The organism is Arthrobacter sp. A2-55 (genome assembly GCF_025548615.1).
Classification (GTDB): domain Bacteria; phylum Actinomycetota; class Actinomycetes; order Actinomycetales; family Micrococcaceae; genus Specibacter; species Specibacter silviterrae.
On the sequence record NZ_JAJLOZ010000036.1, the window covers coordinates 1 to 43575 of the forward strand.

At 67.2% G+C, this 43575-nt stretch carries 39 protein-coding genes; 11 read left to right on the forward strand and 28 right to left on the reverse strand.

The annotated features are described in order from the left end of the window. Positions 1-146: 146 nt before the first annotated feature. Positions 147-1646, reverse strand: coding sequence for a M20/M25/M40 family metallo-hydrolase (locus LPN03_RS11345; protein WP_262454306.1), 1500 nt, complete (start codon positions 1644-1646; stop codon positions 147-149). Between the two features lie 129 nt (positions 1647-1775). Between LPN03_RS11345 and LPN03_RS11350 the strand changes: the two genes are divergently transcribed. Together LPN03_RS11350 and LPN03_RS11355 are read left to right on the forward strand one after the other, a co-directional pair. Then, positions 1776-2609 (forward strand): fumarylacetoacetate hydrolase family protein, encoded by an 834-nt coding sequence (locus LPN03_RS11350; protein ID WP_262454307.1) that lies wholly within the window; start codon positions 1776-1778, stop codon positions 2607-2609. A gap of 95 nt (positions 2610-2704) precedes the next feature. Then, complete coding sequence (locus tag LPN03_RS11355) at positions 2705-3217, forward strand: GtrA family protein (RefSeq protein WP_262454308.1); 513 nt, start codon at positions 2705-2707, stop codon at positions 3215-3217. On the opposite strand, the gene LPN03_RS11360 is transcribed toward LPN03_RS11355, so the two are convergent. The 5 genes from LPN03_RS11360 to LPN03_RS11380 all read right to left on the reverse strand — a co-directional run bounded on the left by LPN03_RS11360 (position 3214) and on the right by LPN03_RS11380 (position 9379). After that, positions 3214-4497, reverse strand: coding sequence for a cysteine desulfurase family protein (locus tag LPN03_RS11360; RefSeq protein WP_262454309.1), 1284 nt, complete (start codon positions 4495-4497; stop codon positions 3214-3216). The genes LPN03_RS11355 and LPN03_RS11360 overlap by 4 nt on opposite strands. A gap of 2 nt (positions 4498-4499) precedes the next feature. Beyond that, positions 4500-5426, reverse strand: a complete 927-nt coding sequence (gene nadC / locus LPN03_RS11365) for a carboxylating nicotinate-nucleotide diphosphorylase (protein ID WP_165180798.1) — start codon at positions 5424-5426, stop codon at positions 4500-4502. Beyond that, on the reverse strand, positions 5423-7174 hold the full coding sequence (nadB, locus tag LPN03_RS11370) for an L-aspartate oxidase (RefSeq protein WP_262454310.1): 1752 nt from the start codon (positions 7172-7174) through the stop codon (positions 5423-5425). The genes nadC and nadB overlap by 4 nt, the downstream gene beginning before the upstream one ends. Next, a complete protein-coding gene (gene nadA / locus LPN03_RS11375) occupies positions 7171-8550 on the reverse strand; it encodes a quinolinate synthase NadA (protein WP_262454311.1) in 1380 nt (459 codons plus the stop codon). The genes nadB and nadA overlap by 4 nt, the downstream gene beginning before the upstream one ends. A 115-nt stretch (positions 8551-8665) precedes the next feature. Further along, complete coding sequence (locus tag LPN03_RS11380; RefSeq protein ID WP_165180801.1) at positions 8666-9379, reverse strand: NUDIX hydrolase; 714 nt, start codon at positions 9377-9379, stop codon at positions 8666-8668. A gap of 276 nt (positions 9380-9655) precedes the next feature. Here LPN03_RS11380 and LPN03_RS11385 point away from each other — a divergent pair, with 276 nt between their 5' ends. The 4 genes from LPN03_RS11385 (at position 9656) to LPN03_RS11400 (ending at position 13496) form a co-directional block, all read left to right on the forward strand. After that, complete coding sequence (locus LPN03_RS11385) at positions 9656-11047, forward strand: amino acid permease (RefSeq protein ID WP_165180802.1); 1392 nt, start codon at positions 9656-9658, stop codon at positions 11045-11047. A 150-nt stretch (positions 11048-11197) separates the two neighbouring features. Next, entirely contained in the window at positions 11198-12016 is an 819-nt protein-coding gene (locus LPN03_RS11390) for an alpha/beta fold hydrolase (RefSeq protein WP_262454312.1), read from the forward strand. 9 nt (positions 12017-12025) lie between these two features. Further along, positions 12026-12823: a phosphoribosyltransferase gene (locus tag LPN03_RS11395; protein WP_262454313.1), complete on the forward strand. Its 798-nt coding sequence runs from the start codon at positions 12026-12028 to the stop codon at positions 12821-12823. Between the two features lie 58 nt (positions 12824-12881). Beyond that, positions 12882-13496: a phosphoribosylanthranilate isomerase gene (locus tag LPN03_RS11400; RefSeq protein ID WP_262454314.1), complete on the forward strand. Its 615-nt coding sequence runs from the start codon at positions 12882-12884 to the stop codon at positions 13494-13496. Here LPN03_RS11400 and LPN03_RS11405 read toward each other — a convergent pair. The 5 genes from LPN03_RS11405 to LPN03_RS11425 form a co-directional block, all read right to left on the reverse strand. After that, positions 13493-14797, reverse strand: coding sequence for an MFS transporter (locus LPN03_RS11405; protein ID WP_262454315.1), 1305 nt, complete (start codon positions 14795-14797; stop codon positions 13493-13495). The genes LPN03_RS11400 and LPN03_RS11405 overlap by 4 nt on opposite strands. Positions 14798-14909: 112 nt before the next feature. Beyond that, positions 14910-18014, reverse strand: coding sequence for an AAA family ATPase (locus LPN03_RS11410; RefSeq protein WP_262454316.1), 3105 nt, complete (start codon positions 18012-18014; stop codon positions 14910-14912). Continuing rightward, positions 18011-19180 carry an exonuclease SbcCD subunit D gene (locus tag LPN03_RS11415; protein ID WP_262454317.1) on the reverse strand — a complete coding sequence of 390 codons (1170 nt, stop codon included), beginning with the start codon at positions 19178-19180 and terminating at the stop codon, positions 18011-18013. Before LPN03_RS11415 ends, LPN03_RS11410 begins: the two co-directional genes overlap by 4 nt. A 57-nt stretch (positions 19181-19237) precedes the next feature. Then, positions 19238-20050, reverse strand: coding sequence for a hypothetical protein (locus LPN03_RS11420; protein ID WP_262454318.1), 813 nt, complete (start codon positions 20048-20050; stop codon positions 19238-19240). Positions 20051-20167: 117 nt separating this feature from the next. Beyond that, positions 20168-21112, reverse strand: coding sequence for an aquaporin (locus tag LPN03_RS11425; protein WP_262454319.1), 945 nt, complete (start codon positions 21110-21112; stop codon positions 20168-20170). A gap of 200 nt (positions 21113-21312) precedes the next feature. Here LPN03_RS11425 and LPN03_RS11430 point away from each other — a divergent pair, with 200 nt between their 5' ends. Then, positions 21313-22410 carry an ADP-ribosylglycohydrolase family protein gene (locus tag LPN03_RS11430; RefSeq protein WP_410468584.1) on the forward strand — a complete coding sequence of 366 codons (1098 nt, stop codon included), beginning with the start codon at positions 21313-21315 and terminating at the stop codon, positions 22408-22410. A gap of 24 nt (positions 22411-22434) precedes the next feature. On the opposite strand, the gene LPN03_RS11435 is transcribed toward LPN03_RS11430, so the two are convergent. Together LPN03_RS11435 and LPN03_RS11440 are read right to left on the reverse strand one after the other, a co-directional pair. Next, positions 22435-22980 carry a DUF4395 domain-containing protein gene (locus LPN03_RS11435; protein WP_165180812.1) on the reverse strand — a complete coding sequence of 182 codons (546 nt, stop codon included), beginning with the start codon at positions 22978-22980 and terminating at the stop codon, positions 22435-22437. 127 nt (positions 22981-23107) lie between these two features. Further along, complete coding sequence (locus LPN03_RS11440) at positions 23108-24103, reverse strand: exonuclease domain-containing protein (RefSeq protein ID WP_262454321.1); 996 nt, start codon at positions 24101-24103, stop codon at positions 23108-23110. Between the two features lie 88 nt (positions 24104-24191). On the opposite strand from LPN03_RS11440, the gene LPN03_RS11445 reads away from it, so the two are divergent. Then, positions 24192-24887, forward strand: coding sequence for a VTT domain-containing protein (locus tag LPN03_RS11445; protein WP_410468585.1), 696 nt, complete (start codon positions 24192-24194; stop codon positions 24885-24887). Positions 24888-24956: 69 nt separating this feature from the next. On the opposite strand, the gene LPN03_RS11450 is transcribed toward LPN03_RS11445, so the two are convergent. The 8 genes from LPN03_RS11450 to clpS all read right to left on the reverse strand — a co-directional run bounded on the left by LPN03_RS11450 (position 24957) and on the right by clpS (position 31539). After that, positions 24957-26510, reverse strand: coding sequence for an NCS1 family nucleobase:cation symporter-1 (locus LPN03_RS11450; RefSeq protein ID WP_262454322.1), 1554 nt, complete (start codon positions 26508-26510; stop codon positions 24957-24959). Between the two features lie 140 nt (positions 26511-26650). After that, positions 26651-27274 carry an RdgB/HAM1 family non-canonical purine NTP pyrophosphatase gene (gene rdgB / locus LPN03_RS11455; protein WP_165180815.1) on the reverse strand — a complete coding sequence of 208 codons (624 nt, stop codon included), beginning with the start codon at positions 27272-27274 and terminating at the stop codon, positions 26651-26653. Further along, the gene (gene rph, locus LPN03_RS11460; RefSeq protein WP_165180816.1) at positions 27274-28020 is read right to left on the reverse strand and encodes a ribonuclease PH; all 747 of its coding nucleotides are present in this window, start codon (positions 28018-28020) and stop codon (positions 27274-27276) included. Before rph ends, rdgB begins: the two co-directional genes overlap by 1 nt. A 63-nt stretch (positions 28021-28083) precedes the next feature. Further along, on the reverse strand, positions 28084-28623 hold the full coding sequence (locus LPN03_RS11465; protein ID WP_165180817.1) for a hypothetical protein: 540 nt from the start codon (positions 28621-28623) through the stop codon (positions 28084-28086). A 152-nt stretch (positions 28624-28775) separates the two neighbouring features. Further along, positions 28776-29573, reverse strand: a complete 798-nt coding sequence (locus LPN03_RS11470) for an MBL fold metallo-hydrolase (protein ID WP_165180818.1) — start codon at positions 29571-29573, stop codon at positions 28776-28778. Beyond that, positions 29570-30580: a glutamate racemase gene (gene murI, locus LPN03_RS11475; protein WP_262454323.1), complete on the reverse strand. Its 1011-nt coding sequence runs from the start codon at positions 30578-30580 to the stop codon at positions 29570-29572. Before murI ends, LPN03_RS11470 begins: the two co-directional genes overlap by 4 nt. 94 nt (positions 30581-30674) lie before the next feature. Next, positions 30675-31241: a DUF2017 domain-containing protein gene (locus LPN03_RS11480; RefSeq protein WP_262454324.1), complete on the reverse strand. Its 567-nt coding sequence runs from the start codon at positions 31239-31241 to the stop codon at positions 30675-30677. Then, positions 31234-31539, reverse strand: coding sequence for an ATP-dependent Clp protease adapter ClpS (gene clpS / locus LPN03_RS11485; protein ID WP_262454325.1), 306 nt, complete (start codon positions 31537-31539; stop codon positions 31234-31236). The genes LPN03_RS11480 and clpS overlap by 8 nt, the downstream gene beginning before the upstream one ends. 37 nt (positions 31540-31576) lie before the next feature. Between clpS and LPN03_RS11490 the strand changes: the two genes are divergently transcribed. The 3 genes from LPN03_RS11490 (at position 31577) to LPN03_RS11500 (ending at position 34226) form a co-directional block, all read left to right on the forward strand. Next, on the forward strand, positions 31577-32920 hold the full coding sequence (locus LPN03_RS11490; RefSeq protein WP_262454326.1) for a nicotinate phosphoribosyltransferase: 1344 nt from the start codon (positions 31577-31579) through the stop codon (positions 32918-32920). Between the two features lie 42 nt (positions 32921-32962). Continuing rightward, entirely contained in the window at positions 32963-33583 is a 621-nt protein-coding gene (locus LPN03_RS11495; RefSeq protein ID WP_262454327.1) for an isochorismatase family protein, read from the forward strand. 349 nt (positions 33584-33932) lie between these two features. Beyond that, a complete protein-coding gene (locus LPN03_RS11500; RefSeq protein WP_262454328.1) occupies positions 33933-34226 on the forward strand; it encodes a GIY-YIG nuclease family protein in 294 nt (97 codons plus the stop codon). Between the two features lie 248 nt (positions 34227-34474). Here LPN03_RS11500 and LPN03_RS11505 read toward each other — a convergent pair whose 3' ends face one another. The 7 genes from LPN03_RS11505 to LPN03_RS11535 all read right to left on the reverse strand — a co-directional run bounded on the left by LPN03_RS11505 (position 34475) and on the right by LPN03_RS11535 (position 43368). Continuing rightward, positions 34475-36250: a DEAD/DEAH box helicase gene (locus LPN03_RS11505; RefSeq protein WP_262454329.1), complete on the reverse strand. Its 1776-nt coding sequence runs from the start codon at positions 36248-36250 to the stop codon at positions 34475-34477. A 95-nt stretch (positions 36251-36345) separates the two neighbouring features. After that, positions 36346-36678 (reverse strand): DUF3039 domain-containing protein, encoded by a 333-nt coding sequence (locus tag LPN03_RS11510; RefSeq protein WP_165180826.1) that lies wholly within the window; start codon positions 36676-36678, stop codon positions 36346-36348. An 88-nt stretch (positions 36679-36766) separates the two neighbouring features. After that, a complete protein-coding gene (gene nagB, locus LPN03_RS11515; protein ID WP_165180827.1) occupies positions 36767-37549 on the reverse strand; it encodes a glucosamine-6-phosphate deaminase in 783 nt (260 codons plus the stop codon). A 92-nt stretch (positions 37550-37641) separates the two neighbouring features. Further along, positions 37642-39225, reverse strand: a complete 1584-nt coding sequence (locus tag LPN03_RS11520) for a transporter (protein ID WP_262454330.1) — start codon at positions 39223-39225, stop codon at positions 37642-37644. Next, the gene (locus tag LPN03_RS11525) at positions 39207-40010 is read right to left on the reverse strand and encodes an ABC transporter ATP-binding protein (protein WP_262454331.1); all 804 of its coding nucleotides are present in this window, start codon (positions 40008-40010) and stop codon (positions 39207-39209) included. The genes LPN03_RS11520 and LPN03_RS11525 overlap by 19 nt, the downstream gene beginning before the upstream one ends. Positions 40011-40105: 95 nt before the next feature. Then, positions 40106-41041: a tetratricopeptide repeat protein gene (locus tag LPN03_RS11530; RefSeq protein ID WP_262454332.1), complete on the reverse strand. Its 936-nt coding sequence runs from the start codon at positions 41039-41041 to the stop codon at positions 40106-40108. 80 nt (positions 41042-41121) lie between these two features. Further along, positions 41122-43368, reverse strand: coding sequence for a hypothetical protein (locus LPN03_RS11535; protein WP_262454333.1), 2247 nt, complete (start codon positions 43366-43368; stop codon positions 41122-41124). Between the last annotated feature and the right edge of the window lie 207 nt (positions 43369-43575).

Sequence of the window (43575 nt, forward strand, 5' to 3'; positions counted from 1 at the left end):
CCACCGGCACCGGCTGCTAAACCACGCACGCACCAACAACCGGGACAACCACGTCGTGATCTCCAACCTCAACGACCCGGGACGTGGATATCTCCAACCTCAACAATGTGGGACGTGGTGATCTCCAACCTCGACCGGGGCGGTGTTTAGCCCAGGCTCTTGACCAGCTCGCGGTAAAAGACCACGCCGGCTCCCAGCGAGGAGATCCGCACCTTCTCATTCACGGCGTGGAGGCTGGCGCGGTCGTCCACGTCCATCCAGAGCGGGGAAAAGCGGTAGACGGCCGGGCAGATGGCTGTGAAATTGCGCGAGTCCGTAGCGCCGGTCTGCACATACGGGGTGACCACCGCCTGCGGGTAGGCGGCGGCGACGCTGCGGGTGATGAGGGAAAACTGTTCATTATCCGAAGCCGACACGGGCGACGGTTCATGGCCGCCGCGCACCCGCAGTTCAACGGAAGGGTCGTTGATGATCCGCCCAAGCCGTTCCAAGGTCCCCTGCACGTTCTCCCCCACTGCGATGCGGATGTTGGCATTGGCCCGGGCCGTTGAGGCCAATACATTGGCCCCGCGGCTGCCTTCCAGCTCTGTGATGGTTACGGTGGTCCGAGTCATGGCGCGTGTCTCGTCGCCCAACTTGTCAAAAAGTTTGGTCATCGGGGCCTTGAATGCCCACATGTTGGAGGTGACAAGGCGCAGCCCCAGACCGCTGTGGGCGCCGATCCGCCGGAGCATTTCCACGATCGGTTCCGGCATGGCCTGCGGGAACGGCTTTGATTCCAGCGCCACGATGGCCCTGGCCAGACGCGCGGTGGCCCCCATTTTCGGCGGCGTGGACGCGTGCCCTCCGGCGCTGCGCGTCACCAGTTCCACGTCCAGGATGCCCTTTTCCGCAACCCCGACGACGGCGGCCGGCGGCTTCAGGCCCGGAAACGCGTCCTGGGCAACGGCGCCGCCCTCATCGAGGACCATCCACGGCGCCACCCCGCGGTCGTAGAGCAGTGCGGCAGCCGCAACGGCGCTGTCACCGGCCGTTTCTTCGTTGTTGCCGAACGACAGGTAAATGTCGTGTGACGGCGTGAAATCATCCTGCAGCAGGGACTCGACAGCTCCGAGAATGGCCACCAGGGCCCCCTTGTCATCCAGCGCACCGCGCCCCCACACATAGCCGCCATCCTGAACACCGGAAAATCCCGGATGAGTCCAGTTGTCGCGCTCGTCCACGGAAACCACGTCATAGTGGGCCATGAGCACCACCGGCCCGGCACCAGTTCCAGCATTGTTTCCCGTCCCCGGCCACGTGAAAAGCAGCGCGTGGCCGTTTACCAGTTCCCTTTCCAGGTGGGCATGGACCTGCGGATACAGGCGTTCCAGGGCATTGATGAGCCCGGTGAATTCATCCAGGTCAATTTCATCGCGGCTGCGCGAAAAGACAGTGCGGAAGCGGATCAATTCGCTCAACCGGTCCGCCGCCGGCTGGGCAAATTCGGCACCGATGGCCTCTTGTGACGGCCTTGGGCCCTCGGGTACCGCAGAGCTTCCCGCGCGGTGGGCACGAACGCCCATGACCGCAGCGGTTCCGGCAGCCCCGACTGCGAGCGCTGCAGCGACTGCACGGTTGAGGGTTCTTGAGCTTCCTGCTTCCATGCCCAAAGTCTAGGACACGGTTATGGGGGCGGGCCCGGCGGCTGGAGCCGGAAGACGGCGTGCTGGTCATCAGCACCAATCCGGGTGAGAAGCGACACAGCAAGCCGCCGCAGGAGGTAGGATGTCCTCATGACAGCAGCCCCGTACCGCCTTGCCCGTGTCCGCCCCAATGACGCCGTCCAGGGGCCGTTGCCCGAACAATTCTTTGTCCGCAACGACGCCCTGGACTTCGACAGTGCACAGGGCCGGCATTGGGTGCTCGTCAAAACACCCTTCCCGGCGTCTCCAGCCAACCAAAACAGTCCGGAGCGCGCAGGCTGGACCCTGGGCGGGGCTGTCTCGGAGGAACAGTTCACTTTCCTGGCCCCGTGCGCCCCGGCCAATGTCTTTGGCATGGCACACAACACCGGAGCCCCGGGCCGCGCCCTGCCGCCGCAGGCATTCCACAAGGCCGCCAGCTCGGTGGTGGGGCCCGGCGATGACATCGTGCTCAGCCCCGGCGTGGGGTACGTGGACCCGGAAGCCGAGTTGACCGTCGTCGTCGGCCGGGCGGCACGGAACCTGACGGTTGGCAATGCCCGCGAGGCCATACTGGGTTTTACCATCGGCAACGACGTGTCGGCCCGAGACGCCCAAAAGAGCGACGAACTGTGGATCAGCGCCAAGAGCCCCGACACCTTCACCCCGCTCGGTCCATGGATTGTGGTGGGCATGGAGGACCGTGGCGCGCCCATCAGCATTGCGCACAACGGCACCGAGCTGCAGGGGGGCTCCACGGACGACCTCGGGTGGGGCGTGGAGGAGATCATGGTCTACCTGAGCGGATTCATGACTCTTCAGCCCGGTGACGTGATTCTTACCGGGTTCCCGGCCGAATGCCGCCGGATCAGGCCCGGTGATGAGGTGGCGTGCCGCATTGGCGGGATCGGCGAATTGCGCAACCCGGTCCGGGCCGGGCAGTAGCGGCCGGCCGGGCAGTAAAGCCCCAGCAAATTCACAGCCTGCCCCCACCCTTTGTTTTGGGTTGTCCCACCATCGGGTGGCAGTATTGGTTACCTATGGCAACAGCGACTCCGGCCGAACCCGCGTCCCCGGTTCCCGACCCCGGCACAGACGGACTGGCACTGGCGGTCAAGCCGCCCGCGCTGCAGCGCCATGCAGTTTTGCTGAAGCAGCTGCGCGGATTTTGCGTGGTCGCCGTGATTTGCACCGCCACGTCCATGCTGATGTACGCGGGCCTGCGCCCCCTTGCCGGCACCCAGTGGGCCAACGCCATTTCGCTGATCCTGTGTTCCGTCCTGAACACCGACCTCAACCGCAGGATCAGCTTCGGCGTCCATGAACGCCGCCTGTGGCTGGTGGACCAGCGCCGCGGACTGTGGATCATGCTGCTGGCGCTGGCCATGACCAGCGGAAGCCTGTGGGTGCTGGGGCTGGTGAACCCGCATGCGTCCATCAAACTGGAACTGGCGGTCATCGTGCTCGGCAATGTCGCCTCCGCGGTGGCCCGCTTCCTGCTGCTGCGGTATTGGATCTTCCGCCGCCTGCGCGCCGGCCACGCCAAGTATTAGCCCGGCAGCTGTTCCTGCGCAGCTCGCGGCTGCTGGGTGCCAAGGCGCTGGACACCCTCGACGGCGGCCGCCAGCTGGCCCGCCGCCGTCGCCAGATCTGCGGCCGAGACGTCCTGGCCAAAGCTGAACCGGAGCGCTGTTTGGGCCACCGTGCGTTCCACCCCCATGGCGGTCAGCACCTCCGAGGGCTCGTCTGAGCCCGCCGCGCAGGCCGAGCCGGAGGAACAGAGAATGTTGCGGCGCTCCAGATCGAGCAGCACTGACTCGCCGCTGGTCCCCGGCAGGCAGAACGAGGCCACTGACGGCAGCCGGCGGGTCCGGTGGCCCGTCAGGACGGCACCGGGCACCAGCTGGAGAACCTTGTCAATGAAGCCGTCGCGCACCGCGATAACGCGGTCCGCGGTTGCCCCACGGGAGGATTCAGAGAGCCCGAGCGCCGTGGCCAGGGCCACGGCGAAGGCCACGTTTTCCGTCCCGGACCGGAGGCCGCGTTCCTGGCCGCCGCCGTGCACCAGCGGCTCGCACGGCACTCCACCCCGCAGGTACAGCAGGCCAACACCCTTGGGCGCCCCCACTTTGTGCCCGGAAATGCTCAGGGCGTCCACACCCAGCTCTTCCACGTTGAGCCGCAGCCAGCCGGCCGCCTGGACAGCGTCCGTGTGGAATGGGACGCCCATGCCGCGCGCTGCGGTGGCCAGGACCGGGATGTCCTGGACCGTCCCGACCTCGTTGTTGGCGTACATGACGGAGGCCACTGCCACGTCGGACCCCGGCACCCAAGCGGCGGCCGGAAGGCCATGGTGGGGGCCGCCGTCGTCCTTGTCCTCCGGGGCCGCCGGCAGGGGCGCGTCAGCACCGCCGGCCAGTGTCCTGGCAAACACTGACGGGTCCACCAGGGCGTCGGGACCCACCGGCACCACGTCCACCGTGAAGCCGTGGACGCGGCGGAGATAGTCGGCTGACTCGGCGATGGCGGGATGTTCGATGGCACTGATGACCACGCGGTTGCGGCGGGGATCCTCGGCGCGGCGGGCCAGGGCGATGCCCTTCAGGGCCAGGTTGTCCGCCTCCGTGCCGCCGGAGGTGAAGGTGAGCTCCGCGGCATGGCAGCCCAACACGGTCGCAGCATCTTCGCGGGCGTTTTCGATGGCCAACGCCGCCCTTTCGCCCAGCTCGTGGTGGCTGGACGGGTTGCCAAACTGGTTGGTCAGGTAGGGGAACATGGCCTCGATCACCTCGCGGCGGACCGGGGTGGTGGCGGCGGCGTCGAGGAAAATCACGGTCAGGCTTCGATGGCGATGTCCAGGCCCAGGTCCAGGGCGCGCACACTGTGGGTCAGGGCTCCCACGGAAATGATGTCCACGCCTGTGCGGGCAATGCCGGCAATAGTGGACAGGCTGACGTTGCCGCTGGCCTCCACCAACGCCCGTCCGTTGACCAGTGCCACACCTTCTACGAGCTGGTCGTTGCTGAAATTGTCCAGCATGATGGTGTCCACCCCGGCTGCGAGAACCGGCTCGATCTGCTCGATGCTGTCCACTTCCACTTCAAAGTGGACGGTGTGCGGCAGCTGGGCCCTGACGCCGGCGAGCGCCTGGGTCAGCCTGGCCGGGTCGCCGCCGGTGAGCACGGCGAGGTGGTTGTCCTTGGCCAGCACGGCGTCTGAAAGGGAGAATCGGTGGTTGTGCCCGCCGCCACAGCGCACTGCGTAGCGTTCCAGGGCGCGCAGTCCGGGGGTGGTCTTGCGGGTGTCCGTGACGCGCGCGTTGGTGCCCTCGATCAGCCTCGCATATTCGGCGGTCTGGGTGGCAATGGCGCTCATCCGCTGCGTGAGGTTCAGCGCAATCCTTTCAGCCGTCAGCACGCCGCGGGCCAGACCGCTGACCCGCATGATCCGCTCCCCCGCGGTGAAGGGCCGGCCGTCCGCGACCAGCTGTTCCACCTCGGCCGCCGGGTCCTGCATTTTCATGGCCGCGGTGAACACGTCGCCGCCGGAAAAGATGCCCGGTTCCCGCGCCACGAGCCACGCGGTGGCGTGCGCACCCGCAGGCAGGAGCGTGGCGGAGGTGATGTCGCCGTACGGTGCGTCCTCCACAAAGGCCGCCCGCAGGATGTTCTCCACAATTGCGCCCGGGAGGGTTGGCAGCGGGGCCTGCGCAGGGTGGACTGGATGGAGCGGGACGGGGCGGACATGGCCGACGGCGTTCATACTGTTTCGCTTTCAAGGACGGGAAGGCTGGTGGGCAAGTGGGCGGACCCTGCACTGGTGTCACGCACCCAGAGGTGCGGGCTCCGCCCGGTCCCCGGCGGTTCGGGGAAGTCACTGCGGAAGTGGCCGCCCACCGAGTTTTCGCGGGTCAGGGCCGCGTGCACCAAGAGCTCAGCCACTAATAGTAGGTTGTCCAGCTCAGCTTCAGCCTGTGTCGCGGGACGTGGGCCGCCGGCCTCCGCAAATTCTTTGGAGGCCGCCTCCGCCTGTCGACGCCATGAGGCCAACTGGGCTGCTGCCTCGCCTAGTCCGGCGGCGTTGCGAACCACTCCGGCCCGGGCCCCCATGAGGCGGCGCAGTGATTCGCGGTCGAACCCAAGCAGGGAATCGCCGGGCGCTGCGCTTGGCACCTCGGGCACGGCGGGCACGGCGGGAACGGCGGCTCCATCATCCAGGGTGGCCGCTTCCGGCCACGGGGTGCGGGTTTTCGCCCCGGTCCCGGGCCACAATCCGAAGCTGCCCGCGGTGAATGACTCCACGGCGCGGCGGCCAAAGACAAGGCCTTCCAGCAGCGAGTTGGAGGCCAGCCGGTTGGCACCGTGGACGCCCGTGCAGGCCGCCTCACCTGCGGCATAGAGGCCCGGAAGCGAGGTTTGGCCGTGGAGGTTGCTCGCGATGCCGCCCATCCAGTAGTGCGCGGCCGGGGTGACGGGCAGATATTCGCGGGTCCAGTCGAAGCCCAGTTCACGGGTTCGGGCATCAATGGTGGGGAATCTCCGGGCCAGGTAGCCGGCGCCGTGTGACGCCTCCACGCCGGTGGCGTCCAGGAACACGGTGGCCCCGGGTTCGGCGTGGAGGCTGCGAAGGTGGGCGGCGATGCTGCGGGAGACCACGTCCCGTGGCGCGAGGTCGCCTTCCGGGTGATAGCGCGCCATGAACGCCGTGCCGTGGCTGTCGCGCAGCGCGGCGCCGGCTCCCCGCACGGCCTCGGATATCAGGAAGTTGCCGCCCACGGCCAGGGCGGTGGGATGGAACTGGAAGTATTCCAGATCTGCCACTGCGGCGCCGGCCCGCCAGGCGGCAGCCAGGCCGTCGGCGGTTGCCACGGAAGGGTTGGTGGTGAAGTCAAACAGCTGCCCGGCTCCCCCGCTGGCCAGCAGCACGGCGCCGGCTTCCAGTGTCCAGGGCCGGCCATCGGGGGCGAGCAGGGCCACCCCCGTGACCTGGCCGGCGTCGAGCACCAGGTCCCGGACGAAAGTATTCTCCAGGATCGTCACCGTCCCGAGGGCGGCGGCATCGCGGACGGCCCGGATCAGCCCGTCGGCAATTGCTGCGCCTGTCGCATCCCCTCCGGCGTGCAGGATCCGCGCCGCCGAATGGGCGCCCTCCAGGCCAAGGGCGCGCCGGCCGGTGTCGGCGTCGCGGTCGAAGACGACGCCGAAGCGTTCCAGGGCGCCGATGTCAGCGCAGGCCTCCTCGCACAGGATGCGCACGGCGTCGGGGTTGCACTGGCCGGCGCCGGCCTTGAGGGTGTCGGCGATGTGGGCCTCGACGGTGTCCCCGGGGGCGGCGTCTTCCGGGCCCAGCACTGCACAAATGCCGCCCTGGGCGAAATGGGTGTTGCTCTCCGCCAGGGCTCCCTTGGTCACCAGGGTGACCCGCAGGCCTGCCTCTGCCGCCAGCAGGGTGCTGAACAGCCCGGCGATGCCGCTGCCCACCACCGCCAGGTGCGAGTTGCGCGTGCTCATGCGCCCGGGGCCCCTGCGGCCGCCTGCCGCTCCGGGCGCTCCTTCGCTGACCGCGGCTTGGCTGCAAGCATCCGCTCGAGCGCCACGCGGGCGTGGACGGCGGTGGCCTCGGGGACCGTAATCTGGTTGAGCACCTCGCCGCGGACCAGTCCTTCCAGCACCCAGGCCAGGTAGCCGGGGTGAATCCGGTACATGGTTGAGCAGGGGCAAATCACCGGGTCCAAACAGAAGATGGTGTGCTGGGGGTACTGCGCGGCCAGCCGGTTGACCATGTTGATCTCGGTGCCGATGGCAAAGGTGGTGCCATCGGGGGCGGCCGCGACGGCCTTGAGGATGTAGTCGGTGGACCCTGACTCGTCCGCGGCGTCCACCACTTCCATGGGGCATTCCGGGTGGACGATGACGCGCACGCCCGGGAAGTCGGCGCGGGCCTGGTCGATCTGGGCCGTGGTGAACCGCTTGTGCACGGAACAGAAGCCCTGCCACAGGACCACCTTGGCGTTCCGCATGACGTCCTCGCTGTTGCCGCCCAGAGGCTGGCGCGGATTCCACAGCGGCATTTCCTCCAGGGGGATGCCCATGGCCTTGGCGGTGTTGCGGCCCAGGTGCTGGTCGGGAAAGAACAGTACCCGCTGGCCACGCTCATAGGCCCATTCCAGCACCGTGGCCGCGTTGGAGGAGGTGCAGACAATGCCACCGCGTTCCCCACAGAAGGCCTTAAGCGCGGCCGAGGAGTTCATGTAGGTGACGGGGATGACGGGGACACGGCCGTCGGCGTCGGGCTCCGTTCCGTAAAAGGCCTCGAGCTCGGCCCAGCACGCCTCCACGGAGGGCACGTCGGCCATGTCGGCCATGGAGCAGCCGGCAGCCAGGTTGGGCAGGATCACGGACTGGTGGGCTCCGGAGAGCATGTCTGCCGTTTCAGCCATGAAGTGGACACCGCAAAACACAATGGCCTCCGCCTCGCTGCGGGCCTTGGCGGCGTTGGCCAGTTGGAAGGAGTCACCCAGGAAATCGGCAAACCGCACCACCTCATCCCGCTGGTAAAAGTGGCCCATGACCACCACGCGATCGCCAAGTTCCGCCTTGGCGGCGAGGATGCGGGACGTGAGTTCGTCGTCGGACGCGTCCTTGTACTCCTGCGGCAGCTGGCCCTGCCGGGGGGTGGCGGCAGGGGCCGCGTCCTCGTTGGAGGCGCCGGGGCCGTAGCCGGGCGTGCCGGCAAGGGCCTCGGCCAGGTCAAATTCCCACGGTCCCTTGGCCAGGTCGTCGTCGCAGCTTTCCTGGGCGCGGCCGGGCTTGCCGATGAGGTGCGTGCCCTGTTGTTCGGCCTGTTCCCGGGTAATGAGCTGGATGGTGTTGTTCACGGAAGGCATGGTGTGCTCCAAGGGGTGGGACTGAAAAGTTGAAGAAAAGTGAGGGAGGGTTTGAGCTAATCGCCCATAATCTGAGGGAGGGTCAGCAAGGATGGCCCATAAGCTGAGGGAGGGTCTATGGCACGGGGGAATCCTCTGCCATGGTCCCGGTGTAGCGGTAAAGGCGGGGCGGGCGGTGCTTGCCGCCCTGCAGGTATTCCTCGGTCGCCTCGATGTGGGGAGTCTGCTTGAGCTGGCGCCGGAAGTTGGCAGGATCCACCGTGCGGTCCAGCACTGCCTCATAAACCTCCCGAACCTGGGCCAGCGTGAATTTCTCGCCCAGCAGGTGGTACGCAATGGAACCGTAGGCCATCTTGTTCCGCAGCCTCCACAATGCGTAGTCAACGATGTGGTTGTGGTCGAAGGCGAGCGTTTCCAGGCCGTCCGCCCGGAACCACTTCACGTTTTCCGACTCCTGCGCCATCTCCGCCTCCGTGGGCTGGACCATGGCCCAATACACAATTGAGACCACCCGCTGGCTCGGCGAGCGGTGCAGGCCGCCAAAGGCGTATAGCTGTTCCAGGTAGCTGGGAGCCAGCCCCGTGGTGTCGCGCAGGTTGCGCGCCGCCGCATCCAGGAGCGAATCCGCCTGGGTCAGCGGCCCTCCCGGCAGCGCCCACATGCCCCTGAACGGCTCACGGATGCGGCGCACCAGTGGCAGCCAGAGGGTGGGCCGGCCGCTGGCTGCGCTGGGACGCAGGGCGAAAATGACGGTGGAGATGGCGAGTGCAGGGGGCTGCGCCAGGCGTTCGCTGACATTGGCCGCACTGGCAAATGGCTGCCGTTCCATGCACTTTCACCCCGCTTCCCGAGTTAAAGTCAATTTGACTACAACTAATTCTACGACTCCCCGTCCCCCGTTACAAATCTTTTACGCGAAAATCCCCCGGAAGCCGTCCCGCCGCCGTGTCACACATTCCAGCCCACGCACCAAGAGCCCCCAACCCCGGAGCCCGCCTACTTCTGGGTATGGATCGCCATGGGGGATAATTTGGCGGGGGAACTCACGCTTTGTCCCTGCCAACATGTCCACCAAAGCCCGCACCCCCAGAAGGCCACCTCCTCCATGAGCACCCAGCAGTCCGCTGCCACCACCACGCCCGACGCAGCCGGGCTGGGCCATTCCCTCAAGCAGCGCCAGCTGACCATGATGGGGCTCGGCAGCGCCATCGGAGCCGGACTGTTCCTCGGCTCAGGCAAGGGCATCGAGGCTGCCGGACCGGCCGTCCTCATCTCCTACCTGGCTGCCGGCACGCTGATCATCCTCGTCATGTGGGCCCTCGGCGAGATGGCCGCCGCCAACCCCAATTCCGGGGCCTTTTCCGTGTATGCGCAAAAGGCGCTTGGCCCCGTGGCCGGGTCCACTGTCGGCTGGCTGTGGTGGCTGCAGCTGGTGGTGGTCATCGCGGCGGAGGCACTGGGTGCCGCCGGGCTGCTGGTCACCATTTGGCCCGTGCTGCCGGTGTGGGCACTGACGTTGATCTTCATGGTCGCGTTCACAGCCGTCAACCTGACCACCGTCAAGAACTACGGCGAATTTGAGTTTTGGTTCGCCCTGCTGAAGGTGGCAGCGATCGTGCTGTTCCTGGCCTTCGGTGCCGCCCTCCTGCTGGGCTGGATACCGGGCGCCGCATCCCCCGGGTTGGCCAACTTCACCGGCAACGGCGGCTTTGCCCCGAACGGCATGGGCGGCATTGCCACGGCACTCTTCGTGGTGGTCTTTGCCTTTGGCGGAACGGAAATTGTGGCCGTGGCCGCCGCCGAGACTGACAACCCCGAACGGAGCGTGGCCATCGCCATCCGCACAGTGGTGTGGCGAATCCTGGTGTTTTACATTGGCTCCATCTTCGTCATTGCCGCCGTGCTTCCGTGGAATTCCCCCGCCCTCGACTCCCCGTTCGCCGGCGTGCTCAATTCCGCCGGCATCAGCTGGGCCGGGACCGCCATCACCCTCGTCGCAGTGGCCGCCCTTCTCTCTGCACTCAATGCAAACCTGTACGGCGCCTCCCGCATGATCTACTCGCTGGCCGGCCGGGGCGAGGCACCACGGATCTTTTCCCGAACCAGCGGCTCCCGCGTGCCGGTTGCCGCCGTCGGCGTTTCCGTCCTTTTTGGCTTTGCCACAGTGGTCCTTGAGGTCCTCTTTCCCGGCCGGATCCTGGACATGCTGTTGAACCTGGTGGGCTCCACCTGCCTCGTGGTGTGGGGCACCACCCTCGTTTCACAGCTGGTCCTGCGCCGGCGGGCGGACCGGGAGGGAACTCCCCTGCCCCTGCGCATGAAGGGCTTCCCCGTGCTGAGCTGCGTGGGCCTGGTGCTGCTTGCCGCCATTTTCGCGGTGGGCTTCACAGGTGCGCAAAGCCGGGACCAGCTGTTCGGGACGTTCGCGCTGGTGGCGGGCATCGCGGCAGTTTGCGCCCTGTCCCGGCGGCGCCAGCGCAGCCCCGCCCGGGACTGACTTCCCGGAATTGCTTCTTCCGCAAAAGGTGACTAGCGTCTCATGCGGACGGTGTGCCCAACGACGCGCATGCCGTTCCCCATTGGGGCCCGGCTTTCGCTAGTGTTGACGTACGACGGCGGCACGCGCCACCGCGGGAAAGGTCCGGTTATGACTCCGCTTGGCAGGCACAGCGCGCCCCAGCCCACGCACTCGATTGAGGGCGAAACGCCCGGACTCAATGTAGCCGTGTTCGACCCCGATTCCCCGGCAGCCCTGCCTCCCGTCTTCCTCATCCACGGCTTTGGCTCCTCCGTGGAACTCAACTGGGTCAAGACAGGCTGGGTCGCGGCGTTGACCCGGGCCGGCCGGCGCGTGCTCTCTGTCGACCTGCCCGGCCATGGCAGGAGCTCCTCCCCCTACGACCTGGATTCGTATACGCCGGGCAAAATCCGCGCAGACCTGCTGCAGATCCTCATCGATCAGGGCGTGCGGCCGCTGGCCGCCGGCGATCCCACCTCCGGCGTGGACCTGATCGGCTACTCGCTGGGGTCGCGCCTGGCCTGGGAGTTTGGCGCCACGCAGCCGGAGCTGGTCCGGCGGATGGTGCTGGGCGGGCCCAATCCCCGCGACCCGCTGGCGGACTTTGACCTGGCCGCCGCGCAGGACTTCCTCAATGACGGCACGCCCATCGCCGACGCGTCCACGGCCTGGCTCCTAAACATGGCGCAGGTGGTCCCCTCCAATGACATATTTGCGTTGCTGGCCCTGATCCAGGCCGTCAAGCTGGAACCGTTCGACCCCACCGACGCCGTGCCCAAGATGCCCATTCTGCTGGTGGCCGGCGACCAGGACGAGCGCGCCAAGTCCATGACGCTGCTGGCGGAGCTCAGCGGCCGCGCACAAAGCCATGTGCTCCCCGGCCGAACGCATGAAAGCGCCGTGACCAGCCGTGAGTTCAAGGAAGCGGCCATCGCCTTCCTGGCGTAGGGGCAAGGCATGGTCCGCTCCAGCGAATTCAGCGCCGAACCACTCCCATGGCTGCCGTTTCTGGACAGGCACGACGCCGGCACCCGGCTCGGGTGGGCCCTTTCAGCCCCAGCCCGGCCGGGACAAGACGCGCCGGGCGCTGCCGCGCCTGGCGGCGGCGGGCGGCTCAGCGCCGGCCGTGGGGATGCCGTGGTGCTGGGGCTGGCCAGGGGCGGCGTGCCCGTTGCCGCCGCGGTGGCACGGGAATTGGGACTTCCCCTGGGCCTGCTGGTGGTGCGGAAGCTGGGCGTGCCCGGTTCGCCCGAAGTGGCCTTTGGGGCCCTGGCCACGTACGCAGGGTCCACGGCCGCCGTCCATCTTGAACGCACGGTGCGCGCACTCCGGCGCCACGGTTACGACAGTGGCGCCCTGGAGCAGGTGGAGCGCGATGAGCGCGCCGAACTGGCGCGGCGCCAGGGGCTGTATGCCGGCGGAGCCCAGCCGCCCGTGGCCGGCAGCACGGTGCTGTTGTGCGACGACGGCCTGGCCACGGGGGCCACCCTGCGCGCCGCCGTCGCCGCCATGCGGGGCGCGGGGGCTGCCACCGTGGTGGCATGCGTGCCGGCCGGTCCGGCACATGCGTGCCTCGAGCTGGCAGCCGTTGCCGACCGCGTGGTGTGCCTGCAGCCGTGGACAACTTTCCACGCCGTCAGCGAGGCCTACCTGAATTTTCACCAGGTCGGTGACGGGGAAGTCCTGGCCCTGCTCGGCGGCGCAGGGCCACCCGACTCAGCAGCCGGAGGGCCCGGGCCGCTACCATGGCAGTAAACCAACGGGCGGCCTGAAGCGGGCCGGCGCCACGATCGAGTTGGGAACGATGCCAGAAATGTACGTCAAGATTTGCGGCCTGCGGACGGCGGAAACCGTTGCGGCAGCCGTGGCCGCCGGGGCCAGTGCCGTGGGTTTTGTCTTCGCCCCGGGCAGCCCGCGGACAGTGGACGTGGAGCTCGCGGCCACGCTGGTGGCCGGAGTTCCGGACGGCGTGGAGACCGTGGGCGTATTCCGGAACCAGCCCCTCGACGAGGTCCTGGGCACCGCCCGGCGGGCAGGCCTGACCACGGTCCAGCTGCACGGCAGAGAGCCCCTGTCGGACATGGTGCGCCTTCGCGGGGAAGGCTTCCATGCCCTGCGGGCCTTTTCAGCCGCGGACTATGCCGCCCTGGACGCTGGCGAGAAACGTGCCTGGGAGCCGGAACGGATCCTGCTCGACGCCGTCGAACCAGGCGCGGGCGTGGCCTTCGACGCCGCAACCCTCCAAGGCGGGACACCGCCGGGCTTCTGGCTCCTGGCCGGCGGCCTCAATCCGGGCAACGTGGCCAGGCTGGCCGCCGCCCTGCACCCAAGCGGAGTGGACGTTTCCAGCGGCGTGGAATCCAGCCGCGGCGTCAAGGATGCCGGGCTCATCCGCGACTTCATCGCGGCAGCCCGGCTGGCGGCCTAGGCCCGGGCCCGCCGCAGCACCACGGCGGTCACGATGCCCAGGAGCAGGAGGGCCCCGGCGGAGGCCGCGGGGACTATGAACGCCACCTGGTAGCCGGCGGACTGGGCAAGGGAGCCGGCAATCGAGGAACCCAACGCCGTTCCGGCGACGATGCCGCTGGCCAGCGCCGTCATGACCGTGCCCATCCATTGCGGCGGGGCAATGACGCTGCCCACGCTGAAAATCGTGACCATGGTGGGACCCACAGGCACGCCGACCACCAGCAGCACCACGATCATGGCACCCAGGTTCCCGGGGAGGAAGAACGCGGCCGAGGCTGCCGCCATGAGAGCCGCTGTCAGCACCCAGCGCCAGGCGTGGGTGAAAGATGCCGGCCAGTAGGCCACGGAGAGTGCGGCGATTGCGGAACTGGCACCCATGGCGGCGTACATGAGGCCCGCCTGGTCCACCGAGCCATGGACACCCGTGAACGCCGTCAGCGCCGTCTGGGATGACCCAAAGAACGTTCCCATGCACAGCATGCCCGCGACGGGGACGGCCACCTTGAACCAGTTGACCGACTCCTGCGGGACATAGCCGGCATTGCCGGAGGAGGCCGCCCTGCGGGTTCCCACAGCGGCCTGCGTGGGGTGGATGGCAAACAGCGTAACCAGCACCAGCGTCATTCCGGCCGCAAGCACCAGGGGAAGCCACGGCGCCACCAGCGATGCCAGCAACCCAACCAGCGCCGGCCCCAGGACGAAGGTGACCTCGTCTGCCGTGCCTTCCAGGGACAGGGCCGTGTCGACCACGGCGCCGCGCTGTTCCCTGGGCAGCTTCCGGCTCAGGGCCATCCAGCGCACGCGTGACAGCGGGCCCACCTGCGGCGACGTGAGACCTGCCAGGAAGGTGGTGCCGAGGACGGCCCAGGTGGCGGCGGGGGTGAACTGCTCCGTGGCGTACACCAGCACCACGGCAGCCCCCACGATCAGCGCATTGGCCACGGCTGCGACGATCAGCACCGGCTTTTGGCCCAGCCGGTCGGCCAGGTAGCCGAGCAGGGGGGAGCCTATCGCGGCCCCGACACCCACTGAACCGGCAGCAAAGCCGCCGATGGCGTACGAGGTGCTGACGGCTGTCACCAGGGTGAGGACCCCAATGGTCAGCATCGCGAGCGGGACGCGGGCGAAGAGCCCCAGGGGGATGTACGAATTGCCGGCCAGGCGGGGCAGCATGCCGTAGCGGCCCACTTGTTTGGCGGGTGCGGCGCCGGCCCCGGGCGCGTTCGCGGTGTCCGTCGAGGTGGAATTGCGGGTGGTCATTATTTATCCGGTCAACAAAGTGGTGTGCACCGTCCCTGCCACCCGGTGCACCCAACCCAAATACGACTCCCAGTCTACCGGGAAGGCCAACGTTGCGCCTGCCGGAAGCCCCTCACCGCTCCCCCAGGGCCAGCGTTGAGCCGTTGCGGCCCTTGGTGACCTGCAGGTGGACGGGAATGCGCGTCTTCATCTCCGCGACATGGCTGACCAGCCCCACCACCCGGCCGCCGTCGCGCAATCCCTCGAGCGCATCCATGACCTGGTCCAGGGACTCTTCATCAAGGCTGCCGAAGCCCTCGTCCACGAACAGCGTTTCGATGTCCAGGCCGCCTGATTCCTGCTGCACCACGTCCGCCAGCCCCAAGGCCAGCGACAATGAGGCCATGAAGGATTCCCCGCCGGACAGTGTGGAGGTGTCCCGGCTCTGCTGGGTCCATTCATCCACCACTTCAAGCCCAAGGCCCGATTTCCGGTTTCCGCCGGCCTTGGCGTCCGTGTGGCTGAGCGTATACCGCCCACCGCTCATGGTGGCCAGGCGCAGCGATGCAGCGGCAGCCACCTGCTCCAGGCGCGCCGCGAGAACGTAGCTGGTGAGGGTCATTTTCAGCCGGTTGTCCCCTCCGCCCCGGACAGCCTCGGCCAGGCCCGCCACCAGCGCCGCCCTGTCCCGCAGCGGTGTCACGAGTTCCTCGCGGGCCTCGAATTCAAGCGCGGCTCCGGCCACCTTCTCCGCCGCCTGCCGTGCCAGGCCCAGCCGCAGGGCAGCGTCACGGGCGGCAGTGCCCCGGCTCTGGGCCTCCTGCCGGAGGCCTTCCAGGTCCCCTGCCGAGGGGGCGGCGAAACCCTGGGATGCCTCCAACCCTGCCAGCGCCACCTCCTCGCGTTCCAGCTGGGCGCCGTTCAGCGTGCAGTCGCGGTCAAAGGCGGCCAGCCGCTCCCGCCGCACCGTCACCTCCGAGTCTTCCAGCAGCGCCTCGCGTACCTCCTTGGCATCGGCAAAAGTGCTTTCCGAAATTGCCCCTGCCAGGGCGGAGGCTGCCTCCGCGGCAGCCCCGGCCGCCGATTCCTCGCGGCGCAGCGCCTCCAACAGGCCCGTCGTGGCCTGCTGGGCGGCCTCGATGGCCTGTCGCCGCTCCTCCAGTGATCTGTGACCCGCCCGGGCCTCGGCCAAGCCGTCCTCGAGCCGCGCGGCTTCGTGGGCCAGCGCAGCATTCCCCGCCGCCAGCGAGGCAAGCTGCTGTGTGCCTTCCAGCAACGCCGCCTGCGCCCGGGCCACGGCAGCCTCCAGTGAGTCTGTCTCCGCCGAGAGTGCAGCCAGCCGTGCCGCTGCCGCGATAGCGGCTTCCAGCGACTCCCCTGCCTGCACGACGGCGGCTGCCGCCTGCCCTGCCTCGCCGTCGCCACCGCGCCCGGCCAGGACGGCCAGTGCCTGCCGGCCAAGGGACAGCTCAGAATGCGACTGGGCCGCAAGCTTGTCCGCCGTGTCGCTGGCAGCCTTGGCAGCCTTCTCCACCCGGGCGGCGTCGGTGCCGGAGCCGGCCAGTTCCGACGGGGCCGGGTGGACCGTGCTGCCGCACACTTGGCACGGTTCCCCGTCCACCAAAAGGGCGGCGAGCTCGCCCGCTGCCAGGGAGTGGCGGCGTTCCACTGCGTCCAGCCACGCCTGCTTCGCGGCGACGGCAGCCTCGCGCCGCTCGAGGTCGGTGGCGGCGAGCAGTTCCACCCCGGCTGACTGTTCGGCATGCCGGGCAATGCCGGCCACCAGCTGTTCGGCGGCCCGGTGGCGTTCCGCGGCCTGTTCCACGGGCACGGCAGTTCCGCGAAGTTCGGAAAACTCGGCCTTGAGCTCCACCAGCCTGGCCTTGCCAACGGATTCGGCGCGGCCGCGCTCCGCAAGCTGCGCCGTCACGGCCTCCAGGGCTTTTTCACCAGTGGCAAGTTCAGCCGCGGCATGGGCCAGCCGCTGTTCCCCAGGCATGGCGGCCGTGACCGCGGCCAGTTGCCCGGCCAGGGTTTTTTCCACGCTTGCCAGCTGCGGCAAGCCCGGGCTTGTGCCGCCGCCGTCCACGGCCGGGGCGGCCGGCGCCAAACCGGACGCCAGGGTGTTGGACGCAAAAGTGGTGCGGGCCAGCCCGGTTGCTGCCTGTGCTGCCTTGAGGGTTCGTGCAGTGCCTGCCCCGGCAGCCACCACCGCTGCAAGCACCTGCGCCTCTTGGTGGCGCTGCAGCGAGCGGCGCCACCAGCCGGCGTCGCCCGTGAGCTCAGCCAGGCGCTGCTGTTCGGCCAGCGCCGCGTCCCGCAGCACGTGCCGGTCCCGGCGTCGCTGGGCCTCGGCGAGAACGTCGACTGCCTCGCGGGCTGCCTGGTCGGCAGCGGCGTCAGCGGCGGAGGCGTCCACGACGGCCTGGCCCAACGCCGCTGCCAGCCAGGCAAAAAGCTCCGCGCCTGAAGATTCGGCTCCGACTGCCCCGGCTTCCGCCCCGTTTGGCGGAGCCGAATCTTCGAGCGGAGTCGTATTCTCAATCGCAGCCGAATCCTCGAGCACGGCCGACGCCTGGCTGCGGGCCAGCCGTTCCAGCCCGGCCAGCTCCGCCACGCCTGCGGCCACCTGGTTGGCGGCCTCCTTGGCATCAGCGTTGAGGCGTGATTCCAGGTCTTGGTAAATTGCGGTGCCAAACAGCTTCTCCAGCAGTTCCTCCCGGTCCTTGGCGCTGGCGCGCAGGAACGCGGCAAATTCGCCCTGGGCAAGGAGGATGACCTTGGTGAACTGGTCCATGTTCATGCCCAGCAGCCGCTGGATCTCGCTGGCGGCCTCGTCGTTGCGCTGGGACAGCGGCACCCAGCCGCCGTCAATCCTTTCCCGCAACTGGGTGCTGGCCTGCTCCCGGGTGGTTCCCCCGCCGCGTTTGGCCGGCCGCATCCATTCCGGGCTGCGGCGCACCTCCAGCCGGCGGCCCCCGGCGCTGAATTCACACACCACTTCCGGACCCACCCCGTCGGCGGCGTGGTGGCTGCGCAGGCTCTTGATGGAGTCGTTGCGCGCCCCCGGGATCCTGCCGTACAGGGCGTACGCCACGGCGTCCAGCACGCTGGTCTTGCCCGCCCCCGTGGGCCCGTTGAGCAGAAAGAGGCCCTGCGCCCCCAAGGTGTCGAAGTCGACGATTTCATGCCCGGCGAAGGGGCCGAACGCCTGCATTTCCAAACGGTGGATCCTCACAGGGCCGCCTCCTGCGCATGGACGGCGGCCAGCGCCTGGCGCAGCACGTCCTGTTCGCCACGGTCCGCCGGCCGGTGCCGCACGTGGTCCAGGAAGCCGCAGCACAGGTCAAGTTCGTCCACGGCGGCGGAGACCCTCTGGCTATACGAACGTGACGCTGCGTCACGGGCATTTTCCGGCTCAAACAGGAGCACCAGCGTGTTGGGGAAACGCGTGCGCAGCCGCTCCATGGCGTTCGCCGGGCGGTCGTCGTCCGTCAGGGTCACCTGGCAGTAGTGCGACTCCGCCTGCTGCCATTGCGGGTCCTCCAGCAGCTGCGCCAGCTTGCCGCGCAGCACCGACAGGGGGCGCTCCACCGGCCAGTCGATGCGGCTGGCTTCCTTGAGGCCGTCCTGCGTGATTTCCACCAGCCAGGCACCCTTGGTGTGGGCGGCTTCGGAAAAGGAGTACGGCAGCGGCGAGCCGGAGTACCTGACGGATTCGCTGAGCATCTGCCGGCCGTGCAGGTGCCCCAATGCCGTGTACGCGAACCCGTCAAAGAGGTCCAGGGGCACCGCGCCCACCCCGCCAACGGCGAGATCGCGTTCACTGGCGGAGGTGACGCCCCCGCTGGCGAAGGTGTGCGCCAGCACGACGGCGGCCGTCCCGTCCGCGCGACCGGCCAGGTCCGCGCGGATCAGCTCCACGGCGGCCTCGGTGACGGCGAAATGGGAGGCGGGTTCGGCGGAGAGTTCCTCCGCGACAAGCCGCGGCTCCAGGTAGGGGATCCCGTAAACGGCCAGCTGGGCGCCCCCGGGCGCGGCCGGGTCAAGGGGAAACAGCACGGGGGTGGCGAGGTCCGCCACCCGGGTGCGCAGGTGCACGCCTGCCCGTTCCATGATGCGTCCGCCGAAGCCCAGCCTGGTGGCCGAATCGTGGTTGCCGCTGGTGATGACAATGGGCACCCCTGCGGCGTTGAGGCGGGCCAGGATGTCGTCAAAGAGGTTCACCACATCCACATTGGGCAGCGCACGGTCATAGACGTCCCCTGCCAGCAGCACCACGTCCACTCCCTCGGCCTCGACGGTGGCCAGCAGCTGGTCGGCAAAGCGCCGCTGGGCCGCCAGTGTCCCCACTCCGTGGAACGACCTGCCCAAATGCCAATCCGAGGTATGCAACAGCTTCATGGTTCAAAGCTATCGGACACGCCCGACATTTTTCGCCGCTGCCGCCCGGCCTGTGGATTACGGGGCGCAGGCAGGCAGCGATTCGGTGGGCGCAAGGAACTTGACGGAATTGATGAAGGCATCCCAGGCCGGCAGTTCGGGCTCCAACGCCACGATGGCCACGGCGTAGTAATGCGTTCCGGCCACGGCGGAGACATACCGGCCCTTCATGGTCCGTGACCCGACGGTCATGGTGAAGTCGGATTGGATGCCCGGGTGGCCGTCCACGTCGCGGCCCGTGGTCGAGAGCACCTTGGAGGTCCCGTTCAGGGACTTGGCTCCGGCGTCAATGCCCGTGCTGGTGGCTTCCTCCAGGGCGGATTGGACCTGGGCGTCGGCAAGCTGGCAGTTCAGCGGCACCGACGTGACTGTGTAATTTTGGATGCCGTCGCCACCGGCAAAGGCCTCCGTTCCCGGGACCAGCCCGGGCGAAGCAGCCACCGGCATCTTCTTTGCAGCGGTGGGGAACTGGGCGCTGAAGCCGGCCGAGGCCGAGCTGAAGCGCGGCACGCCGGCCGGGGGCGCTGCGGGCGTGGCGGACGGCTCCACTGCCCCTGCCGACGCCGGCGTCGCGCCGCCTGCCGACTCCGGGGCCGACGCCAGGGCCGACGGCGTTGGGCCGACGCCGGCCGCGACTGGGCGGGCTGCCGCGGGAAACAGGACCTTGTCCAACAGGGCCGGCAGCACCAGCAGGGAACCCGCCAGGGCCAGGCCCACCGCCACCGTCATGGCCAGGACGGGAATCAGCCAGCGCGGCCTTCCCCTGCGTGGCGGAGGCGGAACGGACGGCGGAAGATACGAAGGTGGTGCGGGCAGGCTTGGATCGCTCATGTGTCCCCCTCGGTCATTGACGCTCATTCGCCACCCGTCAGGTGGAGTGAGTTGACTCTAAACCCCGGGGACCAGGCAGGGGAAGACCGGCGCCCCGGTGGAGGCGCGGGCCGGGCGCTAGTTGTTGGGCGAGTCGAAGAAGTCCTGTGCGTCGCTCTTCCCCGACGACGTGGCAACCGCGGGTTCAGCCGCGGCCTGTGGCGCGTCATTGGCGGACGACGCAGGAACGGGAGCCGGAAGGGCTTCCCCGGCAGCCGCGCCCACCCCTTCGTCACCTTCCTCGGAAGAAGCATCGGCGCTGTCCCCTCCCAGGGAGGCGGCGGCGTCGTCCGCGGGAAGCGGTGCTACAGGCTGGAAGGTGCGGTAGATGGCGGCGGCCAGGGCGGCACCGAACAGCGGCGCCAGCCAGAACAGCCACAGCTGGCCGATGGCCCAGGAATCGGAGAGGAAGACCACGGAGGTGGCGCGGGCGGGGTTCAGCGAACCATTGGACATGGGAAGCATGATGGTCATGGCCACGCCAAAGGACAGGCCGATGGCCAGCGGCGCCATGGAGGTGTTGTTGCGCGCGGACGTGGCGCCAAGGACCACGGCGGCGAGGATGGCCATGGCCGCGATTTCCACAATCAGCACCCCGATCATGGGCACCTGGGACGGCGAATGCGAGTCGTAGCCATTGGCCAGCGTGGCGAAAATCTTGGAAACGCCGCTGGTGGCGCTGCTGGGCATCACCTTGACCAGGCCATAGAGCACCACGGCCGACAGCAGTGCGCCCACAGTCTGGGCCACAACGTAGAACAGGGCCGGCAACCACTTGATGCGCCCGGCCACTGCCAGGGCCACGGTGAACGCTGGGTTGAAGTAGCCGCGGGAGACATGGCCAAAGGCCGTAAGCGCGCCCACCATGGCCAGCCCGTAGGAAAACGCCACGGCCGAAGCGGAGGAGCTGAACAACGCCGTCGCCAGGCCTGCGAACACAATGAAGAAACTCCCCAGTGCCTCAATCGCGATGCGGGTGCTGAGAGGGTAGGGCTGTGTCGGAGCCGTGCCGGATGTCGTCATGGTGAAGAGAGTCCTTCGCTAGTTTGTTGGTGGCCACAAGGCTGGGCAAGGTGCCGCCGCCTGCCTGCCCAGGGAGGCGGCGCCAGCGGCTGCACCAGCCAGAGCCACTATAGCGGCCGATGCTGTACGAATTGTAAGTGCCGGGGATGCAGGGCCTGGCTCCCGACAGGGCGCCGGACCGGTAAATTGGTGCCATGACGATCCCTGCGGACACCACCAATGCTCCCCCCGCCGACTTTGCTTCCCGGGTCCAGGGAACGCTCATGGGCGGGGCGTTGGGGGATTCCCTCGGCTACCTCGTGGAATTCGACACCCTGGCGGCCATCCATGCCACTTACGGCCCCGCCGGGCTGCTGGACCTGTCACAGGCACGCGGGCCCGTCCACTTTTCCGATGACACCCAAATGAGCCTCTACACCCTGGACGGACTGCTCGAAGTCCTGGAGTGGGCCAATGACGGCGTGGGCGCCGACATCAACGCGTGCCAGTGGCTGGCCTACCTGCGCTGGCTCAAGACCCAGGGCATTGCCGCAGCCGGCGCACCCCAGCCGCCGCCGCGCTGGATTGATGCCCAAAGCGTCCTTCACCACCAGCGCCACCCGGGCAATGCGTGCGTCTCCGGGCTGGCGACCGGGGAAATGGGCACCATTTTCCGCCCCGTCAACCCCGATTCCAAGGGCTGCGGAACCGTGATGCGCTCAGCCCCGTACGGCCTGCTGCCCAACATTCCCGCCGAAACCGTCTACAAGATGAGTTCCGACGCGGCGTCGCTGACCCACGGCCACCCAGCCGCGCGGCAGTCCTCGGGCGCCTTCAGCTGGCTGATCCACTGCCTGGCCGTGCAGGGGCTGGACCTTTGGGCGGCCGCCGAATCCACCCGTGCACGGGCTGCCGCCGAACCTTCCGCCGACCCTGCTCTGCTGGCCCGCCTGGAGGCGGCCATGGAGCTTTCCACGCCAACCGCCCTGACCGGCGACGACGGCGTTCCCCTCCACGGCGCGTCCCTCACCGCCGCGCTGGGCCAGGGTTGGGTGGCCGAGGAGGCGCTCGCCGTCGCGCTGTATGCCGTGCTGGCCACTGCCGCCGCTGCGTCACCGGTGGAGCACTACCTGGCCGCCGTTCGCCTTGCCGTCAACCACGACGGCGACAGCGACTCCACGGGTGCCATCGCCGGCAACATCCTGGGTGCCCTGTACGGGGAAGCCGCGCTTCCCCCGGCCTGGTTGGCCCTGTGCGAGGCCCCGCAGCTGATCCGCCACCTGGGGGTGGAATTCGTCAAGCTGACCACAGGTGTTTGACCCCGCCGCCCGGCAGTTGGCGCGCTAGCCCTTTCGGGGCGAGAAGGCGGCGCATTCCTCGCACACGCTGGCGGGAATGATGCCCCGGCGCTGCAGCACACCGAAAATGAGGCAGCCAAGGCACAGCCCAATAAAGGACTCAAGGGACGCGGCAACAATAAGCAGCACAATCAAGGTCCAGCCGGCCAGGGGCAGCCCGGAAAGCAGCAGGGCAAAGGCTGCAAGGGAAAGGACAGCGCCAATCCCCTGGGCAAAGCGCTTTGGCGGCCCGGGCACCAGCTTCGCTGGGCCCAGCCGGGGAGCCAGAACCTTGACCGACAGGATCGCGGCAGGGGAAATACGGGGTCCAAAGGCCAGCCGCAGCACAAACCCCACGGCAATCAAGCCCACCAGCCAGGCCTGGCCGCTCACCACTGCAATCAGGGAGAGAACCACCACAATGCCGGCCGTAAACCGTGCGGCGTACTCATTGACCGGGTTGGGGAAGGCGAAGAACCTCCGCAGGGCGCCAGGGCCCGGCGCCTGAATGAATTCGGTGGCGGCGGGGATGCGGTCGGTTAGCTGGCTCATGCCCCCAGAGTAGGACCGGCGGCGGCCCGAACTAAAGGATTGTTGCGCAGCGTGACGAAATCAGGCCGCAGAAAGTGATGCCGCGTCGGGGAAAATACCGCAGAAAGTGATGCCGCGTCGGGAGGGGTCAGCCAATCATTTGCATGAATTCACCCTCGGAGAGGACCTCGATGCCCTGCCCGCGGCGCTGCAGTTCCAGCACCCGCTGTGCCTTGGACGTCAGCCGGCCGTGGCGGAGGTCGCTGGCGGCGAACCCGCTGCCCACCACCAGCACTGTGGTTTTTCGGGTCACGCTGCTGGCACATTGCGCCCCGTACTGTGCCGCCCGCAGCTTTGCCTCCGGCCGGGCCAGCGAGATGTCCCCCGTAAAGACCAGTGTCTGCCCGTACAGCGGATGCGTTGGGTCGGCAGAGGCGTTGGGGAGGGGGTTGGGCCCCTCCGTCGACCAGCTGGAGCGGCCGCCACGCGGGGTGCCGGCGGCGCCTTCCGGGGCCTCCCCCATCTTCCCCAGCGCCGACCTGGTGGCCTTCGACATTTCGTCAAGCCCCGGTTCGTAGGCGTCAATGTGCGGCATGGCCAGCTTCATCGACCGGAAAACGCCACGGAGCGAATCGGAACCTTGCCTGCGCGCAATGTCCACCATGATCCCGGCGCAGGCGCGGGCATCCTCGGTGGCGTCGTGGTGGTTGAGCAGCGGCACTCCCGCAGCCTCCGCAACAAACGGCAGCGAATAGGACGGCAGGGAATAGTTCTTTCGCGAGAGCACCACGGTGCAGGCGTAGTCAAAGGCCGGCGAAGGCATCCCGGACACTTCGGAGGCGGAGCGGATCACGCCAATGTCGAAGGCTGCATTGTGCGCCACCAGCGGGTCGTCGCCAATGAAGGCATGAATTTCGGGGAAGACGTCCTTGAAGCGCGGGGCCGAGAGAACGTCGTCGGGGGTGATGCCGTGGATGGTGATGTTGCGCGAGTCAAAGTGGTCGTGGCCTTCCGGCGGGCGCATGAGCCAGTAGCCCTCATTCACCACCACGCCGTCACGGACTTTCATCAGGCCCACCGAACAGGGCGATCCCCGAAATCCGTTGGCGGTTTCAAAATCAATTGCAGTAAAGTCCACAGGCACGCTTCAAGGCTACCGCCCGCCGCGGCGGCAGGGCGACGGATCCTTGGCGCGGCGCATACCGTAACCTTGAGGAGTGATAATTTCAGCTCTGAGTGACTTCGCCGCGCCCGCACTGGTGGGCCACGGCCCGGCCCCGATGGGCTTTCTGCCGCCGTGGCTGGACCCCATCCACATCCTCGACAACCCCGCCCTCGGCTTTTGGGTGGTGGTCATAGCCTGTTCCATCATTTTCGCCGAAACCGGCCTGCTGGTGGGATTCTTCCTCCCCGGCGACTCCCTCCTGTTCACCGCCGGATTGTTGACCAGCACCGGAAAATTGCCCGTCAACATTGGCGTGCTGCTCATCCTGCTGATAGTTTGCGCGTTCATTGGCAACCAGGTGGGCTATGTGATCGGCGCCAAGGCCGGTCCGGCCATCTTCAACAAGCCCGATTCGCGGCTGTTCAAGAGGGAGCACGTGGAGCACGCACACGCCTTCTTTGAAAAGCACGGCGGCAAGGCCCTGGTGCTGGCACGCTTTGTGCCCATTGTGCGAACTTTTGTCCCCGTCATTGTTGGCGTGGCGCGGATGAACATGCGCCACTTCGTCATCTTCAACGCCATCGGAGCCGTCTTGTGGGCTGGCGGCGTCACCCTTCTGGGCTTCATCCTCGGCGACCGCTTCCCCTGGGTGCAGAAGAACCTGGACATCATCTTCATCGTGATCGTCCTGCTCTCGGTGATCCCGATCATTGTCGAATTCACCAAGGCGTTCCTGGCCAACCGCAGGGCCCGGAAGGCCTAATCCCATCGCGCACGACGGCGGTCCCCGGCACACAGGCCGGGGGCCGCCGCGGTGCGTGGCCTGTGGGAATCAGTGGGTGCTGGCCACGGCGATCGGCTCGCCGGAGACATCCTCAAACCGCCGGTTCCGCCCGGCCAGGAAGTAGTAGAGCACGGCTGCGATGCCGGCGCCGAAGAACCAGGAGAAGTCCGCGATGTTATGGAAGAACGGCACCAGGCCGAACACAATGGAGATGACGGCGGCGGGAACGAAGGCGACGATGGCCCGGGGATTGACGCCCTGCTGGTAGAAGTACGGGCTGGAATCCTGCAGCGTGTAGAGGGCCGGAACATTGACCTGGGCCTTGCGGATAAGCCAATAGTCCACCATGATGATGCCGAACAGCGGCCCCAGCAGGGCACCGAGCCCGCCCAGGAAATACAGGATCACCACGGGGTTGTTGTACAGGTTCCAGGGCAGGATCACCAGTCCGATGACGGCGGAAATCAGGCTGGCCCGGGCAAAGTTGAGGTGCTTGGGGAAGAAGTTGTTCAGGGCATACACCGGTGCCACAAAGTTGGCCATCATGTTCACCGCGATGGTCAGCACCAGCAGGGCGAGGCTGGCCAACAGCACCAGAACCGTGTTTGGGATGGCCTCGACCACGTCCGACGGGCTGGTGATGATGTGGCCGTTGATCTTGAACTGGGCCCCGGCCATGACCACGGCGATGATGCCGAAGAGCATGGTGTTGACAGGTATCCCCCAGAGGTTGCCCCGGACGATGGACCCGCGTGACTTGGACGCGCGGGTGAAGTCGCAGAAGTTGAGCACGAAGGTGCCGTAGATGGTCACCCACAGGGCCGCGCCGCCGAAGATGCTGCGCCACATGGCTCCCCCGGCAAGGGGCTTGTTCGTGGAGAAGGAAATGGACATCCCGGCCTGGAAGAACATCCACACCGCCAGGGCAATCAGCGTGAACAGGACTACGGGCCCGGCAAAGACCTCGTACTTGCGGATCATGTCCATGCCGTAGCGGACAATCACCACCTGGATGATCCACAGGACGATGAAGGAGATCCAGCCAAGCGTCGACAGGCCCAGGAACGAGTTGTGGTCCAGCCGTCCCAGGCCCGGGTCAACGGCAATCACCATGACGCGCAGCACCAGCGTGGCCAGGTAGGTCTGGATGCCAAACCAGACGACGGCGACGGCACCGCGGATGGCCGCCGGAAGCTGGGCGCCGCGGATGCCGAAGGCGATCCGGCTCATGACGGGGAACGGCACCCCTGTCTTGTGCCCCATGAAGCCCGAATATGTCAGCAGGAAGAACATCAGCGTGGCGCCAATGGCCAGTGCGAGCAGGACCTGCCACGCCCCGAGGCCAAGGGCAAAGAGGCCCAGGATGAAGCCGTAGTTTCCCAGGCTGTGCACGTCGTTGGCCCAGAGGGCAAAGATGCTGTAGGACGTCCAGTGCCGCCCTTCCCTCTTGGTCGGCGCCAGGTCCTGGTTGTAGAGGGTGGCACTGATCCGGGGCAGTCCGGGAACTTCTCCGCTGGGCGGATAGTGGAGGATGTGGTCCACGTGGTGGTGGCCGTGGCCGTCGTCCTTTTGCTGCAGGGGGGCGGCAGGTTCGTTTTTCATGGATGGTGGACCAATCACTCGCGGGAGGCCTCGACATTGAGGCTACACAAAAGTGTAAGACGCATCACTAACTTTTCGCAATAAGATATTCCATTTTCATATCGCGAAATAAATTGTTCCGCGGACGCTGCCGCACACCGTCAGGCGGAGAGTGCCTTGACGATGTGCGGCAGGAGCGCCCGGAAGGCATGGCCGCGGTGGCTGATGGCGTTCTTTTCCGCTGGCGTCAGTTCGGCGCAGGAGACATCCATGCCCAGCGGCTGCACAATGGGGTCGTAGCCGAATCCGCCGGCGCCGCGCGGCTCCGCCAACAGGGTTCCCTCCAGGAAGCCTTCCTCCACTGCGTCGTGGCTGCCGTCCGGGCTGGCCAGCGCGGCGGCGCAGACAAACCGCGCACCGCGGTGGGCGGGACCGATGTCGGACAGCTGGGCCAGCAGCAGTTCCAGGTTCGCCGCGTCGTTGCCGTGTTTCCCGGCCCAGCGGGCGGAGAAGATGCCGGGAGCGCCTCCCAGGACGTCGACGGCCAGGCCGGAGTCGTCCGCAATGGCCAGGACCCCGGTGAATCGTGCCACCTCATGCGCCTTCAGGCGTGCATTCTCGGCGAAGGTGACCCCTGTTTCGGCGACGTCGGGCGCCTGGAGTGCACCGGCGTCGACCACGTCCGTGTCCACGTCCAGGCCCGGCACCTGGCCGCGGAGCAGTTCCCGCAGCTCCCGCAGTTTGCCCTGGTTGTGTGTGGCCAGGACCAGTTTCGGCGCGGGCATTATGCCCCGAGCGTTTCGCGCTGGATCTGCGCCAGCTGCGACGTGCCGATCAGGGCCAGGTCCAGCAGCTTGTTGAGTTCCTCGCGGTCAAACGGGGCGCCTTCGGCCGTGCCCTGGACCTCCACAAACTTGCCGGAGCCGGTGACCACCACGTTCATGTCGGTTTCGGCGCGCACGTCCTCCACATAGGGCAGGTCCAGCATGGGGACGCCGTCGATGATGCCCACGGAGATGGCGGAGACCGTGTCAATGAGGGGCTCGGCATTCTTGGCGATGAGCTTGTGCTCCTTCGCATAGCGGACGGCGTCGGCCAGGGCCACATAGGCTCCGGTGATCGCGGCCGTGCGGGTGCCGCCGTCGGCCTGGAGGACATCGCAGTCCAGCACAATGGTGTTCTCGCCCAGCGCCTTGGTGTCAATGATGGAGCGAAGGGAGCGGCCGATCAGGCGGGAGATCTCGTGGGTGCGCCCCCCGATCTTGCCCTTGACGGATTCGCGCGAGTTGCGGGTGTTGGTGGCACGGGGCAGCATGGCGTACTCGGCGGTGACCCAGCCCGTGCCCTCACCCTTGAGCCAGCGCGGAACACCGGCGGTCAGCGAGGCGGTGCACAGCACACGGGTGTTGCCGAACTCGATCAAGGCCGAGCCCTCGGCCTGCTTGGACCAGCCGCGGGTGATGGAGATGTCGCGCAGTTGGTCGGTGGCGCGGCCGTCGGCGCGCTGGATTGCAGTCTCGCTAGTAGTCATGGTCTAAGCGTAGACGCAAAACAGGTGCCGCCCCGGCGGTGGGAGGAGCCGCCGGGCGGGGCGTCAGCGGCCCTTGTTGGCCAGCTTGTATGCCTTCGTGTCTGCAAAGTACCGGGAACCGGGCTGGATGAAGCACAGGATGATCGCGGCAATGCCGGCCAGCACCTGCAGGATGGTGAAGATGCCCGCGGGCATGCTCATGTTGGCCAGCTGCGTGAGTGAAACCACAGCCAGGACCAGGCCGGTGATCCGCGCCCAGCCGGCTCCCTTGTTGATGAACAGGCCGATGATCACATAGAGGACCACGGCGACGACGGCGACAGCTATGGCCACACCAATGGCGGTGGCGATCCCGATCGACACCATGTCCGTGGCGTTCGTGCCTGCCGGCAGCTTCTGCTTGGCAATGGTGTCCGACATGGTCTGGCGGAACGTGCCAGAGGAAAAGTTGACAATCCCGAAGGCCACGGAGATGAGCTGCAGCACGGCGGCGGCCAGGATGAGCTGGAAGGCCCAGCCCACCTGCTTGGGTTTAACGGGCGCGGGAACCGCGGGCTGCTGCGACCACTGGGGGTTGTAGCTGGGCATTGGATAGTTGCTCATGATCCTCATCCTTCGAGGGAAATCGCTCGGCGGTGCCGCCACTGCATGCGCGGCACCGCCGAACACCCCCAATCCTCGTGCATCGACAGTTCCGACACTATCGGAGCGTGGGCCAATCCAACATGATCATTTTGGATGATTCTGCAATGCCTTTAGATGGTGTAGTGCACGCCTGCCACTGCGGCGGACACGTCCCCCGCATAGCTTTCACGGGCTTCCGCCACCACCGTGTTGGTGTCGGTCCACACGGGGATGTGGGTCAGGAGCAGCCGCCGGACGTTGGCGCGGCTCGCGGCCTCGCCGGCCCGCTTGCCCGTCAGGTGCACGTCCTTGATGTGGTCGTCCCGCCCTTCCTCGAAGGCAGCCTCGCACAGGAACAGGTGGGCGTCCCGTGCTGCATCTTCCAGCCCCTGGCAGGCGTCGGTGTCCCCCGAATAGGCAAGCGTGATGGAGCGGTCCACGCCGGTGCCGTCAAATTCGGTGACTTCCACCCGCAGGGCGTAGGCCTCCGGGATGGGGTGGTTGACGGAGATTGGTGTCACTTTGAAGGGGCCCACCGTCACGGGTTCGCGTTCCTGCCAAAGCTGGAAGTCAAATTCCTCGCGCATCCCGGGGTCCAGGTCAAGGCCGTAGGCGGTGGCGAGCCTGTCCGCCGTTGCGGCCGGTCCCCACACGGGGATTCGCCCGCGGTGCCAGCCGTGGGGGTTCCAGCGCACGGCCACGTGCAGGCCGCATAGGTCCATGCAATGGTCCGGGTGCAGGTGGCTGAGGAAGATCGCGTCGATGTCTTCCAGGTCCATGTACTTTTGCACGGATCCCAGCGCCCCGCTGCCCAGGTCGATGAGCACCCGCCAGGGGCGGGTGCCGTCGTGGGCCGTGAGCAGGTAGCAGGACGCAGGCGATGCAGGCCCGGGAAAGGACCCGCTGCACCCCACTATGGTCAACTTCATGTGCGTTCCCCCGTTGCATTGCCCGAAACAGCCAGTTTGCCGACACTGTCGCGCAAAACAAAATTGGAGATGTGCCGGGCTCCGCCGCCGGAGCGGGCAGCCTCGATCATCTCTGGGGTGATCCGTGCAATGGAACCGGTGGGATAGTGTGCCGAAACGTGGGTCACCTGCTCCACTCCGCGCACCTCCGGCCCCAGGAAGCGGCGCGCCAGCACGCCAAACTGCCCGGCGTCGCCGGTGGAAAGGAAGTTGTGCGAGGGAGGGTTGGTGGAAAGGCGCTCCAGGTCGTGGCTGACCAGGGCTTTGTACACGTCCTTCGCCGTTTCCTCGGCGCTGGAGACCAGGGTGACCGAGTCGCCCATGACGTAGGAGATGACGCCGGTCAGCAGCGGATAGTGGGTGCAGCCCAGCACCAGCGTGTCCACGTGGGCGGCCTTCAGGGGCGCCAGGTACCTTTCGGCGGTGGAAAGCAGCTCGGGGCCGGCAGTGATGCCGGATTCCACGAAGCGCACAAAGTCCGGGCAGGCGGCCGAGGTGATGTGAAGGTTTGGTGCCGCGGCGAAAGTGTCCTCATAGGCCCGGGAGCCCACTGTGGCCTCCGTGCCGATCACGCCCACCCTGCCCGTACGCGTGGCGGCCACAGCCCTTCGCACGGCCGGCAGGATGACTTCAATGACGGGAATGCCGTAGCGGGCCGTGTACCGTTCACGGGCGTCGCGGAGCACTGCGGCGGAGGCGGAATTGCAGGCGATGACCAGGAGCTTCACTCCGGCGTCGACCAGCTCGTCCATGACGCCGAGGGCGTTGGCCCGCACCTCGGCAATGGGCAGCGGGCCGTAGGGGCTGTTGGCGGTGTCGCCCACGTACAGGATGGATTCGTTGGGCAGCTGGTCGATGACCGCCCGGGCCACCGTCAGTCCGCCCACGCCTGAGTCAAAGATGCCAATGGCCCGTTCAGCCACGGCCTGCGGGGCGGCGGGGCTGGAGTCCGCGGGAGTTGTGCTCATGATCGTCCCAGAATAGATGCCTGGGCGGACGGGCGGGTGCATTTGGCCCCGTCTGTTTTGTCACAGGCGCCCGGGCGGGGCGTGGGCGCCGCCATTACTTGCGGCTCTTCAGGCCCACCAGCATGGCCTGGACCAGGCTTTCCTGGAGCCAGGAGACGAAGTTGTAGACCAGGGAAAGGTAACTTTCGACGTCGTCGGCCTCGCCCCAGTCCTGGACCAGGTGGACCCTGTCCGCGTCCTGTTCGTCGCGGATCTCCAGCCTTTCGGCGAGCACCAGCCGCACGTCGTTGAGGGCCATGGACCACAGGCGCGCGCGGTCCGCGTCCAGCACCACCTTGTCATGGTCCAGGTCCAGCGAGGCCGCCCGGAGGGCGCCAATCTTGTTTTCTCGCAGCGAGCGCTCGGTGAGCTGGCGAAACTCAAGGGCGGCACCGGCGTCGTTCCTGACTGCGTCCGGCAGCAGCCGCAACAGGGCCGGGTCCGTGGGGACGGTGGCGTCCATGTCGAGGCCGATCAACGCGGCAAGCGGGTCCTCGTGGGCCGGGGTGTCAGGTTCGAGCATGGTGATGATGTCCGCGAACAGCTTGCGCAGCAGGTCACGCTCCGCCCCTTCGAGAATGCCGGTGATGCCCCGGCGCCCGGCAATGAAGGCCTTAGCCACGTCCGCCGCCCTTCTGCACCGTGGCCCACAGGCCAAATCCATGCATGGCCACCACGTGGGCTTCCATTTTCTCCTTGGCACCGCTGGCCACGGCCGACTTTCCCTCCTGGTGCACCTGCATCATCAACTTCGACGCCTTGGCCTCCGAATATCCAAAGTAGCTTTGAAAAACGTAACTGACATAGCTCATCAAGTTCACGGGATCGTTCCACACAATCAGTTCCCAGGGGACGTCCGCGGAGATGAGCTCATGCGACGAAGGGGCCTGGTCCGTTTCCGGGGCTGTGCTGACACTCATGTGTCCATTCTAGTGTGGCCCCGATACAGTAAATCCCGTGACTACCGCATCCGGCTGGGGCCAGCCCCGCACCTCCCTGTTCACGGACCACTATGAGCTGACCATGCTCCAGGCCGCGCTTCATTCCGGCGCCGCGCACCGCCGCAGCGTCTTCGAGGCCTTCGCCCGGAGGCTGCCGGACGGCCGCCGTTACGGGGTTGTGGGGGGAACCGGCCGCCTGCTGGAGGGCCTGGAGCGGTTTCGTTTTGGCGCCCAGGAACTGGATTTTTTGGCCCGAAACGCGGTGGTGAATGACGAAACCCTGGCGTGGCTAGCCGATTTCAAGTTCTCAGGAAACGTGTACGGATATGCGGAGGGCGAACTGTATTTCCCCAATTCCCCCATCCTTTCCATCGAATCCACCTTTGCCGAGGCCTGCATCCTGGAGACCTACGTGCTCTCCGTGCTCAACCACGACTCCGCCATCGCCTCCGCCGCATCCCGCATGATCACTGCTGCCGGTTCACGCCCCTGCATCGAGATGGGGTCCCGGCGCACCCACGAGGAATCCGCCGTGGCCGCCTCGCGTGCCGCCGTCATCGCCGGCTTCCACAGCACGTCCAACCTTGAGTGCGGCCTGCGGTATGGCGTGCTGACCCAGGGCACCGCGGCGCACTCGTTCACGCTGCTGCACAACACCGAGGAGGACGCCTTCCGCGCCCAGGTGGCCTCCATGGGATCCGGCACCACGCTGCTGGTTGACACGTACGACGTCGAAGCGGCCGTCCGGAAGGCCGTCGAGATCGCGGGCCCGTCCCTGGGCGGCGTCCGGCTGGATTCCGGCGACCTGCTGGCCCAGGCGCATGAGGTCCGGGCCCTGCTCGATTCCCTCGGCAACGTCAACACCCGCATCACCGTCACCTCCGACCTTGACGAGTTTGCCATTGCCGCCCTGGCGGCGGCCCCGGTTGATTCCTACGGCGTGGGGACGTCCCTGGTCACCGGGTCCGGGGCGCCAACGGCGTCGATGGTCTACAAGCTGGTGTCCCGCGAGGGCGACGACGGCGAATTTGTCTCCGTGGCAAAGTCCGCCAAGAACAAGGCTAGCGTTGGAGGGAAAAAGCAGGCCCTGCGCCGCCTGAACGCCCGCGGCATCGCCACCACGGAGCTGGTGGGCATTGGCACCATGCCCGAAAGCGACGGAAACGACAGGCCGCTGATTCAGGAGTTCATGGCCGGCGGCGTCCTGGCTCCCGGTTGGACAGGGCGCGAAGGCGTGGAGCGCGCCACTGAACGCCATGCGGCGTCCATGGCCGAAATGCCAGGAGCCGCCCGCCGCCTCCAGCGCGGTGAGCCCGTCATCCCCACAGAATATTTTCAAGCCGCAGCTGCCCCGAACTAGCCAAACCCCAAGCAATCCAGCCAATCACCGAAGGAGCACACCATGGCCAAGGCACTGATCATTGTGGACGTCCAGAACGACTTCTGCGAAGGAGGCTCGCTGGCCGTTGACGGCGGAGCCGAGCTGGCCTCGGAGATTTCCGAGCACATCAACGAAACAGCGGGTTACGACTTCATTGTTGCCACGCAGGACTGGCACATTGACCCGGGCAGCCACTTCTCCGACACCCCCGACTTCATCAATAGCTGGCCCGTGCACTGTGTTGCCGGCTCCAAGGGCGCGGCCCTGCACCGAAACCTGGACACCGAGGACATCGACGCCTACTTCCGCAAGGGACGCTACGACGCAGCGTACTCGGGCTTTGACGGGCTGCTGGCACCGGAGGATGAAGTCATGCCGGGTGAGAGGGAAGCCCACGAGGCCGCCAACCCGGACGACGGCGAGGCTCCGGTCAGCCTGGACGACTGGCTGCGGGAGAACGACGTCGAGGACGTGGTGGTGGTGGGAATCGCCACCGACTTCTGCGTCCGGGCCACCGCCCTGGACGCCGTCAATGCCGGCTACAACACAACAGTGTTGCGCGACTACGTGGCTGGAGTGGACGAAGACGCCAGCGAAGCGGCCCTGGACGAACTCGAGGACGCCGGCGTGGAGGTCAAGTAGCCGCCGGCGGTAGAACAACCGTCGAGACCCGATGGTCGAGCAGCGAGTTCTGCGAGCGCGTCGAGCCCCGGTGGTCGAGCAGCGAGCCCCGCGAGCGCGTCGAGACCCGAGCTGCGGTGGTCGAGCAGCGAACCGCGCGAGCGCGTCGAGACCCGGTGGTCGAGCAGCGAGCCCTGCGAGCGCGTCGAGACCCGGTAGTCGAGCAGCGAACCCCGCGAGCGCGTCGAGACCCTGGATTCCTTCGCGCCCCAAAGCTGGTAAGCACTACTTCTGGTGGCAATCCGGGCCCGTTATCCACAATTCTGAAATTGGCCCGGAAAATAGGTCGTCCGGCAACGACAATGTGAACATGCCACATGTATATATCTTGAAATGCAATGACGGCTCCTACTACGTCGGAAGCACGTGGAATTTGGAACGCAGGTTAGCCCAGCACAACGCCGGAGAAGGTGCGACGTACACGCGCAGGCGCAAACCCGTCGAACTGGTGTGGGCTCAAGAACACGACCGCGTGGACACAGCATTCGCACTGGAGAAGCAGATACAAGGCTGGAGCCGCGCCAAGCGCGAGGCCCTCATAGAGGGACGGCTGATGGACCTGCCGGGCTTGTCCGAGGCCAAGTCTCGGCAAATACGATCGTGACGGTATCAACCTAAACAGCCAGGGTCTGGACGCGCTCGCAGAACTCGCTGCTCGACCACCGACGTGTGTGTCCCAGGGTCTCGACGCGCTCGCAGAACTCGCTGCTCGACCACCGGCGCGTGTGTCCCAGGGTCTCGACGCGCTCGCAGAACTCGCTGCTCGACCACCGGCGCGTGTGTCCCAGGGTCTCGACGCGCTCGCAGAACTCGCTGCTCGACCACCGGTATCGCTGCTCTGCCACCGGGCTGCTATTTGCGGCCGAGGAACCAGTCCTGGAGCTTCTTGAGCCGCTGGTGGAGCTGGGGTTCGTTCGCCTGCGCCACGGCGGGTCCGCCGCAGATGCGCCGCAGCTCGCTGTGGACCATGCCGTGGGGCATGCCGGAGCGCGCGCTCCACGCCGAGACGTTCTTGGCCAGTTCGTGGCGCAGGTCCATCAGCATGCGGTGGTCCACCACGGCAGCGTCCTCCGGCTCCGGTTCGGGTGCACTAGCCCCCTTGCCGCGCCGCCGGGTTTGCTGGGCAGCCTGGCGCTGGCGCAGCAGGACCCCCACTTGGTCGGCGTCGAGCAGGCCCGGGATGCCCAGGAAGTCGAGCTCGTCATCGCTGCCGATCTCGCCGCCGGTGCCGAATTCGCCGCCGTCGAACAATACCTTGTCAAAGGAGGCCTGGGACTCCAGCGCCTCAAACTTGAACTTTTCCAGCGTGTCGGACGCCTTTTCCTCGCGGTTGGCCTCCTCCATCTCGGCATCGTCAATGAAACCGTCTGGGTCCTTGTCCGGGCGGTCCAGGGCGTGGTCGCGCTCGAGTTCAAGCTGGTTGGCCAGTTCCATGAGGTTTGGCACCGACGGCAGGAAAACCGACGCCGTTTCGCCACGTTTCCGGGCGCGCACAAAGCGGCCGATCGCCTGGGCGAAAAATAGCGGCGTTGCCGTGGACGTGGCATAGACGCCAACTGCCAGCCGCGGCACGTCAACGCCTTCGGAAACCATCCGCACCGCCACCATCCAGCGCTTCTCCCCCGCGGAAAATGTGTCGATCTTGTCCGAGGCCTTGGCATCGTCGGACAGAATCACAGTGGGCGACTCCCCCGTGATCTTCTTCAGCTGGCCGGCATAGGCGCGGGCGTCGTCATGGTCGGTGGCGATGACCAGCCCGCCGGCGTCGGGCACGGCACGGCGCACCTCGGTGAGGCGCTTGTCGGCAGCGGCCAGCACGGCGGGGATCCACTCGCCCGCAGGGTTCAGCGCGGTGCGCCAGGCCTGGGAGGTGATGTCCTTGGTGACCGGGGCGCCCAGGGTGGCCGCCATTTCCTCACCGGCACTGGTGCGCCAGCGCATCTGGCCGGAGTAGGCCATGAACATGACGGGGCGCACCACGTGGTCCTTGAGCGCCTCCCCGTAGCCGTAGGTGTAGTCGGCCTTGGAGCGGCGGATGCCGTCGCCGTCCTCCACGTAGTCCACAAAGGGAATCGGGGCGGTGTCGGAACGGAAGGGCGTTCCGGTCAGGGCCAGGCGCCGGGCTGCCGGGTCGAATGCTTCACGGATGCCGTCGCCCCAGGACAGCGCGTCGCCGCCGTGGTGGATCTCGTCCATGATGACCAGCGTGCGGGCGGCTTCGGTCTTGGCCCGGTGCAAGAGCGGCTTGCTGGCCACCTGGGCGTACGTGACGGCCACGCCGATGAATCCCTTGCCGTGGCGGCCGTCGGCATTCTTGAAGTTCGGGTCGATGGAAATGCCAACCCGTGCCGCTGCGTCCGCCCACTGGCGCTTGAGGTGGTCCGTGGGGGTGACGATGGTGATCCGGTTGATGGTGCCCCGGGCGATCAGCTGCGTGGCCACATGCAGGGCAAACGTGGTCTTGCCGGCACCGGGCGTGGCCACGGCCAGAAAATCGCGGGGGCCGGCCGAAAAGTACTTTTCCATGGCCTCGGTCTGCCACGCCCGCAGCTTTTGGGCCGTGCCCCATGCCGCCCGCTCAGGGTAGGCCGGAGGCAGGGACGGTCCGCCAAACAATGTTTCCGTCACGAAATCGCTGCCATCCTTGTCACTTCTTTCCCGTGCGCCCCTTGTTTTCAGGCACGCCAATTGCCGACACTGATGCCGTGCGCCATTGCCGTTTGTTACTTCTTGGGGTTCTTCGGGCCCTTGCCCTTGCCGCCGGTGGGGTTCATGCCTTCGTAAATGGCCTTGCACTCGGGGCACACGGGGAACTTTTGCGGGTCACGCCCGGGCGTCCACACCTTTCCGCACAGGGCCACCACGGGCTCGCCGGTCAGGGCGGATTCCATGATCTTTTCCTTGCGGACGTAGTGCGAGAACCGCTCGCTGTCCCCCGGTTCCACCTCCTGGCGCAGTTCCTGGCGCTCGATGACGGCCGTGGAACCGCCGCTGCTGCCGGGGTTGAAACGGGGATCGTTTTCGAAGGGGTCTGGTGGCAAGCTCATGGTGTCCATTCTAGCGGGTTTCGTTTTTCGACTCGCCGTGAAGGCTCGACGGCGGCGGGCGGGTTTCGTGCCCGGCCCGCCCGCCGCCGTCCCCGGCTTAGAGTCCCTGCCACTCCGGCTTGTTGTCGTAGGCGTGGCGGTACGTGGCCGCGCCGGCCAGCTGGGCTGCGGCGGCCTCGTCAACCAGGATGGTGGCGTGGGGGTGGAACTGCAGCACCGAAGCCGGGCAGCTCGCCGTGACGGGGCCTTCGACAAAGTCACGCACTGCCGCGGCCTTGCCTGCCCCAAATGCCACCAGCACCACGTGCCTGGCAGCCATGATGGTGCCCAGGCCCTGGGTCACCACGTGGTGGGGCACCTGGTCAATGGTGTCGAAGAACCGTGCATTGTCCTGGCGCGTCTGGTCCGCCAGCGTCTTGATGCGTGTCCGCGAGGCCAGCGAGGAGCCGGGCTCATTGAAGCCGATGTGGCCGTTGGTGCCCACCCCAAGGATCTGCAGGTCCACACCCCCGGCAGCCTTGATGGCCTCCTCATAACCCAGGCAGGCAGCCTGGATGTCGGCGGCCGAGCCGTCGGGCCCGTGGACATTGTCGGGGGCCACATCCACGCGGTTGGTGAATTCACGGCGAATGACTTCCCGGTATGACTCGGGGTGTCCCACGGGGAGTCCCACGTATTCGTCCAGGGCAAAGCCGTGTGCTTGGGTGAAACTCAGGCCATCCTGGTCGTGGCGGCGTGCCAGCTCGTCATAGATGGGCAAGGGGGAAGAGCCTGTTGCCAGGCCCAGGACGGCGGCCGGCTTGGTGCGAACCAGTTCCTCAATGGCGTCTGCGGCGAGAGCGCCGATTTCCTTGCTGCTGGGGAGGATGATGACCTCCATGAAACACGTTCCTTTCGGGATTGCACGTGAGGGGCGGCGGCCAGGGCCGGGCCGCCGGTGAAACCGGCGCGCCTTCTCAACCTTAGCGATTGTCAGCGGTCCGCCGAAACCGCCAGCAACAGCTCGGGCGCACGGCGGTCATAAAGGCGGGCGCCAATGCGGAGGCCGGCTGCCAGGAACACGGCGCCGAGGACTGCTCCGGTGGCCAGCGAGATCCACCCCAGTGCCGGCCGGTTGCCGGCCAGGGCAATGGTGGTCAGCACCAGCTCCGGCACCACCAGCACGCCCACGCCGGCAAATCCGGAAAACTGGACCACCATGGCGGAAAAGTTGTTGCCCGGCTTCGACTTGAGGGGGCTGTCGCCGGGCAGCGGGGCATTCATCGTGAAGCGGGCTGAAAAGACACTCGCCAGCCCCAGCCCGCTTCCGACGGCGCCGATGGTCAGTCCCAGCGTGGCCGGAAGCAGCGCCCACGAACCGGAAATCACCGCCCCTGCCAGCGCATAGAGGATGCCCAGCGCCAGTGCCAGGATGCCCGCTGCGGCCGCACGGCCGGCCCGGTCCGCCGCCCCCGGGACACCGGCGCCCAGATGCAGTGCGAAGGCTGTGTTGTCATAGGAGATGTCGGAGGAGATGCTCCACACCACCAGGAACGCCGCCAGCGCCCCGCCAAGGCCCAGGACGACGCCGGTGGAGCCTCCGCCGGCCGCCTGTGAGCTGGCAAAAACAAACACCAGCGGAAGCAGCGGGGCGATGATGAGACCGGCACTGTAGCGCGGATCCCGGAACCAGTACGTCAGGCTGCGGGCGGCGACGGCTCCGGCCGGGCTGGCAGGGAACACCCGGAAGAATCCCAAGTTGCCGGCACTGCGGCGTGAGTTTCCAGCATGGGGCGGGGTGACCAGCGCCTTGGCCAGGCAGGCCTTCCAGATCCAGGTCAGGACAGCCAGGGCCGCCAGTGCAATGGCGAGCTTCCCGCCCGCTGCGGCCCACTGGCCTGCTGCCACAGCTGCGGGCACGGCCCAGACCGCGCCGAGTGGCGTCCAGGAAACGGTGTTGGCCAAATCCGGCAGGTAGTCCCGGACTCCCTGGACACCCGCCGTAAGGCTGGTGGTGATCGGTCCGAGGAGGACCAGCGGGACCAGCAGCACCACGCCGCTCAAGTCCTTGAACTTGCGGGAGGAAGCCAGGCTGGCACTCGCCGCCGTAATGGCCCGGGAGGCCACCACGCATGTCAGGGCCGCCACAGCGCCACAGAACAGTGCCACTGCCGCGGCGCCCGGGTGCTGCCACCAGGCTGCTGCGGTTCCCATTGAGGCCAGGAGTGTGATGGCTCCGGGGATGCCAATGAAGCCGGACAGCGCCAGGCCGGCAAGGAGCTGGCGCATGGGGATGGAATAGGTGCTGAACCGGGCAGGGTCCAGTGTCATGTCCAGCCCGGAGGCCACCACGGGAATGATGAGCCAGCCCAGGAACAGCGCTGACCCCGCGAGCACAAGGACCATGCCCACGACTTCCGGGCCCTGCGTGCCCAGCACCGCCAGGCCCACCAGCGCCGTGCCCAGGATGCCCAGCCCGTATAGGGCACCAATGGCCAGGCCCACCAGTTGCATGGTGCTGCGCCGCAGCGAATTGCGCAGCAGCGCTATTTTTAGCCTTAGGAGGTGCGCAACCATTGCAGCCCCGCCGTCTGGTTCCGACCGCCGACGAGTTCCACGAACCTGTCCTCCAGGCTCAGGTCCCCGCGCACCTGGTCCACCGTGCCTGCTGCCAGGACGGTGCCGGCGGCGATGACTGCCACGTGGTCGCACATGCGCTGCACCAGGTCCATGACGTGGCTGGAGACGATGACGGTTCCGCCGGAGGCCACGTAGTCGTGCAGAATGTCGCGGATGTTGGCCGCGGAGACGGGGTCCACGGATTCGAAGGGCTCATCGAGCACCAGGAGTCGGGGTGCATGTATCAGGGCAGCCGCCAAGGCGATCTTCTTGGTCATGCCTGCGGAATAGTCCACCACCAGGGTCCCGGCATCCTTGGCCAGGTCCAGCGCCGCCAACAGGTCATGGACGCGATGGGCCACGGTGTCCCTGTCCATGCCACGCAGCAGGCCCGCATAGGTCACCAGCTGCTCACCGGAAAGCCTGTCAAAGAGGCGCACGCCGTCAGGCAGCAGCCCCATGAGCCGCTTGGCTTCGAGCTGGTGGGCCCAGACGTCGACGCCGTGCACCCACACCTGTCCGGCGTCCGGGCGCAACAATCCCGTGGCCATGGAGAGGGATGTGGTCTTGCCGGCGCCGTTGGGGCCGACCAGCCCGTAAAAGGAGCCGGCCGGCACATCCAGGTTGATCCCGTTCACCGCAACCTTGGAGCCAAACGCCTTTGCCAGACCGCGGATGGCCAGGGCGGCCGGCTGCTGCGGGGCAGCCGGCACGGTGGTGGCATGTGCCGAAAAGTCAGTCATGACGCCACACTAACAAGCAGCCCACGGCAAATTCACCATCCGAAAGGATGACTTGGAGCGGGCGGCCCGGGCAGGGCTGGTGCGCGATTCGCCGCCTAGAACAGCGCGCGCGCCAACGCCTGGCGGGAGGCACTCACGCGGGGGTCCGCCACGCCGACCACCTCGTACAGCTCCAGCAGCCGCACGCGCGCTGTTTCGCGTTCGGGGCCAAAGTGCAGGGAAATGAAGGAGACAATGCGGGCAAAGGCATCTTCAACGTGCCCGCCCGTCACGTCCAGGTCCGCCACGGCAAGCTGCGCCTCGACGTCGTCGGCATCGCCCGCGGCCCGCGCCCTCAGCACCTCGGCGGCAGCCACGTCAATGTCTGCCGCGCGGCGCATGAGGTGCACCTGTGCCAGCCCAACCTTGGCGTCGGCGTCGTTCGGTTTCTCCGCCAGGGCCTTCTCGTAGGCTGCCTGCGCAGCCGCCAAGTCCCCCGATGCGATGGCGTCATGGGCCGCCTGGTGCAGCGGCGGAAGGGGCGGCTCCTCCGCGGCCTGTGCATCCGGTGCGCCGCCGAGATTGCCGGTGACGCCGTTGCTGGCCGCCACCTTGAGCAGTTCATCCAGGAACGACTTGATCTGGTCCTCCGGCATGTCCCCCTCAAACAAGGGGACGGGCTGGCCCTTGATGAGGGCCACCGTGGTGGGCACCGCCGTCACTCCAAACGCCTGGGCAATGCCGGGGCTGGTGTCCGTGTCGACCCGCCCCAGGGCAAGGCTGCCGCCAAAGTCATTCATGAGCTTTTCCAGCACGCCCGCCAGCATGGCTGACTGATTGGAGCGCGCCGATCCCAGCAGGACCACCACGGGCACGGTCTGGGACAGCCCCACGAATTCCTGGAAGCTTTGTTCGTTGACGTCCACGGCGTAGGGCGATCCCGGGCCGGGGGCAGGTGCCGTGGCCCGGTTTTTCAGGGCGGAAAGGTCGACGGCGCCGCGCAGGTTGATCCCCGGCAGGGGGTTGGCGGGCGTGGAACTGGGGTTGCTCATTGATTCACTCCAACTTGTGCTGTGCCCGCGGCGCGTTGCCTCGCGCCGCGGACGAAAATTGCCGCCGATCAGGCCCGGCGCTACTTGATCTTGGCGCTGACCAGGAAGTTGTTGGCCGAGAAGATGTCGATCTGGGTGCCTGCCCCGGCCGGCGGGATGTACATGACCACGGGCTCGGCGTAGCTGACCACAAAGCCCTTCTTGGACTCGCTGCCCCCAGCCAATGCTATGACGGATTTGTCGGTGAGGTTGTTCGTGGCGTCGGACTTGGTGGTGTAGTCAATTCCGAACGTTGAGGACACCACCACCATGGCGCCGCCGTCGGCCGTTCGGAAGGCGATGGTCGCCTTGGGATCGGGCGTGTGGGTGAACACCACGGTGGAATCCTTGGCGTCGGCCAGGGCCTTCTTTTGGTAGGAGTCCACGGACGAGATGTACACGCTGTCCTTGAAGGACGCCTTCCATTTGCTGTCCGTCTTGGTGAGCCTGTCCGTCAGGGCGGCAATGGCGTCCTTGGGGCTCATCAGCAGGCCTGCGGCATCGGCAGCGGGAACCGGGGCGGCGCCTTCCTTGTCCACCTCGGGGAACGTCTGCCCTGGCAGGAGGGGTGTCGCCTGGACCAGCTTGTACTGCTCCCGGGCGCTGGCCTGCACCAGGGTCAACAGCTGCGGCAGCTTGTTGGTGTCGCCCTGGGTGACGAGCATGGCCGAACGGGGCCACGAATCCGCAGTCGAGACCACCTTGGCAAGGAGCTTGGTGGAACTGACGGCGTCAAGGGCTGCCTGGCTGGACACCTTCGAGCGGATCTTGTAGTTGGCCTCGCGGACCTGCAGCGCGGTGCCGGCAACCCTGGAGACCAGCTCCTTGGCGTTCTTGGCGCTGTCCCCGGAGGACACCACTGTGGCAAGATCGGCGGCGATCCGCTGCACCTGGCTGTCCAGGAGCACGGGAAGGCCCGGGGTCGCGGCAGGGCTGGTTGTCGGAGATCCCGACGCCGTGGGGCTGGTGGAGGCTGTCGCCGCGCCGGTGGGTGCGGGGGTGGTCTGGTCCGCTGCCACGGCGGGGCCGATGCTGCCGGCCACCAGGACTGCGGCCAAGGCGGCACCCCACCGGGCCTTGGCGGAACGAAGGGCGGTGAACCCCCTCTTGCCGCCGGACTTGCCGCCATTATCGCCCTTTGCGCCGCCGCCGGACTTGCCGCCGTCAGCCGCGCTGCCGGACTTGCCGCCATCAGCCGCGCCGCCAGGCTTGCCGCCAGGCTTGCCCGTACCGTCGCCGAAATTGTCGTCGTTCCCGTCGCGACCCTTGCCGGCCTTTTTGCCAGCCTCCTTGCCGGTGGCCTCTCCGGTCGCATCGCTGGTCGAACTGTCGGTAGCATCGGCGGCCGAAGCGCCGGTCGAATCGCCGGCCGCGCCGCCGTCGGCATCATTCGCGGCAAGGGGTTCAAATACTGTCTTCGGCAGCGCCACTGTGGCGTCGGGGACGGCGGGTCCCTCCCCCGATGTTGCAACATCATCGTCCGGCGCACCGCCGGCACCCTCCACCGGACGCGGGTTGGCGCGGTTGATCTCAGCAATCGTCTTCGCCCCGGCTCCAGCCGCAGCCGCAGCCTTGGCCGCCTGCTGCCGGGCAGCCACAAGCTTCTCCACCTCGACGGCGCCCGTCGCCGGGTCAGTCGGCGCACGGCCGGCTGCCCGCCGTCCGGGCACGGCCGCAACGGCGGCGCTGCGCGGCTTTCGGGGAGACATCCAAAAGAGCAGCGCGGCCAGGGCCAGCATGATCGAGCCAAGGATCATCAGCGGGACGGCCCAGGGAGTGCTGGTGTCATTGGCGGTGGTCATGGTGATGTTGGTGGGCGCCGGTGCGGTCCCGTCGGAGGAGACCAGCAGCGCCCAGGTGCCATGGCCCGGCGCCTGCCAGGTGTAGGACAGCTCGCCGCTGGCCTTGTCCTCGCTGACCCACATGTCGGAGCCTGCGGGGTTGGGAACCTTTTGCGCGCCCTGCTTGCTTTCCGTGGTCAGTGCGGAAAAATCGCCGTTGACGCCGGTGACGTTGGTGTAGGCGGCATCGCCCACCCAGCCCATGACGTCGCGCTGCTGCCCCACGGCCACCTGGATGGGGCCGGTGGACTTGATGGTCAGCGTGAACTGGCCGCCCTTGGCTGCGAGCACATCCGGCCCGATAACGGTCACCGGGGCGGGCGCCACAGTCCCTTCCACGCCGGCCGTGACGGTGGCTGGCGGGAGCCATATGGTGCGCTGGCCAATCCCCAATCCGAGGACGACCAGGCCCAAAATGGCCAGGACAAGTGCAATCTTTGAACGCAAGTACATACCTAACATCGGCGGAAAACTACTTTGATCGTTTGTTCAAGGGTAACCGAACCGTTATCTAAGAGGGGGTTTCACGAGGCCAATCTCACTCTCAGCGATATGGCGGGCCACCCCGGGAACCGGGCCGCGCGCCGCATGTTTCTGCGGCAAATGGGCTGCCACTGCGGCCTGCGCTGATAATGTCAAGTCACCAGTTACCGG

What these genes read in the sequence shown, in the direction of transcription:
- LPN03_RS11345 (WP_262454306.1), bottom strand. Translation starts at nt 1,646, where the DNA reads ATGGAAGCAGGAAGCTCAAGAACCCTCAACCGTGCAGTCGCTGCAGCG.
- LPN03_RS11350 (WP_262454307.1), top strand. Translation starts at nt 1,776, where the DNA reads ATGACAGCAGCCCCGTACCGCCTTGCCCGTGTCCGCCCCAATGACGCC.
- LPN03_RS11355 (WP_262454308.1), top strand. Translation starts at nt 2,705, where the DNA reads ATGGCAACAGCGACTCCGGCCGAACCCGCGTCCCCGGTTCCCGACCCC.
- nadC (WP_165180798.1), bottom strand. Translation starts at nt 5,426, where the DNA reads ATGAACGCCGTCGGCCATGTCCGCCCCGTCCCGCTCCATCCAGTCCAC.
- nadB (WP_262454310.1), bottom strand. Translation starts at nt 7,174, where the DNA reads ATGAGCACGCGCAACTCGCACCTGGCGGTGGTGGGCAGCGGCATCGCC.
- nadA (WP_262454311.1), bottom strand. Translation starts at nt 8,550, where the DNA reads ATGCCTTCCGTGAACAACACCATCCAGCTCATTACCCGGGAACAGGCC.
- LPN03_RS11380 (WP_165180801.1), bottom strand. Translation starts at nt 9,379, where the DNA reads ATGGAACGGCAGCCATTTGCCAGTGCGGCCAATGTCAGCGAACGCCTG.
- LPN03_RS11385 (WP_165180802.1), top strand. Translation starts at nt 9,656, where the DNA reads ATGAGCACCCAGCAGTCCGCTGCCACCACCACGCCCGACGCAGCCGGG.
- LPN03_RS11390 (WP_262454312.1), top strand. Translation starts at nt 11,198, where the DNA reads ATGACTCCGCTTGGCAGGCACAGCGCGCCCCAGCCCACGCACTCGATT.
- LPN03_RS11395 (WP_262454313.1), top strand. Translation starts at nt 12,026, where the DNA reads ATGGTCCGCTCCAGCGAATTCAGCGCCGAACCACTCCCATGGCTGCCG.
- LPN03_RS11400 (WP_262454314.1), top strand. Translation starts at nt 12,882, where the DNA reads ATGTACGTCAAGATTTGCGGCCTGCGGACGGCGGAAACCGTTGCGGCA.
- LPN03_RS11405 (WP_262454315.1), bottom strand. Translation starts at nt 14,797, where the DNA reads ATGACCACCCGCAATTCCACCTCGACGGACACCGCGAACGCGCCCGGG.
- LPN03_RS11415 (WP_262454317.1), bottom strand. Translation starts at nt 19,180, where the DNA reads ATGAAGCTGTTGCATACCTCGGATTGGCATTTGGGCAGGTCGTTCCAC.
- LPN03_RS11420 (WP_262454318.1), bottom strand. Translation starts at nt 20,050, where the DNA reads ATGAGCGATCCAAGCCTGCCCGCACCACCTTCGTATCTTCCGCCGTCC.
- LPN03_RS11425 (WP_262454319.1), bottom strand. Translation starts at nt 21,112, where the DNA reads ATGACGACATCCGGCACGGCTCCGACACAGCCCTACCCTCTCAGCACC.
- LPN03_RS11435 (WP_165180812.1), bottom strand. Translation starts at nt 22,980, where the DNA reads ATGAGCCAGCTAACCGACCGCATCCCCGCCGCCACCGAATTCATTCAG.
- LPN03_RS11450 (WP_262454322.1), bottom strand. Translation starts at nt 26,510, where the DNA reads ATGAAAAACGAACCTGCCGCCCCCCTGCAGCAAAAGGACGACGGCCAC.
- rdgB (WP_165180815.1), bottom strand. Translation starts at nt 27,274, where the DNA reads ATGCCCGCGCCGAAACTGGTCCTGGCCACACACAACCAGGGCAAACTG.
- rph (WP_165180816.1), bottom strand. Translation starts at nt 28,020, where the DNA reads ATGACTACTAGCGAGACTGCAATCCAGCGCGCCGACGGCCGCGCCACC.
- LPN03_RS11465 (WP_165180817.1), bottom strand. Translation starts at nt 28,623, where the DNA reads ATGAGCAACTATCCAATGCCCAGCTACAACCCCCAGTGGTCGCAGCAG.
- LPN03_RS11470 (WP_165180818.1), bottom strand. Translation starts at nt 29,573, where the DNA reads ATGAAGTTGACCATAGTGGGGTGCAGCGGGTCCTTTCCCGGGCCTGCA.
- murI (WP_262454323.1), bottom strand. Translation starts at nt 30,580, where the DNA reads ATGAGCACAACTCCCGCGGACTCCAGCCCCGCCGCCCCGCAGGCCGTG.
- clpS (WP_262454325.1), bottom strand. Translation starts at nt 31,539, where the DNA reads ATGAGTGTCAGCACAGCCCCGGAAACGGACCAGGCCCCTTCGTCGCAT.
- LPN03_RS11495 (WP_262454327.1), top strand. Translation starts at nt 32,963, where the DNA reads ATGGCCAAGGCACTGATCATTGTGGACGTCCAGAACGACTTCTGCGAA.
- LPN03_RS11500 (WP_262454328.1), top strand. Translation starts at nt 33,933, where the DNA reads ATGCCACATGTATATATCTTGAAATGCAATGACGGCTCCTACTACGTC.
- LPN03_RS11510 (WP_165180826.1), bottom strand. Translation starts at nt 36,678, where the DNA reads ATGGACACCATGAGCTTGCCACCAGACCCCTTCGAAAACGATCCCCGT.
- nagB (WP_165180827.1), bottom strand. Translation starts at nt 37,549, where the DNA reads ATGGAGGTCATCATCCTCCCCAGCAGCAAGGAAATCGGCGCTCTCGCC.
- LPN03_RS11520 (WP_262454330.1), bottom strand. Translation starts at nt 39,225, where the DNA reads ATGGTTGCGCACCTCCTAAGGCTAAAAATAGCGCTGCTGCGCAATTCG.
- LPN03_RS11525 (WP_262454331.1), bottom strand. Translation starts at nt 40,010, where the DNA reads ATGACTGACTTTTCGGCACATGCCACCACCGTGCCGGCTGCCCCGCAG.
- LPN03_RS11530 (WP_262454332.1), bottom strand. Translation starts at nt 41,041, where the DNA reads ATGAGCAACCCCAGTTCCACGCCCGCCAACCCCCTGCCGGGGATCAAC.